Annotated in this window: 51 protein-coding genes and 1 pseudogene (1 of these 52 running past the window's edge); 23 read left to right on the top strand and 29 right to left on the bottom strand. The window is 43.0% G+C overall.

The annotated features are described in order from the left end of the window. Positions 1-2,015: the 5' portion of a TonB-dependent receptor domain-containing protein gene (locus PR683_RS14105; protein ID WP_272581822.1), read on the bottom strand. Its footprint begins 40 nt before the window's first position; only the first 2,015 of its 2,055 coding nucleotides appear in the window; its start codon is at positions 2,013-2,015; its stop codon lies beyond the left edge, outside the window. A gap of 847 nt (positions 2,016-2,862) precedes the next feature. Between PR683_RS14105 and emrA the strand changes: the two genes are divergently transcribed. Both emrA and PR683_RS14095 read left to right on the top strand, forming a co-directional pair. Continuing rightward, entirely contained in the window at positions 2,863-4,035 is a 1,173-nt protein-coding gene (emrA, locus tag PR683_RS14100) for a multidrug efflux MFS transporter periplasmic adaptor subunit EmrA (protein WP_109912360.1), read from the top strand. Between the two features lie 16 nt (positions 4,036-4,051). After that, on the top strand, positions 4,052-5,575 hold the full coding sequence (locus PR683_RS14095; RefSeq protein WP_109912362.1) for a DHA2 family efflux MFS transporter permease subunit: 1,524 nt from the start codon (positions 4,052-4,054) through the stop codon (positions 5,573-5,575). Between the two features lie 33 nt (positions 5,576-5,608). Here the strand turns inward: PR683_RS14095 and paaY are convergent, their stop codons facing one another. From paaY to paaA, 13 genes are all read right to left on the bottom strand, one after another. Beyond that, entirely contained in the window at positions 5,609-6,202 is a 594-nt protein-coding gene (gene paaY / locus PR683_RS14090) for a phenylacetic acid degradation protein PaaY (protein WP_117162923.1), read from the bottom strand. Between the two features lie 21 nt (positions 6,203-6,223). Then, complete coding sequence (gene paaX, locus PR683_RS14085) at positions 6,224-7,162, bottom strand: phenylacetic acid degradation operon negative regulatory protein PaaX (protein ID WP_109912363.1); 939 nt, start codon at positions 7,160-7,162, stop codon at positions 6,224-6,226. Between the two features lie 150 nt (positions 7,163-7,312). Beyond that, positions 7,313-8,623, bottom strand: a complete 1,311-nt coding sequence (paaK, locus tag PR683_RS14080; RefSeq protein ID WP_109912365.1) for a phenylacetate--CoA ligase PaaK — start codon at positions 8,621-8,623, stop codon at positions 7,313-7,315. A 118-nt stretch (positions 8,624-8,741) separates the two neighbouring features. Further along, on the bottom strand, positions 8,742-9,944 hold the full coding sequence (gene pcaF, locus PR683_RS14075; RefSeq protein ID WP_110731480.1) for a 3-oxoadipyl-CoA thiolase: 1,203 nt from the start codon (positions 9,942-9,944) through the stop codon (positions 8,742-8,744). Next, positions 9,941-10,381, bottom strand: coding sequence for a hydroxyphenylacetyl-CoA thioesterase PaaI (gene paaI, locus PR683_RS14070; protein WP_004266152.1), 441 nt, complete (start codon positions 10,379-10,381; stop codon positions 9,941-9,943). Before paaI ends, pcaF begins: the two co-directional genes overlap by 4 nt. Continuing rightward, entirely contained in the window at positions 10,378-11,928 is a 1,551-nt protein-coding gene (locus PR683_RS14065; protein ID WP_109912370.1) for a 3-hydroxyacyl-CoA dehydrogenase, read from the bottom strand. The genes paaI and PR683_RS14065 overlap by 4 nt, the downstream gene beginning before the upstream one ends. Before the next feature lie 2 nt (positions 11,929-11,930). Continuing rightward, positions 11,931-12,725, bottom strand: coding sequence for a 2-(1,2-epoxy-1,2-dihydrophenyl)acetyl-CoA isomerase PaaG (gene paaG, locus PR683_RS14060; protein ID WP_109912372.1), 795 nt, complete (start codon positions 12,723-12,725; stop codon positions 11,931-11,933). 2 nt (positions 12,726-12,727) lie between these two features. Continuing rightward, on the bottom strand, positions 12,728-13,501 hold the full coding sequence (gene paaF / locus PR683_RS14055; RefSeq protein WP_240105556.1) for a 2,3-dehydroadipyl-CoA hydratase PaaF: 774 nt from the start codon (positions 13,499-13,501) through the stop codon (positions 12,728-12,730). A gap of 8 nt (positions 13,502-13,509) precedes the next feature. Then, positions 13,510-14,568 carry a 1,2-phenylacetyl-CoA epoxidase subunit PaaE gene (gene paaE / locus PR683_RS14050; RefSeq protein ID WP_109912375.1) on the bottom strand — a complete coding sequence of 353 codons (1,059 nt, stop codon included), beginning with the start codon at positions 14,566-14,568 and terminating at the stop codon, positions 13,510-13,512. A gap of 10 nt (positions 14,569-14,578) precedes the next feature. Further along, positions 14,579-15,088, bottom strand: a complete 510-nt coding sequence (paaD, locus tag PR683_RS14045; RefSeq protein WP_109912376.1) for a 1,2-phenylacetyl-CoA epoxidase subunit PaaD — start codon at positions 15,086-15,088, stop codon at positions 14,579-14,581. 4 nt (positions 15,089-15,092) lie between these two features. Further along, on the bottom strand, positions 15,093-15,851 hold the full coding sequence (gene paaC, locus PR683_RS14040; RefSeq protein ID WP_004266145.1) for a 1,2-phenylacetyl-CoA epoxidase subunit PaaC: 759 nt from the start codon (positions 15,849-15,851) through the stop codon (positions 15,093-15,095). Positions 15,852-15,861: 10 nt separating this feature from the next. Next, the gene (gene paaB / locus PR683_RS14035; RefSeq protein WP_004262911.1) at positions 15,862-16,149 is read right to left on the bottom strand and encodes a 1,2-phenylacetyl-CoA epoxidase subunit PaaB; all 288 of its coding nucleotides are present in this window, start codon (positions 16,147-16,149) and stop codon (positions 15,862-15,864) included. Positions 16,150-16,180: 31 nt separating this feature from the next. After that, on the bottom strand, positions 16,181-17,119 hold the full coding sequence (gene paaA / locus PR683_RS14030; protein ID WP_004266144.1) for a 1,2-phenylacetyl-CoA epoxidase subunit PaaA: 939 nt from the start codon (positions 17,117-17,119) through the stop codon (positions 16,181-16,183). Between the two features lie 322 nt (positions 17,120-17,441). Here paaA and paaZ point away from each other — a divergent pair, with 322 nt between their 5' ends. Together paaZ and PR683_RS14020 are read left to right on the top strand one after the other, a co-directional pair. Further along, positions 17,442-19,505 carry a phenylacetic acid degradation bifunctional protein PaaZ gene (gene paaZ, locus PR683_RS14025; RefSeq protein WP_209102355.1) on the top strand — a complete coding sequence of 688 codons (2,064 nt, stop codon included), beginning with the start codon at positions 17,442-17,444 and terminating at the stop codon, positions 19,503-19,505. A gap of 89 nt (positions 19,506-19,594) precedes the next feature. Continuing rightward, a pseudogene (locus PR683_RS14020) lies at positions 19,595-20,365 on the top strand (class I SAM-dependent methyltransferase); the annotation flags it as partial. 34 nt (positions 20,366-20,399) lie between these two features. On the opposite strand, the gene PR683_RS14015 reads toward PR683_RS14020, so the two are convergent. From PR683_RS14015 to proP, 3 genes are all read right to left on the bottom strand, one after another. Beyond that, entirely contained in the window at positions 20,400-20,711 is a 312-nt protein-coding gene (locus PR683_RS14015; protein ID WP_004266141.1) for a monooxygenase, read from the bottom strand. A gap of 79 nt (positions 20,712-20,790) precedes the next feature. After that, positions 20,791-22,233: a deoxyribodipyrimidine photo-lyase gene (phrB, locus tag PR683_RS14010; RefSeq protein ID WP_110731475.1), complete on the bottom strand. Its 1,443-nt coding sequence runs from the start codon at positions 22,231-22,233 to the stop codon at positions 20,791-20,793. A 169-nt stretch (positions 22,234-22,402) separates the two neighbouring features. After that, a complete protein-coding gene (gene proP, locus PR683_RS14005) occupies positions 22,403-23,905 on the bottom strand; it encodes a glycine betaine/L-proline transporter ProP (RefSeq protein ID WP_110731474.1) in 1,503 nt (500 codons plus the stop codon). 822 nt (positions 23,906-24,727) lie between these two features. On the opposite strand from proP, the gene poxB reads away from it, so the two are divergent. After that, complete coding sequence (poxB, locus tag PR683_RS14000; protein WP_109912383.1) at positions 24,728-26,452, top strand: ubiquinone-dependent pyruvate dehydrogenase; 1,725 nt, start codon at positions 24,728-24,730, stop codon at positions 26,450-26,452. A 57-nt stretch (positions 26,453-26,509) separates the two neighbouring features. On the opposite strand, the gene PR683_RS13995 is transcribed toward poxB, so the two are convergent. After that, a complete protein-coding gene (locus tag PR683_RS13995; RefSeq protein ID WP_272517697.1) occupies positions 26,510-27,409 on the bottom strand; it encodes a DNA-3-methyladenine glycosylase family protein in 900 nt (299 codons plus the stop codon). 151 nt (positions 27,410-27,560) lie between these two features. On the opposite strand from PR683_RS13995, the gene PR683_RS13990 reads away from it, so the two are divergent. Genes PR683_RS13990 through PR683_RS13980 form a run of 3 tightly spaced genes read left to right on the top strand, consistent with a single transcriptional unit; the run spans position 27,561 to position 29,008 of the window. Next, entirely contained in the window at positions 27,561-28,073 is a 513-nt protein-coding gene (locus tag PR683_RS13990) for a DUF2569 domain-containing protein (protein ID WP_004266137.1), read from the top strand. A gap of 39 nt (positions 28,074-28,112) precedes the next feature. Next, positions 28,113-28,472 (top strand): DUF488 domain-containing protein, encoded by a 360-nt coding sequence (locus tag PR683_RS13985; protein ID WP_042851696.1) that lies wholly within the window; start codon positions 28,113-28,115, stop codon positions 28,470-28,472. Positions 28,473-28,483: 11 nt separating this feature from the next. Then, positions 28,484-29,008 carry a DUF2569 family protein gene (locus PR683_RS13980; RefSeq protein WP_004266135.1) on the top strand — a complete coding sequence of 175 codons (525 nt, stop codon included), beginning with the start codon at positions 28,484-28,486 and terminating at the stop codon, positions 29,006-29,008. Positions 29,009-29,049: 41 nt separating this feature from the next. On the opposite strand, the gene PR683_RS13975 is transcribed toward PR683_RS13980, so the two are convergent. The 7 genes from PR683_RS13975 to PR683_RS13945 all read right to left on the bottom strand — a co-directional run bounded on the left by PR683_RS13975 (position 29,050) and on the right by PR683_RS13945 (position 36,132). Further along, complete coding sequence (locus tag PR683_RS13975) at positions 29,050-30,621, bottom strand: ATP-binding cassette domain-containing protein (protein ID WP_123382642.1); 1,572 nt, start codon at positions 30,619-30,621, stop codon at positions 29,050-29,052. Positions 30,622-30,958: 337 nt separating this feature from the next. Continuing rightward, positions 30,959-32,449, bottom strand: a complete 1,491-nt coding sequence (gene glpD / locus PR683_RS13970; RefSeq protein WP_117162932.1) for a glycerol-3-phosphate dehydrogenase — start codon at positions 32,447-32,449, stop codon at positions 30,959-30,961. Positions 32,450-32,744: 295 nt separating this feature from the next. Continuing rightward, on the bottom strand, positions 32,745-33,503 hold the full coding sequence (locus tag PR683_RS13965; RefSeq protein WP_004262881.1) for a DeoR/GlpR family transcriptional regulator: 759 nt from the start codon (positions 33,501-33,503) through the stop codon (positions 32,745-32,747). Between the two features lie 28 nt (positions 33,504-33,531). Next, positions 33,532-34,377: a rhomboid family intramembrane serine protease GlpG gene (gene glpG, locus PR683_RS13960; protein WP_004266132.1), complete on the bottom strand. Its 846-nt coding sequence runs from the start codon at positions 34,375-34,377 to the stop codon at positions 33,532-33,534. Between the two features lie 16 nt (positions 34,378-34,393). Beyond that, positions 34,394-34,717, bottom strand: coding sequence for a thiosulfate sulfurtransferase GlpE (glpE, locus tag PR683_RS13955; RefSeq protein WP_004266131.1), 324 nt, complete (start codon positions 34,715-34,717; stop codon positions 34,394-34,396). Positions 34,718-34,806: 89 nt separating this feature from the next. Then, positions 34,807-35,385 carry a Fe-S biogenesis protein NfuA gene (nfuA, locus tag PR683_RS13950; RefSeq protein WP_004266130.1) on the bottom strand — a complete coding sequence of 193 codons (579 nt, stop codon included), beginning with the start codon at positions 35,383-35,385 and terminating at the stop codon, positions 34,807-34,809. A gap of 63 nt (positions 35,386-35,448) precedes the next feature. Beyond that, positions 35,449-36,132 (bottom strand): hypothetical protein, encoded by a 684-nt coding sequence (locus PR683_RS13945; protein ID WP_042851463.1) that lies wholly within the window; start codon positions 36,130-36,132, stop codon positions 35,449-35,451. Positions 36,133-36,186: 54 nt separating this feature from the next. Between PR683_RS13945 and bioH the strand changes: the two genes are divergently transcribed. Further along, positions 36,187-36,966 (top strand): pimeloyl-ACP methyl ester esterase BioH, encoded by a 780-nt coding sequence (gene bioH, locus PR683_RS13940; protein ID WP_272571615.1) that lies wholly within the window; start codon positions 36,187-36,189, stop codon positions 36,964-36,966. A 48-nt stretch (positions 36,967-37,014) separates the two neighbouring features. Here the strand turns inward: bioH and PR683_RS13935 are convergent, their stop codons facing one another. The 4 genes from PR683_RS13935 to PR683_RS13920 form a co-directional block, all read right to left on the bottom strand. Then, positions 37,015-37,248 (bottom strand): FeoC-like transcriptional regulator, encoded by a 234-nt coding sequence (locus PR683_RS13935; RefSeq protein WP_109912389.1) that lies wholly within the window; start codon positions 37,246-37,248, stop codon positions 37,015-37,017. An 11-nt stretch (positions 37,249-37,259) separates the two neighbouring features. Continuing rightward, complete coding sequence (gene feoB, locus PR683_RS13930; protein WP_110731470.1) at positions 37,260-39,578, bottom strand: Fe(2+) transporter permease subunit FeoB; 2,319 nt, start codon at positions 39,576-39,578, stop codon at positions 37,260-37,262. 29 nt (positions 39,579-39,607) lie between these two features. After that, on the bottom strand, positions 39,608-39,838 hold the full coding sequence (gene feoA / locus PR683_RS13925; protein WP_004266125.1) for a ferrous iron transporter A: 231 nt from the start codon (positions 39,836-39,838) through the stop codon (positions 39,608-39,610). 341 nt (positions 39,839-40,179) lie between these two features. Continuing rightward, entirely contained in the window at positions 40,180-42,510 is a 2,331-nt protein-coding gene (locus tag PR683_RS13920) for a Tex family protein (protein ID WP_209102359.1), read from the bottom strand. Positions 42,511-42,678: 168 nt separating this feature from the next. Between PR683_RS13920 and greB the strand changes: the two genes are divergently transcribed. The 14 genes from greB to hemN all read left to right on the top strand — a co-directional run bounded on the left by greB (position 42,679) and on the right by hemN (position 57,560). After that, complete coding sequence (gene greB / locus PR683_RS13915) at positions 42,679-43,164, top strand: transcription elongation factor GreB (protein ID WP_109912392.1); 486 nt, start codon at positions 42,679-42,681, stop codon at positions 43,162-43,164. Between the two features lie 116 nt (positions 43,165-43,280). After that, the gene (gene ompR / locus PR683_RS13910) at positions 43,281-44,000 is read left to right on the top strand and encodes an osmolarity response regulator transcription factor OmpR (protein WP_004266122.1); all 720 of its coding nucleotides are present in this window, start codon (positions 43,281-43,283) and stop codon (positions 43,998-44,000) included. Continuing rightward, the gene (gene envZ / locus PR683_RS13905; RefSeq protein ID WP_004266121.1) at positions 43,997-45,328 is read left to right on the top strand and encodes a two-component system sensor histidine kinase EnvZ; all 1,332 of its coding nucleotides are present in this window, start codon (positions 43,997-43,999) and stop codon (positions 45,326-45,328) included. The genes ompR and envZ overlap by 4 nt, the downstream gene beginning before the upstream one ends. A 612-nt stretch (positions 45,329-45,940) precedes the next feature. After that, on the top strand, positions 45,941-46,984 hold the full coding sequence (pstS, locus tag PR683_RS13900) for a phosphate ABC transporter substrate-binding protein PstS (protein ID WP_272581821.1): 1,044 nt from the start codon (positions 45,941-45,943) through the stop codon (positions 46,982-46,984). A gap of 130 nt (positions 46,985-47,114) precedes the next feature. Next, complete coding sequence (gene pstC / locus PR683_RS13895) at positions 47,115-48,071, top strand: phosphate ABC transporter permease PstC (RefSeq protein WP_004262847.1); 957 nt, start codon at positions 47,115-47,117, stop codon at positions 48,069-48,071. Between the two features lies 1 nt (position 48,072). Beyond that, entirely contained in the window at positions 48,073-48,954 is an 882-nt protein-coding gene (gene pstA, locus PR683_RS13890; RefSeq protein WP_004266119.1) for a phosphate ABC transporter permease PstA, read from the top strand. A gap of 38 nt (positions 48,955-48,992) precedes the next feature. Further along, a complete protein-coding gene (gene pstB / locus PR683_RS13885) occupies positions 48,993-49,769 on the top strand; it encodes a phosphate ABC transporter ATP-binding protein PstB (protein ID WP_004262838.1) in 777 nt (258 codons plus the stop codon). 13 nt (positions 49,770-49,782) lie between these two features. Next, positions 49,783-50,496 carry a phosphate signaling complex protein PhoU gene (gene phoU, locus PR683_RS13880; RefSeq protein WP_036958602.1) on the top strand — a complete coding sequence of 238 codons (714 nt, stop codon included), beginning with the start codon at positions 49,783-49,785 and terminating at the stop codon, positions 50,494-50,496. Between the two features lie 371 nt (positions 50,497-50,867). Further along, complete coding sequence (locus PR683_RS13875; RefSeq protein WP_004266117.1) at positions 50,868-51,707, top strand: ABC transporter substrate-binding protein; 840 nt, start codon at positions 50,868-50,870, stop codon at positions 51,705-51,707. 110 nt (positions 51,708-51,817) lie between these two features. Then, entirely contained in the window at positions 51,818-52,570 is a 753-nt protein-coding gene (locus PR683_RS13870) for an amino acid ABC transporter permease (protein ID WP_004266116.1), read from the top strand. Position 52,571: 1 nt separating this feature from the next. Then, complete coding sequence (locus PR683_RS13865) at positions 52,572-53,324, top strand: amino acid ABC transporter permease (RefSeq protein ID WP_004266115.1); 753 nt, start codon at positions 52,572-52,574, stop codon at positions 53,322-53,324. 186 nt (positions 53,325-53,510) lie between these two features. Further along, positions 53,511-54,845 carry an NCS2 family permease gene (locus PR683_RS13860; RefSeq protein ID WP_004266114.1) on the top strand — a complete coding sequence of 445 codons (1,335 nt, stop codon included), beginning with the start codon at positions 53,511-53,513 and terminating at the stop codon, positions 54,843-54,845. A 492-nt stretch (positions 54,846-55,337) separates the two neighbouring features. Then, positions 55,338-55,853, top strand: a complete 516-nt coding sequence (gene yihI / locus PR683_RS13855; protein WP_004266113.1) for a Der GTPase-activating protein YihI — start codon at positions 55,338-55,340, stop codon at positions 55,851-55,853. A 333-nt stretch (positions 55,854-56,186) separates the two neighbouring features. Beyond that, positions 56,187-57,560 (top strand): oxygen-independent coproporphyrinogen III oxidase, encoded by a 1,374-nt coding sequence (gene hemN, locus PR683_RS13850; protein ID WP_115166384.1) that lies wholly within the window; start codon positions 56,187-56,189, stop codon positions 57,558-57,560. The last annotated feature ends 111 nt before the right edge of the window (positions 57,561-57,671 follow it).

Below are 57,671 nucleotides of genomic sequence, written 5' to 3'. Positions count from 1 at the left end.
TCTTCAACATCCCAGTTTCCATCAACTTTATCAATTTTAGGTCCTTTTTCATTACCAATATTTAGCACTGCAAAGTTCAGTTTGGTGTTTTTAAATAATTGGTAGGTTGCACCCACATCCATGGTGGTATAGCCACTACGATAGCGAGGTACTTTTGAGCCATTACGTTGTGCTGCCCACACCTGTTTTCCTTCATAATGCGCACGTGTGTATAAGGTTAGGTCTTCATTGAAGTTCCAATCCAATTTCGCATTAGCGATATGTTTTGGTGTTTTATCCAATGGATAGCCTTTTAAGGAAAGACCATTGCCTAATTTCTCATCATCACTTTTACGTTCTGAATTGGTGTATGTGTAATTTAGGTTGAGGTTCCAATCCTGTGCGATAGGAATGCCCGTTGCAACTTCAACACCTTTGATGTTCGCTTTACCCACATTGTCGTAGGTATATAACGTGAGATTAGGGTGGTTAGGATCGGCTTGATTAAGTGAGTAGCTAGTTAGCTTGTTTTTGAAGTCGGTATTAAAGAAGGTTAAGCTCGCATTAAAGCCAGATTCATGGTTATAGGCAATACTGATTTCTTCACTAACACTTTTTTCCGGTTTGAGGTCTGGATTACCGTAGATAATCCCGTTACCACCTTGGGTAGAGGTGCCATAGCCTTTACTGATTTCACGTAATGTAGGTGCGCGGAAAGCTGAAGAAACGCCCCCTTTAATGGTGATTTCATCGGTTAGGTAGTAAACAGCATAACCCCTTGGGTTCCAATGGTTACCATAGGTTTCGTGGTGATCTAAACGTAGGCCACCCGTTAAGATCAGATCATCTGTTGCGGTAAACTCATTTTCCACAAACAGTGCTGATTGATCGACTGACATACTGGTTTTTTCCATTACGCCTTTTGAAACCAAAGAGCTGTCTTTCAATTTAGAGTACTGGTATTGCCCACCAACGGTTAGGATATTGTCCGGCAGGAAAGCCACCACTTTTCCATCAACAACGGTGTTGGTGATTTCAGGTACGCGCGCCTCATAGCCGCCTTCCCAATGGCCTGTAGTTTGATTACGGTCTTGGGATTTTATTTTACGTTTGGTTTTTTCTTGGTAAACACTTAGCTCAGTATTAAAAGAATCCCACTCACCTTTATAAGTCAGAGCTGCATGGTTACGGTCGTTATGCCACTCTTCTTTAGAGTTATATTGCTTGTCTCCACCACGAATTTCATATTCAGCACCAGATTTACCTGGTGTCGATGTTTTCTCTTGAGTACTACGACCTGCTTCTAGTAAGAAGGTTTGGTTCTCTTGTGGTGTAAAGGTTAATTTAGCTGTTAAGCTGCGGTTATCACGCTGATGATGACCTTCTAAGATTTTATCTTCCTGACGGTAGTTACCACCACCATATAATTGCAGACCAAGTTTATCTTGAATTAATGGGCCAGACAGATAGAAGTTACCGTCAGTCGAGTTACCGCTATCACTGTTTTCTTGGATAATAGCCCCAGTGGTGACGCTGCCATGCCATTCATTAGTCACTTTTTTAGTGATGATATTGATAACACCACCCATTGCATCGGAACCATACAGGGAGGACATAGGTCCACGGATCACTTCGATGCGTTCAATCGCTTCGACAGGTGGCATAAAGCCTGCTTCAAAGCCACCGCTCCCATTAGGACGTGATTCACGGCTGTTTTGACGGCGCCCATCGACCAATATCAGCGTGTATTCGCCGGGTAAGCCACGGATATTAATATCTTGTTTGTTTGCAGCACCAACGACACTTACCCCTTCCACGTCTTTAACGGCGTCGGCGAGGTCACGGACAGGTTTATTTTGTAATTGGTCTGCACTGATCACGGTCACGCTAGCAGGAGCATCACGCAGTTGTTGCGAGAAGCCTGATGCACTGACGACCATGGTATCTGTTTTATTGTCTGCTGCTGTAGCGCTAAATGAAGATAAAGCCGCACAAACACCGGCGGCAATCAGGGTGTAGTGATATTGCGAAGTCATAGTTATCCCTAGTAAATATAAATGAGAATGATAATTATATTGTTTGCGAATATTATCACTAAAACATATCAAAAATAAATAATGAGCTAGCTAATTTATGAGCAATATTTGATCTCAGCTAAGAATTTTCACCTACGGTGTTTTCCCCTTTTACGATTTTTGTCAAGCTTAACGAAAAATTAAGGTTTAACTCTGGTTTATGGTGTTTGGTTGTGCGTGAATTTACTCTAGCGCTAGCATCTACTAGGGAAATTTGAGTTATATGAAACATACATTCAAAATTAGCCTGTATCCTTGGGGATAACCTCGTTAACCTAATGAATAATATTAAGTACTGGTAAAGAGATAAAAGCTGCCCGAAAGGCCAGCAATTACCAACGTACTTCGTTACTCTATTAAGCACCGTATTGAGTTTATTAATGTTGTATTGATGAGGACAAAAATGAAAATCGAGACAATCAGTGGTATTAAAAAGCAAGCGGCAGCCCGCGATAAAAAATGAAAACTCCAAGTTAAGAAATCATAAATATGGTCTAATAAATAGAAATATTCAATCAAAAAAAGAATATCAATAATTGAGTGACGGAATTTTTATCATAATAAATATCATTTGAACTATTTCATTAATTTTTATCGTTAATCTAATTAAGAATGAATTTCATTGTTTTGATAATAAACATTAATCTAATGTTGAACTCTGATTCCCTTTAATTATTTGTTTTATATCAATGAATTAATTTTTTTGTTGGAATTAATTTAATTGTAAATTATTAACTATTGCTTTATTACATATACTTCGTAAATATAGAGGGAGAATTAATATTGATTTCAGACCTTGAGAGTTATTATGAGTCAAGAAACCCATTCAGAAACACATAATCAAAAAACGACTAATGAAAAACGTAGAACAATATGGATAGTGATAGCCACAATAATTATCATTCTATTATTTGTCGCCTACGGTGTTTATTGGTTTTTAGTTTTACGCTTTCAAGAATATACCGATGATGCTTATGTATCTGGCTTACAGATCCCGATAATTGCGCAAACAACAGGTAATGTCACTCAAGTTAACTTTGAAAATACTGACTTGGTAAAGGCGGGGGATGTACTGGTTGTATTGGATAAAACGAATGCGCAATTGGCATTTGAACAAGCCAAACATGATTTAGCGACCACCGTACGCAAAACCAAAGAACTGTATATCAATGGTGATGAGTATCAAGCGCAAATTCAAAAAAATCGTGTGACACTTGCGCAAGCGCAAAAAGATTATCAACGTCGTGTAGCTTTAGGCCGCAGTGGTACCATTTCGAAGGAAGACCTGCAGCACGCCCAAGAAGCTGTGCAACTTGCGCAGGCGGCTCTGGATATTTCTATTCAACAATATAATGCCAACCGCGCATTGTTGCGTAATACGGAGCTCAAAAAACAACCTGCAATTCAGCAAGCAGCTGATAGCGTACGCAGTGCGTGGATAAACTTACAACGTACTGAAATTAAAAGCCCAATGACGGGATATGTTTCACGGCGTAATGTTCAAGTCGGCTCTCAAGTCAGTCCGCAAAGTTCTTTAATGGCGATTGTGCCTGTTCAGCCTGTTTGGGTTGATGCGAACTTCAAAGAAACTCAATTAGAAAAAGTCCGTATTGGGCAACCCGTGACCATCAACAGTGATTTTTACGGGGCAGATATTGTTTATAACGGTACCGTGGTTGGGCTTGATATGGGAACCGGTAGTGCTTTCTCATTATTGCCTGCCCAAAACGCGACAGGGAACTGGATTAAAGTCGTACAGCGTTTGCCTGTACGTGTTGAATTAGACCCAGAGCAGGTGGCAAAACACCCGTTACGCATTGGGTTATCTATGAATGTCACCATCGATATTAAAGATCAAAATGGCCCTGTTTTAGCGGAAGTACAGCGTACAGTACCTGCATTTGAAAGTGATGTGTTGGTCTTAAACTTAAGTGATGTCGACCACATCATCGACACTATTATCAGCGATAACGCAGACTAGCTTGAAAGGAGCCGTTGTGGCAGATATTCAACCACTTAAGGGTGCAAAACTGGTATGGGCAACCATTGCGTTGTCCCTTGCGACCTTCATGCAGGTGCTTGATTCCACGATTGCTAACGTGGCTATCCCGACGATTGCAGGTGACCTTGGGGTTTCTATGTCTCAAGGGACATGGGTAATTACCTCGTTTGGCGTATCGAATGCAATTTCTATCGCTATTTCAGGTTACTTGGCGAAGCGCTTTGGTGAAATTCGTGTTTTCTTATGGGCAACGGCGCTTTTCACCTTATTTTCATTACTTTGTGGCTTTTCCGATAGCCTTGGTATGCTAATTTTATACCGCGTATTGCAAGGTGCCGTTGCAGGGCCGGTGATCCCACTTTCTCAAAGCCTTATCATGCGCTGCTATCCGCCAAAAATGCAAAATATGGCGTTAGCATTTTGGTCTATGACCATTATTTTAGCCCCTGTATTCGGTCCTATTTTTGGTGGTTATATTAGTGATAATTTCCATTGGGGCTGGATATTCTTTATGAATGTGCCTTTGGGAATTTTTGTCATTATAGTTGGCTCTATTATCTTCAAAGGGATGGAGTCCAAGGTCGTGAAAGTGCCATTCAATGTGATTGGCTTGGCGCTGCTTTCTGTGGGAGTGGGTTGCTTACAAGTTTTGCTCGACAAAGGTAAGGAACTGGGATGGTTGGCATCTAATGAAATTGTCATCTTAGCCGTTGTTTCAGCTATTGCGTTGGTATTCCTCGTTATTTGGGAACTCACAGATAAAAACCCAATTGTCGAATTATCGTTATTTAAATCGCGCAATTTTACCATCGGAACGATTTCTGTCAGTTTAGCGTATATGGCCTATTTCGGCGCTATTGTCTTGTTGCCGCAACTTTTACAGGAAGTTTATGGCTATACGGCAACATGGGCTGGGCTCGCATTGGCGCCTATAGGCTTATTGCCTGTGTTGTTTTCGGCTCCAGTAGCAAAATTATCCGATTTTCTTGATATCCGCTGGATAGTGACCTTTAGCTTTGTATTTTATGCAATTTGTTTCTTCTGGCGTGCATATACTTTTGAACCGAGCATGGGCTTTTCTGCTGTTGTTTGGCCGCAATTGGTGCAAGGAATGGCAGTAGCTTGCTTCTTTATGCCACTGACCACATTAACCCTTTCAGGTTTACCGCCTGAAAAACTCGCTTCGGCATCGAGTTTGGCTAACTTTTTCCGTACCTTAGCGGGTTCAATAGGGACTTCTATTACCACAACGCTGTGGAGTGATAGAGAAGCCGTTCACCATAGTCAATTAACGGAATTTATTACCGATTATAACCCTGAATCCTTAGGGATGTATAAAGAAATGGCAGCCCATGGATTGAGTACCGAACAGACTTCTGGTTTTATTGCTCAGCAAATTACGAGCCAAGGATTAATTATTGCTGCAAATGAAATTTTCTGGTTATGCGGTTGGGTATTTATTGCGCTGATTATTACTGTTTGGTTTGCTAAACCGCCATTTGGTAGCAAAGCGAAATAATGGATGGGGCTAAGTATTTTAGCCCCATCTAGCTTATAGCTGGGATTTAGGAATAATATTCTCAAAACTCAAGACAGGCCGGTTCGTTTCGACTTCTTTGAGGGGCTCGACTTCTTTAAAGGTGTTTAAGCAGCGCGTGACTAAGTCTTGATAATCTTTGGTTCCGCTGGTTTTCCATGCAATTTCCTTTTCTGATAAGGTGCGAAGGACTTTTGCAGGTGTACCCACGATAAGACTATTATCGGCGAAAATTGCCTCGGCTTTGATGAAGGCACAAGCACCGACGATAGAGTTCTCGCCAATAACGGCCCCGTCCATAATCACACTGTTCATTCCGACTAAGGCATTACGCTTGATATGGCAACCATGCAAAATCGCCCCATGGCCGATGTGCCCATCTTCTTCCACGATGGTTTCATACTGAGGAAAACCATGCATCACACAGTTATCTTGCACATTGGCGCCATCTTTAATGATTAAGCGACCAAAGTCCCCACGTAAGCTGGCGTTTGGGCCAATGTAAACATTTTTGCCAATAATAACATCACCAATCACCACAGCAGTAGGGTGCACAAAACTTTCAGGACTGACGACGGGCGTAATACCATCGATTTGATAAAAGGGCATACAGGCTCCTGTAATGTGTATTTAGGCGGCTATATCTCTGAGCACTCCACCAAAGCGGCGATAATAAGCGCTGGATGGTTGAGGAAGCTCCCCGACAGTGGTTTCGCACTGTTCAGAAACATATTGGGTTGCCGCTTGATCAATGCGTTGATAAATGTTGGTACAAAGATGGCGTGCAATATGGCCTTCCCATTGTGCAGGAAGGAGTTCATCTGGTAATAACGGGTCTTTAAGCGTGACACGGCGGTAGAAATGGATCAGCAGTAAACGTAGCTGAAAGCAGTGTTCAGGGGAAATCTGTGTGTCAGTATTTTCTTTAAGGAGTAATGCAAGTGGCCTAAATAAGGAAATAAACTGATGATAATGTTCTGAAATATCTTGCAAAGACCAAGCATGAGAAACCAGTTCTTTGAGATTTTTTTCTGAGCGGCTATAGGGGTAATCCGCGTGAAAATAGATGGCATTTTCAGTGGCATTGAGTTCATTGAGTAGTGTCGGTACATCACTTTGGGCACAACTGGGTGCTGCCATGAGTGACGTATTAAATTGCCCGAAACCGAGCCAACTCAGTTCCTTTTTTAATCTGATCTTTTCGTCTTTATCCGCCGTTTCAAGGAGGAGTAAATCCCATTTTCCATCCCAATCAGGCTGCCCGGCTAGATAAATTTTATTTTCTGCACGGCGAAAGCGACTTTGCCCGCGCTCAGAAATACGGTAATAGCTGCGACGGCCAATTTTTTCGACATCAAGCCAACCTTCTTTTTGTAAGCGAAAAACGGAAGTTCGGACAAAGCGGTCAGTAAAGCCCATGGGTTCTAACAGCTTAGTCAAGCTTCCTAACCACACTTCACCACCACGATGATGCAAAGCATCACCATAGAGTGAGCTAATTAGAGACGTCCCACTAATGGGTTGGCTTGCTATTGCATGTTGTATGAATTGGTTAAGTTTATTTTCCATTTATATTTTATCTATAAAATTTATGTATCAGAAGGCTTACTAAATAGTAGACATAAATTTAAAGGTTGTCTTCCATTACCTGTTTTAACACTTTCTCAGAGATTAAGGCATATCAGAGTAGTTCATTCCAATATGCCTTAATAATTTGAATTAAATCGCAATTCTAGTATCAATTACCCGTTCAGCTTTGCCTTGAGAGCGTGGAATATCACCGCAATTTACAATACTAATACGGGTGCTAATACCTACCATCGATTTGATTCGATGCTTTAAATGGTGGCAGATATTACAGCGTTCATCATAAGTGAGCTGTTCAGGGTGTTTGAGCTCAACACGAACAGATAAGTTGTCCATATTGCCTTGGCGACCAATTTCTAATTGGTAATGAGGGGAAAGCTCCTTAAATTGCATGATTTGTTCTTCAATTTGAGAAGGAAACACATTCACGCCACGAATGATCATCATGTCATCGGAACGTCCGGTAATTTTACCAATTCGACGCATGTTACGATTGACCCCCTGCATCAGGTGGGTAAGGTCACGTGTTCGGTAACGAATAACAGGCATGGCTTCTTTTGTCAGGGTAGTAAACACTAACTCACCATGCTCACCCGCCCCTAATGGTTTTAAGGTATTGGGGGAAATAATTTCTGGATAAAAATGGTCTTCCCAGATAGTGGGGCCACTCTCTCCTGAGTCTGCGCACTCCATAGCAACGCCAGGCCCCATCACTTCAGATAAACCGTAAATGTCTAATGCTTTGATACCAAGACGGGTTTCAATTTCTGTTCTGAGGGATTCAGTCCAAGGTTCAGCACCAAAGACACCTAATCTAAGTGAGCACTTACTAGCATCTCCACCCATGATTTTTTCAAGCTCATCAATAATACTCAAGCAGTAAGAGGGCGTTACCATTATCACATCGGGTTTGAAATCAGCGATCAGTTGTGCTTGTTTTTCAGTTTGCCCACCTGACATAGGAATGACTGCGGCTCCTAGGCGTTCTGCGCCATAGTGAGCCCCTAGCCCTCCGGTGAATAAACCATAGCCGTAAGCAACGTGGACTTTATCACCTCGGACAGTGCCAGCAGAACGTAAACTACGCGCAATCAGGTCAGCCCAGTTATCGATATCTCGCTGGGTGTAACCGACCACAGTTGGGCGCCCAGTCGTTCCTGAAGAGGCATGAATACGGATGATTTGGTCCATTGGCACAGCAAAGGTGCTAAATGGGTAGTTTTCACGTAAATCCTGTTTGGTCGTGTAAGGAAATTTTTCGATATCGCTGAGTTGTTTGAAATCGTCAGGGTGAACCCCTGCATCATCGAATTTCTTGCGATACATCGGGACATTTTCATAGGCGTGAGTGAGTGTCCACTTCATTCGAGAGTACTGTAAAGACTCGATCTCATCTCGCGATGCAAATTCAATTGGGTCGATGCTATCTTGTATATTGCTCATAATTGCCTGTCCTCATAATTATTATGGTTACCAGTTCACGCTAATGCATGACGTTTCTGGTATTTGCCTGAGCAGGTGTCGGGTTTTCAGGCTGTTTTTATTTGTATTAAGACGTTGTTCAGACTCGTTCAATAATCATTGCGATCCCTTGGCCAACCCCGATACACATGGTGCATAATGCATAACGACCTTGTCTGCGGTGTAGTTCATTGATAGCGGCAATAACAAGCCTTGCTCCACTCATTCCAAGTGGATGGCCTAGTGAAATTGCCCCTCCGTTTGGGTTAACGTGTGAGGCATCATCAGGTAAACCAAGCCCCCTTAAAACGGCGAGTGCTTGCGCGGCAAAGGCTTCGTTTAGTTCAATAACATCCATTTGTTCGATGGTGAGCCCTGCCATTTTTAATACTTTTTGCGAGGCAGGGAGTGGACCGATCCCCATCAATCTTGGCTCAACGCCACAAGTGGCTGTAGCGATGATACGAGCCCGCGGTGTTAACCCTTGTTGTTTGGCGATAGTGTCGGATGCGATAATCAGTGCGGCGGCTCCGTCATTAACACCGGAAGCATTACCAGCCGTTACAGTCCCGTTATCGCGAAATGGGGTTTTTAGTTTTTGTAATTGTTCAAATGTCGTTTCTGCTCTTGGATGCTCGTCTTCACTGACGACGTATTCATTTTTACGTTGTTTAACCGTTACAGGGATGATTTCTTGCGCAAAAATACCGTTAACTTTGGCAGTTTCAGTGCGTTGTTGGCTACGTAATGCAAAAGCATCTTGGTCTTCACGGCTAATTTGGTAAGTTTCTGCCACATTTTCCGCAGTTTCTGGCATCGAATCTGTGGAAAACTGTTGTTCCATCAACGGGTTGATAAAGCGCCAGCCAATAGTGGTATCAAATACTTGCGCTTGACGAGAGAATGCAGATTCTGGTTTACCCATCACAAACGGCGCTCGGCTCATGGATTCGACGCCTCCGGCAATCATGAGCCCAGACTCACCAGCTTTGATACTTCTTGCCGCTAATGCTATAGCGTCTAGCCCAGAACCACATAGGCGGTTAATGGTGGTACCAGAAACAGAAACAGGTAGCCCAGATAACAGCCCCGCCATACGTGCTACATTACGGTTGTCTTCTCCTGCTTGATTTGCGCAACCTAAAATGATGTCGTCAGTTAATGACCAATCAAGTTGCGGGTGCCTTTCCATTAAGGCTTTTAATGGAACAGTGGCAAGGTCATCAGGGCGTAATGATGATAAAGCACCACCGTAGCGGCCAATGGGAGTGCGGACACCATCACAAATAAACGCATCTATCATGATTGTTCTCCTGTTAAACGATGGCCTAACCGATGAGAACGACCGTGGAACAGCGCAAGCGTTTTACCATCTTGGTTAGTTATCTCGACTTCATATAAACCGTTACGTTTACCTTGGTGTTTCATCGTGGCGGTCGCGGTAAGCAGGTCACCTTCAAAACCGGGACGAATAAAATCAATGGAGCACATGGAAGCAACGGCAGCATGCCCTTGGCTATTACAGGCGTAGGCAAACGCGGTGTCGGCAAGGCTAAATAATTGCCCTCCGTGGCAGGTTTTATGGCCATTAAGCATCTGTGCTGTGATCGGCATTTTCAATTGCGCAAAACCTTCCTCGACTTTTTCAATGGACATACCCATCGCTTTTGCGCATGCATCATCACGGTACATAATGTGAGCTGATTGCTGAGCCAGCGTAATGTTTGGCAATGAAATCATGGTAGCTCCTTGAAAGTTAAAGATTGATAACCTGCGGCTAATTGCCTTAAAAGTGGGTTTGGCCGATAACGACTGTCTCCATAAAACTGAGTCAAATTTTCAAGTACTGACAGCACACGTTGCCAGCCTAGCTGCCTACCCCAAGCGAGTGGGCCTTTAGGGTAATTCACGCCAAAACACATGGCATTATCGGTATCTAATGCCGTTGCAATTCCTTTATTGACGATATCTAACGCTTCATTGCATAGCATCGCGACTGTCCTCATGGTTAACAGCGCTGGGTAGTCTGGTAATACAATTACGTGTTTACCTAATGATTGAAAAAACGCGATAGCTTGCTGGTTTTGTTGCGCATTATTTTGCGATGCACAGCTTAACGTGATGGTTGTTGCGGTAAGGTAATTTACCGATAAGTCAAAATGCACGACGGCTTGTTTTTGTGTTTGCGCATGTGACGATGCCAATTCACCATTTGTTAACATAATAATAACGCCATTAACAATAAGTGTCGGGGATTGATCAGAATGTTGTGTTAATCCTTCGAGAGAGATCCCATTTTCAGTTAAAAGCCGCGCGAACTCAGGAAATATCTGCCAGTTGCCATGCGCTTTTATATTTTGGGGCTGCTCAAGGTGAATTTTTTCTGCAATTGAAGGTAAAGGTTGAGGTTTATTATCATCATAATGATAAAACCCTTGCTTCGATTTACGGCCTAAATGGCCTGCTTGGACTAATTCCAATTGCATTAATGAGGTTTGAAAGCGTGGGTCATAACCGAAGGCCTGAAATACTGATTCAGTTACCGCATAGTTTACATCATGGCCAATTAAATCAGTTAGTTGTAGTGGGCCCATGGCAAAACCCCCAGCGTCACGTATTGCGCTGTCTAATGTGGCAGGAGACGCAATTTGTTCTTCAAGGGCACGCATTGTTTCGGCGTAGAAAGGCCGAGCCACTCGGTTGACAATAAAACCGGGGGTGGAACGGCAAATTACGGGGATTTTTCCAAATGATAAAGTCAGGGCTTTTAACTGTTCAATGACGGTGTTAGATGTTTCTAGCCCTCGAACGATTTCAACTAATTTCATCACGGGGGCGGGGTTAAAAAAGTGCAGGCCTGCAAGACGCTCGGGGTGTGTTAGCTGCCGCCCAATGGCGGTAATCGATAATGAAGATGTATTACTGGCAAATAGCGTATTTTTGCTGCAAATCGCTTCTAATTCACTAAAAATTGCCTGTTTTATTTCCAGATTTTCAGCAACGGCTTCAATGACTAATTGTGCATCCGACAGTGCCGAGAGGCTTTTTACCACTGCGATTTTTGCGATAATCGCCTCCGTGACCTCTAGTTTTGCTTTCCCTTGCTCAACACGTTTGCGTAAACGTTGGGTCATCGTTGATAAACTACGGCTTAACACATCTTGGTTCACATCAAACAGTAAGACGGATAACCCCGCTGTTGCTGCCACTTGTGCAATGCCAATCCCCATGGTTCCAGCGCCAATTACCGCGATGGTGTTGATAGTATGATTCAAAGGTAATGTCATGGTTAGCATCCTTTGAACTGGGGTTCACGTTTATTTAAAAAAGCATTGACCCCTTCGCGATAATCCTCACTTCGACCGCCAAGGCGTTGTAAGTCACGCTCAAGGTTGAGTTGCTCATCGAGAGTATTGGTTGCCGCGGCATAAATGGCCTTTTTGATAAGCCCTAAACCATAAGTCGGTTGGGTTGCAAGGTGTTGTGCGAGCTGTTGAGTGGTATTAATGAGTTCTTCATTTTCAGTGACCTGCCAAATCATTCCCCACTGTAATGCTTGCTCCGCACTTATTTTATCGCCTAATAATGCCATCCCCATTGCCCGTGCATGGCCTGCTAATTGAGGTAAAAACCAGCTTCCTCCTGAGTCAGGAACCAAGCCAAGGCGGCAAAAAGATTGAATAAAACTGGCATTTTTTGCGGCAATGACAATATCGCCTGCGAGTGCAATGGCGGCGCCTGCACCTGCGGCCACACCATTGACCGCGCAAATAATCGGTTTCGGTAATGTGGTTAGGCGGCGGATCAAGGGGTTATAGTAAGTTTCAACGGAGAACCCGAGATCAGGAGCGTCACTGCCCACGCTCACATTGCGATCATTTAGATCTTGTCCGGCACAAAATCCACGGCCTGCACCGGTGATCACTAAACAGCGTACGGTTTCATCGCGTTCCGCTATTTTGATAGCCTCACTGAGTTGGCGATGCATCTCATCATTAAAGCTATTCAGCCTATCAGGGCGGTTGAGAGTGATGGTGAGAACCCCATTTTCTAACGTAGTGAGGATCATTGCTTCATTATTCATGATTATTGTCCTGTAAATTGAGGTTTTCGTTTTTCGAAGAATGCCTCGATCCCTTCACGTCGATCGTTGGTACCCGCTAAAGTCACAAAATATTGGCGCTCAAGCTGTAACCCCTCGGTAAGATGGTTTTCTTGAGAATGTACCAGTGATGCTTTTGCGGCTTGTACGGCTAAAGGCGCATGCATTACGATGTGCTCTGCCAGCTTTTGGGCGCGTTCTAGCACCAATTCATCCACACAAATTTCACTGATTAACCCTGCTTGCAACGCATGTTTAGCACTGATTGGTTCACCTGTTAGTACCATTTGCATGGCGAGGGATTTGCCCACGGCACGAATTAAACGCTGTGTCCCCCCGGCTCCGGGCATTAAACCCAGAGTAATTTCGGGTAAACCGAAACGAGCTGATTCACCAGCAATAATGATGTCGCTGGCGAGTAATAATTCAAAACCTGCACCCAGTGCATAACCATTCGCAGCACTAATAATGGGTTTTGATATCGCGGATAACCTGTGCCAAACTTGGGGGCGTTTATCGGTGATCGCATTAGCAACAGTTTGTTGCTGTAGTTCTTTAAGATCGGCTCCTGCAGCGAAAAAACGCGGATTTCCGGTGATCACGATCGCACCAATCTCATCATTGATTTGTGCTTGCTCGAGGTGCTGAACCAGCAATTCTAAACAGGCGGTGCTCAGGGCATTACGTACTTCTGGGCGGTTTAACGTCAGAGTCAAAACCCGGTTATGTTGTTGTGATAAAATCCAATGGTTTTCCATTACAGTTCCTACACGTCAAAGTCTAAAACAACGCCATCGCCTTTTGGCCACGCTTGGCAGCTAAGAATGTACCCAGCCGCGATTTGGTCGGGCTCAAGGCTGTAATTGACCCCCATTTCCACTTCACCAGAACGCAATTTACATTTGCAGGTTGCGCAAACGCCGCCTTTACAGGCATAGGGTAAATCCGCGCCTTGGCGCAGTGCGGCATCCAAAATACTGTCGTCTTGGCTATCCATGGCGATGTCCATGGTTCTACCATCGAGGTGAATACTGACTTTGCGTGTTTCGCTAGTCATGGCGGTTACGGGTTTGAATTTAGTGCCTGAAGTATTGAAGCGCTCGGTGTGAACATATTCTTTAGGCATGCCATAACCGACTAAAGTGTCGTGAACCTCATTCATCATGCTGTCGGGCCCACAAATAAATGCTCGGTCAAATTGCTTAAAATTCAATAAGGTGTTATTTAAGGCTCTGAGTTGTTGTTGGTTAATTCTACCGCTGAGTAGCTCGCTATCTTGCTGTTCTTGGCTGAACAGGTAGAGAACTTGGAAGCGTGTTGCAAAACGATTTTTTAGGTCTGAAATGCTCTCTTTAAACATCACTGAGCGGCTATTTCGATTACCATAAATCAGTACAAAACTGCTTTTTGGCTCAGTTTGTAATGTGGCTTTAATGATGGAGAGCAATGGCGTGATCCCAGAGCCAGCAGCGACGGCAAGGTAATGTGCATGGGTATCTGCTACGGGTTGGTAACCAAATTGCCCCTGTGGAACCATCACATCAAGGCTATCGCCAACTCGTAACTCTTGGTTAACGAAATTAGAGAAACGCCCTTCGTAAATCGCTTTTACTCCAATTTTTAGCGTGTTTTCATCCGGTGAGCTGCAAATGGAATAACAGCGGCGTAGGTTTTCGCCATTGATAGAGGCTTTTAATGTCAGGTGTTGCCCTGGGCGGTAATGATATTGCTCTCGTAATGTATCGGGTACATTAAAAGTAATGGCGACAGCATCAGGGGTGTCACGTTCAATGGCAGCGATACTTAAACGATGAAATACAGTCATATGGGTGCCCCTAAATACATTTAAAGTAATCAAACGGTTCTAAGCATTCAGTGCATCGATACAATGCCTTACATGCAGTGGAACCAAATTCACTAATTTTTTCGGTCTGTTCGCTGTCACAACGTGGGCAACGAACCGCGCCTTTGTGTTCTGGGTGCTCGCAGGACGTACCTTGCGGAGGTGCGATACCAAATTCACGCAAGCGTCTTTTCGCATCTTGGTTCATCCAATCCGTTGTCCAAGCGGGTGTTAACAGAATTTCGATGTCGATATTTGGAAAACCGGCATTACCGAGAACAGTTTTGATTTCATTGATTAAAAATTCAGTTGCTGGGCAACCTGAATAGGTAGGTGTAAAAATAACTTTCCAGCCCTGAGCTGCCGGCAGCACGTTGCGGATCATGCCAAGATCAGTAATAGAGAGTGCGGGTAGTTCAGGATCGGGTATTTGGTGGAGCTGCTGCCAGATCTGGTGAACCTGGGGCGATTGAAGCTCGCGATGTTGCAGTCTCTGTTCCATAACATCACCACTGGCAGTTCGGATAAGCACGTTGCACAAACTGCAATTGCGTTAATAACAAGCCCAAGTGCTCAGTATGGCTGCCTTGCTTGCCGCCTAAGCGATACGCTTTTTTCTCTGGCACAGTGAGGGTCGCTTCAGTGAATGTTTCGTTAATGGTGTTTAACCATGCGGCTTGTAAAGAACGTGGGTCAACAGCGATGCCTAATTCGCTAAGTGCGATTTCAACGTCATCAGCATGGAAAAGTTCGCCAGTAAAACGCCATAACTCATTGACTGAACGTTGGATTCGTTGATGGCTTTCTTCACTGCCATCCCCTAAACGGACCATCCAGCCACGGCTAAAACGCAAGTGATAAACGGCTTCTTTGAGGGACTTCTCAGCAATGGCAGACAGTTGTTCATCACGGCTATGAATTAGCGCTTCATATAATGGAACATGATATGCATCCATAAAAAATTGGCGCACTAAAGTGTCATCAAAGCCATTGTTGGGTTGTTCAACCAATAATAAATTGCTGAACTCTCGTTCATCGCGCAAGAAGGCAAGGGTGTCTTCATCGCATTCAGGCCCTTTTAATTGCGCGGCATAGTTTAAAAAGTTACGCGCTTGCCCTAGCAAATCTAAGCCGATATTGGATAACGCAAGGTCAATTTCGAGCTCAGGGGCATGGCCGCACCATTCGCACAGGCGCTGCGCTAAAATTAAGGGGGTATCGCCAAGTCGTAATGTGTAATCGTGGAGCTGTTGTTGTTGGTTCATGGCAAGCTCCTTACATATTCTTGATACCATCAGGGATGGTATAGAAGGTTGGGTGACGATAGACCTTGGTATCCGCAGGGTCGAAGAACGTACTTTTATCTTCAGGCTGTGAGGCAATTAAATGTGCGGCCTTCACCACCCAAATTGAGCAGCCTTCACTGCGCCTTGTATACGCATCGCGGGCATTTTCCAGCGCCATTTGGTCATCAGCAGCATGTAAACTGCCAACATGGCGATGCGCAAGCCCTTGCTTACTACGGACAAAAACTTCATATAAAGGCCAATCTTGATTGCTCATGGTGTTTTCCTTTTTGTAAAATGGTCAGTGATTAAGCCGCTGTTTTAACGGATTTTTGCTTGCGACTATGTGCCATTGCACCTTCACGTACCCATGCGCCGTCTTCCCACCCTTTGCGCTTTGCACTAAGGCGTTCGTGATTACAAATGCCATTGCCTTTAATCACCTGATAAAACTCTTCCCAGTCGATTTCGCCAAAACGGTAATGGCCAAGGTCTTCATCCCAAACCAGATCAGGGTCAGGGATCGTCATACCTAACGCTTCCACTTGCGGAACGGTGTTATCAACAAATTTTTGCCGCAGCTCATCATTACTGAAGCGCTTAATTTTCCAAGCCATGCTTTGAGCGCTGTGCGGGGAGTCCGAATCATTTGGACCGAACATCGTGAGAACGGGCCACCAAAAGCGGTTTATCGCATCTTGCAGCATGGCTTTTTGCTCATCGGAGCCTTGTGCAAGCGCCATCACAGCTTCATAACCCTGGCGTTGGTGAAAACTTTCTTCTTTACAGATTTTCACCATCGCTCTGGCATAGGGACCATATGAGGCACGGCACAGTGCTACTTGGTTCACAATTGCCGCACCATCGACAAGCCATCCAACCACGCCTACATCAGCCCAACTTAATGTCGGGTAGTTAAAAATGGAGGAATATTTCATTTTTTCATCAAGTAACTTTTGGTAGATATCTTGACGAGAGCAACCGAGAGTTTCGGCTGCGCTATACAGGTATAAACCATGGCCTGCTTCATCTTGAATTTTGGCCAGTAAAATTGCTTTACGACGCAATGTCGGTGCTCGTGTAAGCCAATTCGCTTCTGGTAGCATGCCGACGACTTCTGAATGGGCATGTTGACCAATTTGGCGGATAAGGTTTTGCCGATACGCATCGGGCATCCAATCCTTGGGCTCGATGGAAATATCGGCTTCGATTTTGGCTTCGAAGTTAGCCTGATTTTGCTCGCTCATTGATTTTTCCATTAAATGATTCGCTAATGTTTATTTATATGAAAATAATGAATCATATATATTTAACATTAATGCTAGGAAGTGTTAACAAAAAGATCAATGTTTATTAACCTTGTTTTGCGAGTGGCTTCACAATCAATAAAGTAAATTACAATAAAAACAATTAATTAAAATTATTATGTTTTGTGTGGTTTTAATGGAAATAGGCATTTCATATAAAATTGTTCTTAATTTGTTAAATTTAAATTAGCTTCTATGCTTATTTTTATGATACATATTTGTTATCTAATTTGAATTGATGTTTTTATTTCTGGAGAGGAATATGCAGCATTTAACAAGTTACATTATGGGCAAATGGGTACAAGGTGAGGGCGAAGGGCGAAAAATTCACCATGCGCTAACGAATGAAACTTTATATACAGTGACGACAGAAGGGTTGCCGCTAGCAGAAAGCTTGCAGTATGGTCGCCAAGTAGGAGGCGAAATATTGTCGGCGATGACATTCCAGCAACGTGGGCAGATGCTCAAGGCACTCGCAAAATACCTACTGGAACATAAAGCCCAGTTATATGCGATTTCGGCACAAACTGGTGCAACTAAAGCGGATAGCTGGGTGGATATCGAAGGGGGAATTGCCACACTATTTTCTTATTCGGGGCTCGCTAACCGTGAGCTACCGGATGACACTATTTGGCCAGAAGATGAAATGATCCCGTTATCAAAGCAAGGGCAATTTATTGGCCATCATATTTTAACATCTCGCCGTGGCGTTGCCCTGCACATTAATGCATTTAACTTCCCTTGTTGGGGAATGTTAGAAAAATTGGCACCCACATGGCTTGCTGGCATGCCTGCTATTATCAAACCCGCAACCGCCTCAGCACAGTTAACACAGGCGATGGTGAAGCTAATGGTTGATAGCGGTTTAGTGCCTGATGGCGCAATACAACTGGTTTGCGGTGGTGTTGGCGATATGTTTGAACACCTTGATTTTGAAGATGTTGTGACTTTTACGGGGTCGGCGAGTACAGGGCAAAAGCTGAAATCGCATCCACGTATCACGGCTAAATCAGTCCCTTTCACGATGGAAGCGGACTCATTAAACTGTGCCATTTTAGGTGATGACGTCCAGCCAGATCAGCCTGAATTTGCTTTATTTATTAAAGAAGTCACTCGAGAAATGACCGCGAAAGCGGGCCAAAAATGTACAGCGATCCGTCGTATTATCGTGCCGAAGAAACAGCTCGAAAATGTAAAGCAGGCATTATTGAAACGCTTATCCGCTACAACAGTGGGTGACCCTGCAATTGAAGGGGTCAGAATGGGGGCATTGATTAACTTAGAGCAGCGCCAAGATGTACAAGAGAAAGTGAATTATTTATGTGATCATGGCTGTGATGTCCTATGTGGTGGGCAATTTGAAAAGCTGGATGTTATTGGGGGAGATAGCCAACACGGGGCGTTCTATCCGCCAACGCTGTTGTATTGTGCAGAGCCTTTTAAATCTACAGCGGTACACGAAATTGAAGCTTTTGGTCCCGTCGCCACATTAATGATCTATGACGATATCGAACAAGCGGTGCAGTTAGCGATTTTAGGCGGAGGAAGCCTTGCGGGGACGTTAGTCACTGCTGACGCACAAATCGCACAAGCGGTCATTCGTGCCGGTGCGCGGGCACATGGGAGAATGTTGATTTTAAATGAAGCATCAGCCGCGGAGTCCACAGGCCATGGTTCACCGCTTCCGTTACTGGTACACGGCGGTCCAGGCCGAGCAGGTGGTGGCGAAGAGCTCGGCGGGTTGAGAGCAGTCAAACACTATATGCAGCGTACGGCTATTCAAGGTAGCCCTTCTATGCTAACGGCAATTACTAAGCAATGGATCCGCGGTGCAGATACCATCGCTGATGTGGTTCATCCATTCCGCAAACATTTTGAAGACTTAGCAATTGGCGACACGTTACTGACCGCAAGGCGTACCGTTACAGAAGCAGATATTGCTAATTTTGCCTGTCTCAGCGGTGATAATTTTTATGTTCACGTTGATAAAATTGGTGCGGCACAGTCGTTATTTGGTGAACGAATTGCGCACGGCTATTTTGTCGTTTCAGCCGCAGCGGGGCTATTTGTTGATGCAGGGGTTGGGCCCGTGATCGCCAATTATGGTATGGAAAGTTTGCGTTTTATTGAACCTGTGAAAATCGGTGACACCATACAAGTTCGCCTAACGTGCAAGAAAAAGATCAAAAAAACGCAAAAACTCGCTGAAGATAAGCCAAATGGCGTTGTTGAATGGGACGTGCAAGTGTTTAATCAGGATGACACCGTTGTGGCGTTGTACAGTATTTTAACGCTGGTGGAGCGTCGTGTTGGTGATTTTCATTAATCATTATACGGAGCGAATTAATTATTGAGCTAATAGGTGCTTTTTCAATCATTTTCTGTTGTGATGAGTGACCAGCAACAGAATGTAGGGAAACAAAGATGAAAACGCACCACCAAGCGGTTTATCAACAATTTGACCAGCAAGCCAATTCGTATTTAACCAGCCAAGTTCATGCACAAGGTGAAGACCTACTTGTTTTGCAACAATTGCTACAAGGTTGTCAGGATGAAGACGTGCTTGACCTTGGCTGTGGTGCAGGGCATGTCAGCTTTCATGCAGCACCGTTAGTGAAGTCAGTGACGGCTTATGATTTGTCCGACTCAATGCTCAATGTTGTGGCTAACAATGCACAAGAACGTGAATTAAATAATATCACCACCTGCAAAGGTACCGCGGAGTTTCTACCGTTTGGTGAGCACTGTTTTGACCGAGTGATTAGCCGTTACTCAGCACACCATTGGCACGATGTGGAACAAGCGCTACGTGAGGTGCGCCGAGTGCTCAAACCGGGTGGAAAAGGCATTTTTATTGATGTGGTATCACCGGGACATCCATTATTGGATATTTACTTACAAACGGTCGAAGTGCTTCGGGATACCTCACATATTCGTGATTATTCTGCTGGAGAATGGTCTGGCATGTTTAACAGTGCGGGGCTATTTGTTCGTCGGGTGCAAAGTTTCCGTTTAGCATTGGAATTTACCAGTTGGGTTGAACGGATGCGGACACCACAGCCATTCGTCGAGGCTATCCGCCACTACCAAGGAACATTAAGTGATGAGGTAAAAAGCCACTTTGCAGTACAAGCCGATGGCTCATTTACCTCAGATGTGATGTTGTTTGAATTTCAGTGCCAATAACTATTTATTGCGCTAAAAATTGTTGTGATAAAAATTATTGTGCTAAAAACTGCGCTTGGTTCAATTGGCTAAGCGCGTTATTTACTGCAAAAATCGCACCGCGAACATCAGGAATACCAAAGGATTTTAATCGTGCACTGTGCTTGGTGAGATAAGTTTGTGCATCAGTTTCTGAAGCAAACAGATACACACCACCTGCCATTTGCGTTTGTGGGTTTTCAGTCCAAATCTTCCAAATAAAGCCCGGCTCTTGGTTAATTGATTCCGCCAAATCATTCATTGCGGATATCATTTCATCACCCCATGGCCCCTGATACGGAAAATCAACTTGTAAAATAACGCTCATATCTGCTCCTTATGATTGAGGCGCTATAGTAACCCTTAAAGTAAATAATAACTTTGCTATTCATCGTATTTCAAACGACTTATTGCTTCAAACTATTACGTTTACCCGTCTCAAATGCAGCTAGAGTCGCTAACCGAGCTTGTTTATGGTCAACAATGGGTTCTGGGTAATTAAGCGCTGTGTTGCTGGTTACAGCCCATTCATGTGGTGTATGAATATATTTGTCGGGCACTTGCTGCAATTCGGGCAGCCAGTGGCGAATAAAAGCCCCTTGTACGTCAAACTTCTTCCCTTGAGTGGTTGGGTTAAAGATACGAAACCAAGGAGAGGCATCAACGCCTGTTGAGGCTGACCACTGCCAACCGCCGTTGTTCGCGGCTAAGCTGCCATCAAGCAGTTGGCTCATAAAGTATTTTTCACCTTTGCGCCAATCAATCAGTAAGTCTTTGACTAAAAAACTGGCCACAATCATTCGTAGACGGTTATGCATCCAGCCCGTTGTATTCAGTTGGCGCATAGCCGCGTCCACAATAGGATAACCCGTTTGTCCTGTTTTCCATGCTGCAAAATCGGTCGAAGAATCATTCCAGTGAATATGTTGTGTCCATTCAATAAATGGTTGGTGGCGGCTTAGGCGTGGAAATGCGACTAAAAGATGTGAATAAAATTCACGCCAGACTAACTCATTTAACCACGTGAACGCCCCACTATCAGGGTGATCTAACACTTGGGGGTTCTCTGCTTGTAATCGGTTGAAGCATTGGCGAGGGGATAGGACCCCCACCGCGAGGTAAGGTGATAATTGGCTGGTACCATCAATAGAGGGAATATCTCTATCATTTTGATAATCGCCGACTTTCTGGGAACAAAACTGCCTGAGTCGCGTTAAAGCCGATTTTTCACCGGCAGGAAATTGCTGGAAGTCTTCAATTGGCTGATGCGGAAATAACGGTGAAGCCCTATCAATGTTGATAGGGGCAGCTCGTTTTTCTGGGGCTCGTAGTGAACGGCAATCTGTCACGGTAAGTTGGGTGAGGAAGGCTCGGCGAAAGGGAGTATAAACTTGATACATCTCCCCTTTTTGAGTCGTCACGGAGCCGGGTGGTAGTAATAAATAGTCATCGAAAGCATGGATATGCAACCCATGAGGTTGATTGATTAACCACTCGTCTCGTTGTTTTTCGTTCCACTCATATTGCCGATTAAAAAACAAGGCATCCGCTTGCTGTGTCTTTGCGTAATCGAGTACCCATTGTGCTGCGTCGGCAAAATTAGCCACAGTTTGACAAACCAGTGGAATACCAAGCTCAGCGAGTGAATTTTGCAGTTCAGCAAGGTTTTGGTGAATGAATGAGATTTGTCGCTCAGCCATATCATGTTGTTGCCACTGCTTAGGGGTTGCAGTAAAAAGGGCAATGACTTTCGCATCTGGGTCTGCACAGGCGGAGGAAAGCGCTTTGTTATCGGTGACCCGCAGATCATTGCGAAACCAGATAAGATGACAAACGTGTTTGGCTGCCATTACCTCCCTCCTTGGTTGATGTTTTGTTGGAATCAAAACAATAGGTTTTGAAAATAAACTAGGAAAATCAATTTATTGAATTTCGGCTGATAACACAAAGCGGGAAAAACCACGCTTTTATCCCGCTTTGTCAACAACCTGAAAGGGCCGGTAAACGGCCCTTTCATATTTAATCTAATTTAGGATGCTGATTGATTAAGGATTGGCGTTTTTTCTCAAGCTCAGCAATTTGTTGGTCAATATCTTCAACTTTCTGCTCAATATTGTCAAAGTGCTCGCTAAGAATTTCTTTTGCCTCGGCTTTATCTGATGCAGCAGGTGTTGCCCCGCGTAATGGTTTATTCGCCGTTTCTGGCATTCTGATACCCGTATATAAACCAATTAAAGCAATCACGATTAAGTAATACGCTGGCATGTATAAGTCAGTAGTTGATTCGACCAACCATGCCGCAACAGTCGGTGTCGCACCGGCAATTAATACTGAAATATTAAAGGCAATAGCTAACGCACTGTAACGAATATGAGTTGGGAAAATCGCGGGTAAAATAGATGCCATAACCCCTGTAAAACAGTTCAACAGCACCGCTAAAATCAATAAACCCAGGAAAATTAAGCCAACAGAACCACTGTTGATTAACATAAACGCAGGGTATGCCAATAAAACCAGCCCTACGCTACCGGTAATGACAAATGGGCGACGACCAATTTTATCACTGGTTAAACCGATAATCGGTTGAACAAATAACATACCAATCATAATTGCAATAATAATTAGCACACCATGGTCAGTAGAGTAATTCAGGTTGTGTGATAAGTAACTTGGCATGTAGGTCAGCAACATATAGTAAGTCACGTTGGTTGCGATAACCAAGCCAACACAAATCATCAAGCTTTTCCAATACTTAGTCGCCACTTCACGTACTGAGATTTTTGGTGGATTTTGAATATTGGCTTTATCTTGTTTTTCTAACGATTCAACATGTTGTTGGAACGCAGGAGTTTCTTCCAGTGAATGACGTAGATATAACCCGATGATCCCTAACGGTAACGCTAAGAAGAACGGAATTCTCCAGCCCCAATCATGGAAGTTAGCTTCCCCAACGATACTGGAAATTAGTACTACGACACCCGCACCTAAGACAAAACCGGCGATAGAGCCAAAGTCTAACCAACTTCCCATAAAGCCACGTTTACGGTCTGGTGAGTATTCAGCAACAAAGATTGCTGCACCAGAATATTCACCACCTACCGAGAAACCTTGAGCTAACTTAGCAATTAATAACAGAATGGGGGCCCAGATACCGATGCTCTCATAGGATGGAATCAAACCAATACAGAAGGTACTGACTGCCATGATGATAATCGTCATCGAAAGGACTTTTTGACGGCCGTATTTGTCACCTAAGATACCAAAAACGACCCCCCCTAATGGCCTAACTAAGAAAGGCACGGAGAAAGTGGCTAATGCGGCAATCATCTGTACGCTCGGTGATGCGTCCGGAAAGAAAACCTGACCGAGAACATAGGCTAAGAAACCATATACCCCAAAATCAAACCATTCCATCGCATTACCCAGCGAAGCCGCGGTAATTGCTTTTTTGAGTTTACCGTCATCAATAATAGTAATATCACTAATATTTAACGGTTTTTCTTTTTTCTTCTTGAATCTCATGAAACCATCCTCTTATTTTAATTTCAATAACCGAAACAACAGCATTTAAGATGTGGGTTTTCATACATCGGTAAAATATCAAACCTTATTATTTAGAATAGACGTTGTTTACGTAATAGATAAGTTTTTAGTGTTTTTATGTCGCGCTGAAATACCAGGCTAAAATAGGTACGTCGTGGGTAGAATAATGAGAGTGTTTGTGTTGTAAATACAGCAAAAAAGCCACCTTGAGTTAAAAAATACAGTACTAATACTACATTAATATCGAACAAATGTAAAATATAGGTGTTTTATACTAATACATATGCTTTGATAGGATTTTGTGTTAGTAATATAACGATTGAACTGAATAATTGAAAAAATAGATACTCAGTAAAGGAGTGGGTAAAAATAAATTGTTTAAAATCAATTTAATACATTTTGATAGGTGAGTTTTAGCCTGTCATAAATATATAAGGTTAGCAATTTAATATGGTCGAAATAATGGTATTGTTGCGATGAAGAATATATGAAGATAACCCCATCCTTTTACGATGCTCTTGTTTTGCTTAAGCTATTAATAACTCGTCTATTTATTTATCTTGTTGCTATCCTCTTCTTTTGATAATAACGGTGGATTATGCTGTTCTATTTTATATTTAATTTGATGAGTAGGAATGAGGAATTTACTTAGTTACAATCAATCTATTGTCGATATTGGGTTTGATATAAGCGAGTATGACAAAATTCTATTTTGAATGTTGTTATGCATCTAAAAATACCCTTCATATTTTGTACTGCAAGATATCAAGGGTATCACATCCGACTTAAAAGAGTGCCATTATGAAAAAACAGAGTGTTGCATCCTATATTGCAAAAGTACTTGATAATGCAGGTGTTAAACGTATTTGGGGCGTTACAGGAGACTCGTTAAATGGCTTAACCGACAGCTTACGTCGTCAAGGCGCTATTGAGTGGCTAGGAACTCGTCATGAGGAAGTGGCTGCCTTTGCTGCGGGTTCAGAAGCTCAGCTAACCGGTAATTTAGCCGTATGTGCAGGCTCTTGCGGGCCAGGAAATATGCATCTTATTAATGGGTTGTATGATTGCCACCGTAATCGCGTACCCGTATTGGCGATTGCTGCTCATATCCCATCCAGCGAAATTGGTAGTAATTATTTCCAAGAAACTCACCCAACTGAATTATTCCGTGAATGCAGCCATTACTGTGAAATGGTCTCTAACCCAGAGCAAATTCCACAGGTCCTTGGCATCGCTATGCGTAAAGCAATTTTGAATAAAGGGGTATCAGTGGTCGTAATACCGGGGGATATTGCGCTAAAAGATGCACCAGAATCAGCGAAAGAAACATGGTATCAGCCACAAGCGCCACTTATTATGCCTCAGCGGAGTGAAATTGAAAAACTCGCCGAACTGCTGAATCAATCTAAGAATATCACGTTATTCTGTGGAAATGGCTGCGCAGGCGCTCACGATGAAGTGGTTAAGCTAGCAGAAACACTAAAAGCACCGGTAGTACATGCGTTACGTGGTAAAGAACATATTGAATGGAATAACCCATACAGTGTTGGAATGACAGGCTTGATAGGATTTTCATCGGGTTACCACGCGATGATGAACGCAGATACAGTTGTTTTGTTAGGAACACAATTTCCATACCGTCCTTTCTATCCAAGCGAAGCTAAAATTATTCAGGTTGATATTAATGCAGGTAGTTTGGGTTCTCATTGCCATATAGATATGGGCCTGATTGGTGATATCAAAGCAACATTAGATGCATTACAGCCACATTTAGAGGCTAAACAGGATACAAAACACCTTGATGGCGCTTTAAAACATTATGCAGAGGCTAGAAAAGGGTTAGATGACCTCGCTAAACCGGGTCATGAGGGATTAATACATCCACAGTATCTTGCAACAAAAATTAGTGAATTAGCCGCCGATGACGCGATTTTCACTTGTGACGTGGGAACCCCGACAGTATGGGCAGCCCGTTACTTGAAAATGAACGGTAAGCGCCGCTTAATCGGCTCCTTTAACCATGGGTCAATGGCGAATGCGATGCCACAGGCTATTGGTGCACAAGCCGTTGATAAAAAACGCCAAGTGGTTGCAATGTGTGGCGATGGTGGTTTCAGTATGTTAATGGGAGATTTTATCTCTCTTTCCCAAATGCAATTACCAGTAAAAATCATCATTCATAACAATGGCGTACTTGGTTTTGTGGCCATGGAAATGAAAGTGGCAGGTTTCTTGACAGCGGGAACGGATTTACAGAACCCTAACTTTGCAGCGATTGCGAATGCCGCGGGTATCAAAGGCATTCGTGTTGAAAAAAGTGAAGATCTAGACGGTGCATTAAAAGAAGCTTTTGCCCATGATGGGCCAGTGGTGGTTGATGTCTTGACTGCCAAACAAGAGCTGTCTATGCCGCCAGAAATCGCAGCACAAGAAGCAAAAGGCTTTAGCCTATATATGTTAAAAGCGATTATGAGTGGTCGCGGTGATGAAGTCGTTCAATTAGTGAAAACAAACTGGCTACGTTAAGTCATTATTGTGAATAGCGGGAAAGCCCAATTCAGATGGATTGGGCTTTTTTATTTATCAATATCCTGCGGCTGACTGACTACGCCACAAATGGGCGGCAACCAGTGCGCGCCATGGGGAGAATTGCTCCAACCATTTTTCCGTTTCTTTGGCGGTAGGCTGTTCTGATTTCGCGAGCAATGTTTGTAGATTACGTCTTACCGCTACATCCCCATGTAATGAGCCATCTAAGTAATTGAATCCTCGTAGTAAAGCATAGCTTACAGTCCAAGGGCCAATACCTTTGATTTGTAATAATTGCTCAGTTATTTGATTCGCATTGGAGTGAGTAACCTGCTGTGATAAATCAATTTGTTGATTTTCGATGGCTTCACAAAGGGCTCTGAGGGCGATAATTTTACCGTTTGAAAAGCCCGTTTGTCGCAGGGTTTCGTCATCAACTAACTTGATTTGTGGAGTGTTGGGGAAACACCAAATACCTGAAGTGTGCTGAATTCCCACAGCTTGAATAAAGCGCCGACGAATGGCGATAGCCGCATGAACACTAATTTGTTGGCCTATAATAGCCCAAACTAACGCTTCAAATGCGCTGGCAGATTGATAAATCCTTAATCCTCTTTGCTTTCCAATGAGCTGACCAAGTACTGGAGTTTCAAGGTGGTGTTTTTCGAACTCATCAATATTCTGTTTTAAGCCGAGTACATGCTGTGCCAGCGTTAATAGGTCTGGTTCATTGATAATGATAGATGGGGAGTCAATTGCTAATGAAATCGTTGCGTGTTGCTTTTGAAGCTCCAATGTCATTTTTGTTGCATGTTGTTGCCATATTATGCCCTTGTGTAATGTGTTTTCTTCCACTATTTCCGCGACATTGTGTTGATCTCTCAGATGAAAGGCAAAAAAATCACCATAAAGGTAATTGGTAGGGAGAGTTAGCTGTGCGGTAAATATTTGCATAATGATGGCCTTGTCAGATTTTTCTTTATTCACAATATTATTGTGAATTAGCGCATTTAGTTACTCATTTTTTACAGAGCAGATATGTTATCTTGTACAGAGCTATTTATTTTGTACTGATATTATTTATCCATTTAATAAGGAAGTGTAAATGAAAACTGAGGGTCACAGTTCATCTCATGGCACTTCGGTACCATCATCACAACCAAGGCAAGAATTAACAGGCATTGGTGGATGGCTTATTTTACCCATGTTAGGGATAGTTTTGTCTTTGATTATTTTGCCTTTTTCTATTTATGAGCAAAATGTTCAAGTGATTGAATATTGGATTGAATTAACAGACCCACAATCAAGCTCATTTATTCCATTATTTAAAGAGCTCATCTACTTTGAGGTTTTAGGTAACGTTATTTTATACGCGACCTTGCTTTTTCTAAGTTATGTCTTTTTTACAAAGAAAAAACTCACAATTAAAATTTATATTTTTTTCCAGATCTTTTCGTTAGTTTTGACGGTTACGGATATCATACTCGCAAGTATTTTATTGGATTTAGAAGTTGAATCCTCGGATATCAAAGATATTTTTCGGGCACTAATTGCTTGTGCAATTTGGATACCGTATTTTTTAGTTTCAAGGCGAGTTAAAAATACCTTTGTAAATTAACAAATGAAATTTTGTGATTTTTTATTGGGTAGGTAAATGATGATTAAATGCAAACGAGTTTATGACCCTGTTGACGATAACGATGGCTACCGTGTGCTTATTGATAGACTGTGGCCAAGAGGAATAAAAAAAACAGATTTACAACACGACTCTTGGAATAAAGACGTTGCACCTTCTAATGAACTACGTAAATGGTTTCATCAGAACACAGATCAGTTTGCACAGTTTATCGAACGATATCAGCAGGAACTTAATAACACAACGGCTTGGCAGGCGTTGGTTTCTCAGGCAAAACAAGGTGATTTAACACTGTTATACAGTGCTAAAAATACAGAACATAATCAAGCAATTGTACTCAAAGCATTTCTTGAAGATAAAATGCAAAGTAAAAGTAAATAAAGGTTATCGGAATGGATATTCAGCAATCAACCACACAAACAGAGCCAGCAATAATATCATCGGTGGCTCAACCAGCGGTTAAAAAGCCGTTACACGGGATTAGTGGCTGGTTAATTTTACCAATTATCGGGCTGTTTTATATGCTGTACAAAACAGTCATGATGTTATTGCAAGAAATTTCACAAGTTCAAACCGCATGGCCATTGGCAACTCAAGCGGATTCTGATTTTTATATTCCAGGTTTTGCGACAGGTTTCTATCTCTTGCAACTAGGTTATGGTGTTTTGATTGCACTGTTTCTTTGGACATTTATCGCCGCAGTTAAATGGAAAAAACAAGCGAAGTGGCTATTTATCATCACCATGGTGTTATTTACTTTAATGGTATTGGTTGCCCGTTTTGTATTCCCATATATATTTGGATTGGAAATTAATCACTCAAATATTATTACAGCCATAAATGGCAGCTTCTATTGTGTGTTATGGATCCCCTACTTTTTAGTTTCACATCGCGTCAAAAATACGTTTATCCATTAAAGTATCTGGCCACTCCATATTAGTAGTGGCCTAACATACGGTTATTTATCAGAAAGATTTAGAGTGTGGGTTATATTGCAGTTTGCAATAAACGCGTCATCGTGGGAAACCAGTAATAGTGTTCCTTGGTAGTCCTGCAATAGCGCTTCAAGTAGTTGTTTTGAATCTAAGTCTAAATGATTATCGGGCTCGTCGAGTAATAAAATAGCGGGTGGACTCGGGCTATGTGTGAGTGCCAATAGCGTTGCTTTTAGCTGCTCACCACCACTGAGCTGCTGTAGTGGTAACAATGACTTATCTCCTCGTATCCGCAACATGCCTAATTGCGTGCGCCACTGTTCTACAGTAAATACAGGTTGGTATTGATAAAGCGCTTCAGCGACAGGCAATGTTTTATCGAGTAAATTGAGGTGTTGATCTAAATAGCAAAACTCACCGCTTAGGCGGTACTCTCCTGAAGATGATGGCAACAGGCCTGCAAGCACTTTAAGTAGCGTTGATTTACCGCAACCATTAACTCCTTGAATATGCCAGTGCTCTCCACTGTATACAGTGAATGAGAGTGGTGACGAATAACCGTAAAGCAAACGCAAGTCAGAAGCGAAAATTGTGACTTTATTTCCTTCATTTTGATAGTTAATCGTCATTTTTTGCGGCTTGATATGGCGAGCTCTTTCTTGGTTTTCCTGTTGCTGGTTTTGTAGATTATCCATCACTCGTTGGTGCCGCTCTGCGACATTTGATTGCTTTTTCTCCGCACGATTTTTCTGCATATCAAGCAGCAGTAAGGATTGCGACCCACCATAGCGAATTTTTTCACCTTGTTTTTTGCGTTGAGCGGCTTTTTGTAATGTGGCTTGCTGTTGTTTTTTCTCTTGGTGAATGCGTTTTTCTAAGCGTTCACCTTGTGCGTCAATTGCAGCGATTTCCAAGTTTTTTTGGGTATCGTATAACGTATAATTTCCCCCATATTCATGTAAGCCTTTTTCCGTTAACTCAAAAATGGTATCCATTTCTTCTAATAGGGTTCTGTTGTGAGAAATAATGAGACAACCAGCTCGATGCTCAGTAAGCTTTTGATTGAGCCATTGCCGACTTTGTGTATCTAAATGGTTATCTGGTTCATCAAGTAGCAAAAAGTGGTTTTGATGAAGAAATGCACGACAAAGGGCTAGGCGAGTACGTTCCCCCCCACTTAAATGGGCAATGGGGGCTTCCATTGAGATAGCGAGTCCTGCTGAATCCAATAAACTTTGCCATTGGGAAGGTAAATGCCATTTATCTTCCGTTAGTTCAAAATCTGCCAAAGAACCATTCCCTGCCTCAATGCGTGAAAATGCGTGATAAAGTTCATTCATGCCTAAGGCATCGACGAGTGTTTCGCCCGTTAGTCGCGTTAATTGCTCGACATAGATAAAGGGAAGGTTCCAATGTACATTCCCTTGCGTAGGGGATAATTGGTCAGCAAGAATACGCATCAAGACAGATTTTCCTTTGCCATTATGACCAATTAGGGCATTTTTTTGGCATGACAGCGTCCCGCTTAACGGAGGAAAAAGGGCGGTTTGGTTAAATTCAATATTGAGCTGTGAAAAGTGACAAGCAATCGTCATATGCACCTCCAAAATAATGAGGACAGACAACGTCGTTGACTTATCAAGAAGCGTCGATGAAAGCGGTTGCCTGCCAGGAACAGAAAAATGAATACCAAAAGGGTATTGGAAAATATTTTCTGGCAGTGCTTAGTTCATCGTGAGGCGTACCTGCGAAGTTGGGTGAGCGATAAATTCGCACACATTATAAACAGGTTAAATTGATTTACGCAACTTATCGTGATTGGTTTTTTTCTGAAAGTCGTGCTAACGATTTAATAATAGAAAAAACCAGTCAATAATAGCGACTGGCTTTTTCCATTAACAACGAGATTTTATAACAACGAGATTTTTACGATTATGCAGAGGTATTCTCTGACAACCATTGAGCAATGCGCTGCTTTTCTTCTTCATTCAGCCACATACCCAATTTAGTGCGACGCCAAATAGCATCATCCAACTCTGTTACCCATTCATGTTTGACTAAGTAACGTAATTCCGCTTCGTAGACATTCGCAGAGAATGCTTCACCGAGGTCGCTGAGTGAATTCGCGCCTTCAAGGATTAATTTACTGTTGCTACCGTAGGTTCTGGCAAAACGTAGCGCTAAGCCTTCAGGAAGCCATTGATAATGTTGACGCAACACGCGTGCATAACCATCACGGTCACAACCTTCGATATCACCACCCGGTAATTGGCCATTTTTGGTCCATGGGCTACCTGCATTTGGATAGTAAGTCGCTAATTTATTCACAGCGGCTTCCGCTAACTTACGATAAGTCGTTAATTTACCACCAAATACAGACAACAATGGCGCTTGGCCTTGTTCATCGTGAATATCCAATGTGTAATCACGAGTAATGGCTTGTGGTGAGTCTGATTCATCGTCGCACAGTGGGCGAACACCTGAATAATCCCAAACAATATCACTCACGGTTAACTGCTTTTTGAAGTGGTCGTTATACACTTTCAGTAAATAGTTAACTTCGTTTTCATCAATTTTGACGTCTTTCGGGTCGCCTTTATATTCTACGTCAGTCGTACCGATGATAGAAAACTCATCCATCCACGGGATAACAAATACAATACGGTTATCTTCATTTTGTAAGATGTACGCTTGTGGTTCATCATGTGCGCGTGGAACGACAATGTGGCTACCTTTGATTAGGCGAATACCATAAGGTGATTTTAATTTCAGGCCATCATCAAAGAACTCTTTTACCCAAGGCCCTGTGGCATTAACCAGCCCTTTCGCTTTCCATGTATGAGTTTCCCCCGTACGTAAGTCTTGAGCTTCAACAACCCATAAGCCGTTTTCACGGTAGGCGCGTGTCACTTTTGTGCGAGTACGAACCTCACCATTCTTACGTACCACTTCTTGAGCGTTTAACACAACTAAACGCGCATCATCAACCCAACAATCGGAATATTCAAAACCTTTCGTTAATTCAGGTTTGAGTACAGAGTTTTGGTTGAATTTCAGACCTTTACTGCTTGGCAAGCTGACACGTTTGCCTAAATGGTCATATAAAAATAAGCCAATACGGATCATCCAAGCTGGACGTAAATGAGGCTGATGAGGTAAGCGGAAGCGCATTGGGAAGGCTATATGTGGTGCTAATCGTAATAGCACTTCACGTTCAGCCAATGCTTCGCTCACTAATCTAAATTCATAATGCTCTAAATAACGTAAGCCACCGTGAATGAGTTTAGAACTCGCAGATGAAGTCGCACTTGCCAAGTCTTGAGCTTCGAGCAGTAATACCGATAATCCACGACCTGCAGCATCTGCTGCAATACCAGCGCCGTTGATCCCGCCGCCGATGACAATCAAGTCTTTAGTTTCCATGCATCCCCCTGAGATGTTCGAAACACTTTCAATAATGTTCGTTTTCGCTCATTTGATTGTAGTCAAAATAGATAGTGATGCCAACTATTATTAATGAAAAAAATAACAACTGCGTGATATTGGTAACAATTTTTTTTCAATACCCACACATAAAATATTGTTATTTACAATGAAAAAAAGAGAGTTTCGCGCGAAAAAGAAAAAAACAATGGCAAGGCGGGGGAGACTAAAATAGGAAAGGAGACTAAGAAGTATGATGGCAGCGGGCGCTACCATCATTAAGATAATTATTTGATTAACAAAGCTCTAATTGAACATTATGTTGCTCAATGACTTTGAGAATGCTGTCAGGTGGCTGTTTATCCGTAAATAAGTAGTCAATCAGGTTCATATTGCCCAAATTAACCATCGCGTTACGACCAAATTTAGAATGGTCGGTGACGAGCATGACACAGCGTGAGTTTTCAATAATCGCGCGTTTGGTACGAACTTCATGGTAATCGAACTCAAGTAATGAGCCATCCATATCAATACCACTGATACCCAAAATACCGTAATCTAACCTAAATTGAGAAATAAAATCGAGGGTCGCTTCACCGACAATACCGCCATCTCTTGAGCGAACTTCACCCCCCGCTAAAATTAGGCGGAAGTCTTCTTTTGGCATCAGTAATGTGGCGACATTAAGGTTATTGGTCACCACGCGTAGGTTTTTGTGATTAACCAATGCGTGAGCAACGGCTTCGGGAGTGGTACCAATATCTATAAACAATGTTGCACCGTCAGGAATTTGGCTCGCAACATGTTGTGCGATACGCGCTTTTTCATCTGACCACATGATTTTACGGTCATTATAAGCCGCATTCACGGAACTTGAAGGCAGTGCTGCACCACCGTGGTGCCGCTGAATTTTATTTTGTTCAGCGAGGTCATTGAGGTCCCGACGGATTGTTTGAGGGCTTACCTCAAAGTGTTCGACGAGTTCTTCAGTACTGACATATCCCTGAAGACGCACAAGCTCAACTATTGCATCATGTCTCTGGGTTTGTTTCACAGCGTTAGCCTCTAATTATTAAAATGTTTTATCTGGAGCTCTGGTGTTTAAAACTGTGCCTATTATCCCATACTCCCATCAATAAGCCGATAATTAACCCTGAAGTATGTGCGGCATTCGCAATATGCATACCTAAAACATCGAAGTAACCGAAAAAAAGCCAGATAATAGAGAATATCATTAACCCACGAGGGACGCTGATGCCACTTTCAGGCCGACGTTCACCCGTTAACCACACATAGCTGACAAGGGCATAGACGACACCAGATAAGCCGCCAAAGTTGTTTTCACTAAACAGCGACTGCCCCCAGTTACTAAACAGTGCAGAGACTAGTAAGATAGTGAATAATTTACCCGTTCCGAGCTTTCGCTCAACTTGCCCAGCCAGAAACCACCATAGCGCAAGGTTGAAACCAATATGTGATAGCGAAAAGTGCACCAATGCAGGGCTAAACCAACGCCAAAGTTCCGTTTGTTGGTCGCCAATAGGCCATGCTAAATAGCGTAGAACTTCTCGGGCATCGGTCATTTCTACCCAAAGATATACAACAATCGACAATAAAATAACAGCGATAGTTAAAGGGCCAGATTGTTCTTTAAGGTAGCCCCAGGTCAGGTAGTTACGATATTGAAACTGGGTATCTGCGCTTCCCGTGTGCCAACTGGCTTCTAGGTAGCGGGGGTGATTTGGATCTTGTAAAAAAATATCTAATTCTTTCTGGGTTTGAGATTGAAATTGCTCATCTTCTAGCCAAAGCTCAAAGACGGCTTGTTCCTGTGATGGCTTTATTATTAAGTGGATATTTTTGCTAGCCATATAGTCAACAAAGGCTTGTGCCATTCTAGGATTAGCAAAAGAGGTGATGTGGATCATGAATGCGTTTTCTCATCTAGAGAGCCGTAACGGCTTGTGGATATTCCCTTAACCATGCTTCAAATCCACCATTGATGCTGTATACAGATTCAAAGCCAATGTTGATCAGATATTGTGCAGCGCCTTGGCTACTGTGCCCATGGTAACACATCACCATAACTGGTTGTTCGTAATCCGTTTGTTCTAGAAATTGGCTTAGTGACTCATTGGTGAGGTGATAGGCCCCACTAGCATGGCCTGCGCGGAAACTTTGTGGGTCTCGTACATCTACCAGTATGGCAGTACCGTCCACCCAATGTTGGTAAGCTTGCTCTGGTGTTAGTGTTTCAAAATGGTCCATAAAATACCAAATACAGTAGGTAACAACCGATAAAAGGTTAAATGAGAGGCACCCGTAAAAAACCAAGTGCCAAATACTCGTGGTATTGATTAGTAGAAAGAGTGCTCGCCACGTTGGTGTTCAGTCAGGTCTTTAACGCCTTTTAGCTCACCTTCAAACATTTTGAGAAGTTCTTTTTCGATACCTTCTTTAAGAGTGACATCAACCATTGAACAACCGTTACAGCCGCCACCAAATTGCAGAATTGCAAAGCCTTCATCGGTGATTTCCATCAGGGAAACACGGCCACCGTGGCTGGCAAGTTGTGGGTTAATTTGTGACTGTAAAACATACTCAACACGTTCAATTAATGGTGCGTCATCAGAGACCTTACGCATTTTGGCGTTTGGTGCTTTTAACGTCAGTTGTGAGCCCAGTTGGTCGGTAACGAAGTCAATCTCGGCATCATCTAAGAATGGCGCGCTAATTTCATCAACATAAGCAGATAATTTCTCGAACTTTAGTTCTTTATCTGTTGCTTCAACGGCACCCGGAGGGCAGTATGACACACCGCACTCTGCGGTTGGTGTGCCTGGGTTGATAACAAAAACACGGATTTGAGTTCCTGGCTCTTGATTTTCCAACAATTTGGCAAAATGAGCCTGTGCTGCTTCAGTAATATTAATCATAATCATTTGCTCAATAATAGTTGACTGCTTTAGTTGGTTATAATACGCCCATTTACCCCTTTCCTACAAGGTGCGACACAGTGACCATGCATCAACAGTATGTACACCCGCACAAATCAACAATTGTGCTGCGGTATTCATGGTGGAACCTGTTGTAATAACATCATCAAGAACAGCAACATGTAGGTTTGAAACCGAGTTGTTTAAGGTAAATGCTCCCTTTAGGTTATTTCGGCGATACTCACGTTTTAGTGTAATCTGTGCCAGTGTAGCACGACTACGTGATAATGAATTTTGCGAATAGGGGATATTTAACCATCTGGATAAATTTTCGCCTATTAATGCCATATGGTCAAATCCTCTCCACCACAGACGGCGGCGATGCAGTGGAATGGTGATGATTAAGTCCGGTTTTTGCCATTTTTGTTGGCGGTAACCCGTGAGCCAAAATAACGCAAAAATTCGTGCTAGAGTAAAAGCAAGTTGAGATTGTTTTTGAAATTTAAAACGATGGATTAACAAGCGTAAAGCGCCTTGGTACGGGGTTACTGTGATAATTCTCTGCCATGCGGGAGGGTTTTTTAGGCAACGTCCGCACTCCATGGTAGGCTGCTCACAGGGTAAAGCGCAGCGTAAACAGCAGGTTGGCATTTTAGGTAGTCCTTTGAGGCAAAAATGACAAACACCCTGATGAGTTAATTTTAGTGATTGGTGACATAGCCAGCAGCCCCCCTCCATTGTTAGCATAGTAGCGTCCCGTTAAAACGAATTGACAAATAAATGAATGAAGAGAGTGTAACGATGGCAAAGTTATATTGGCAGACCGTTGGTGAAGGTAAACAAGATCTTGTGTTGCTGCACGGATGGGGACTGAACGCACAAGTCTGGCAAACAATTATTCCGCGAATCGCTTCGCACTTTCGGGTTCATTTAGTTGACCTGCCAGGTTATGGGCGTAGCCAAGGTTTCCTTCCTATGAATATTCAATCAATGGCAAATATTTTGTGGGAACAAGCGCCTAAAAACGCGATTTGGCTCGGTTGGTCACTTGGTGGGCTAGTTGCAAGTCGTGTTGCGCTTGACCATCCTTATGAAGTCAAAGGGTTAATTACCGTTGCTTCTTCTCCATGCTTTAAAGCAGAAGAAAACGGTTGGGCGGGGATCCGACCGGAAATTTTATTAGGTTTCGAACAGCAACTTTCGGCTGATTTTCATCGTACCGTTGAGCGTTTTTTAGCATTGCAGACATTAGGGACAGAAAGCGCAAGAAATGATGCTAGAACCTTGAAGTCCGTGGTACTTGAACAACCTATCCCAACGGTTGAAACGTTAAATGCCGGGCTTGAATCATTGCGTACCGAAGATTTGCGCGATGAATTAAAACAGTTACCCATTCCTTTCTTGCGCATTTATGGTTATCTCGATGGCTTGGTACCGCGCAAAATAGTGCCCATTTTAGATGAGCTTTACCCTAATTCCCCATCTGTCATTATGCGCAATAGTGCCCATGCACCCTTTATTTCCCATCCTGATGAGTTTTGCGAATACCTGTTGGATTTTCAAAGTCGTATCGAGGAATAAATAAAAAAATCAGCCTAACTCATGGCTGATTTTTTTATGGTGTGCCTATTATTTGATTTTATACACAAAATGAGCGCAATCAGTGCTTTCTGGGCAGCCTTTACAACTACTGCCCGTTAAACAAGCGTTGATATCGACTTGTTCAATTTTTTCTAAGCTGATGAGTTTCTCAACCATCGCTTGAATTAATGGAACCGGTGTATTTAGCTGCTCACTGAGTAGCGCGATGTCAGCTTGCCCATATAAGGCGATTAAATCTCTTATTTGCAGCAAGCTAGTCATCGTTTTATTCCTTAGTGGCAAGCATCACTTGAACAGCCAGAACATTGCTCTGCAGTTTTGCTTTTGATGTTCAGGGTTACGCGGCTACGCATGCGGCGTAAGAATATGAACAAGGCAAGGTTGAACAGGACAACCGCAGCAATGGTAATCAAACTGCTTTGTGGGTGCTCGCTGAATGTGGCAACTTGGTAAAACAGAGCCGCGAGGCTATAAGCCACATTCAAGCCCCACAGAATGGAGAAACTCATCCAACTTTTATTGGTTTCACGTGCGATAGCACCCATCACCGAGACGCAAGGCACATACAGTAAGACGAAGATTAGGTAGCTATAGGCAGCAATGCCTGAACCAAATTTCGCTGCCATAGTGCCCATTGAACCGGACTCCATCTCTCCATCACCTTTACTGGCTTCGATAGGGTTTGATAGCGCACTTAAGGTAAAAGTTTCTTTTAAGCTGTCCCAAGTTTCAGAAACCGCATCTCCCAGTTCTTCCCATAAATTGAATGATTCTGCATCGAATGGCTCAGAAGTAATGGCTTCAGCGGTATACAGAGTATTTAAAGTCCCCACGACGACTTCTTTAGCCATCGCCCCGGTAATTAACCCCACGGTCGCTTGCCAATTATCTGCATGCACACCAATCGGCTGTAACGCAGGGGTAATGACTTTACTGACAGAAGCGAGTGCAGAGTCATTAATATTATCAACAGGCTTACCAGAGAAAGAGAAACTATTTAATGCACCAATAAAGATACTGGCAACGACGATAACTTTACCCGCTCGTACCACAAAGCCTTTTAGGCGTTGCCATGTTTGAATCAGCAATGTTTTGATGTGCGGTACATGGTAAACCGGAAGCTCCATAATAAACGGAGAGGCCTCGCCACGCATAAGGGTATGTTTTAGTAATAACCCTGTCAAAATGGCGACAACAATCCCTAAAATATAGAGAGAAAAGACCACACTAGCCCCATTTTTGCCAAAGAAAGCGGCAGCAAAAACAGCGAAAATGGCCAGCCTTGCACCACAAGACATAAACGGTGCCATTAGTACAGTAATGAGCCTTTCACGTGGTGCATCTAGCGTGCGTGCACCCATAATTGATGGTACGTTACAGCCAAAGCCGACAATCAACGGTACGAAGGATTTACCTGGTAAACCTAGCGCCTGCATGAGGCGGTCCATCACGAAAGCGGCTCGTGCCATATAACCCGAGTCTTCCAGTATTGAAAGAAACAGGTACATCATCCCGATTTGTGGTACTAACGGTAATACTGTATTAATACCACCGCCGACACCTTGGGCAAGGAAAATAGTGAGCCAATCAGGGAAGCTGAAATAGGCACCAACCCACTGAATACCATGAATAAATATCGCCTCAGAAGCACCTTCAAAGAAAGGCTGCAATGCCCCACCAATGTTAATGGCTAAGACAAACATCAGGTACATCACAAATAAGAAAATAGGGACACCGAGCCAACGGCTCAGAATAAATCTATCCAGTGATTGTGTTAGTCGATTTGGTTCAGCGGCGCTATTGTTAATCGCGGCATGACAAATTGTGGCAATAGATTGATAACGTGCGTCAGCGATGAGTAGTTCAGGCTCTTCGTTTAAGCCTTCTTTCAGTGTTTGGCGTATCGCCAGTAATTGCCCTTCAGATATTTCTGCGCGTTGGCGGCTATAAATATCTCCTTCGAGAATTTGTAATGCTAACCAGCGGCGTTGCTGATGGCTAAATTGTTGTGTTGAAATTTGTTCAGATAACGAATCCACTGCCTGCAATAACTGGGGTGGATATTCCACAAGGGCTTGTTGGCTATTTTGTGGATGTGTATCAATGGCTTTTTTCAGTTTATCGATACCAGTTGCTCGAGTTGAAACCATTGGGATCACAGGGCAACCGAGCTGTTTTTCTAATTCAGTAATATTAATATCAATATGTTGGCTTTGAGCGATATCCAACATATTCAAGGCAACAATACATGGAACGCCTAACTCAACTAATTGTAATGTCAGATAGAGGTTACGCTCTAAATTGGATGCATCGACAACATTAATGAGCATGTCGGCCTCACCACTTAAAATAAAGTAGCAGGCGATTTGTTCGTCGAGAGAGGTTTGTTCAGAAATGGTGGTCAAAGAGTAAGTGCCGGGTAGGTCAACAAGCTCGATTTTATGGTCATCGGTATGGAAGCGACCCACTTTTCGTTCAACAGTGACCCCTGCCCAGTTACCGACCCGCTGCCTTGACCCTGTAAGTTGGTTAAATAGGGTCGTTTTGCCTGCATTGGGGTTACCAATTAAGCCGATAGTTAATCGTTTCATAGTGTTTGCCAATAATAAAAAAGAAATACTTAAACGGTGGTCGCTTCATCTAGATTGAGTAGGGCAAGATCCTTTTTACGCAGCACTAAGCTGACACGGTGAGTTTCTATTTGTACAGGATCACCAAAAGGCGCCAAGCGCACCACTTTAAAGACAGAACCCGGAAGTAAACCGAGTGAGAGTAGTTTTTGTCGGTATGCAGGACTGATTTCTGGAGAGAAACCAAGTATTTTGTAACTGCATTGAGGAAGTATTGCCATAGTGTCTTCCTAATCATTTAATTCATAATGATATCGATGACAATTGTTAAAGATTACAATTGCTCAGGTAATAAGACTGCCAAACAAAAATAAATCTAATTAACAATGAGAATCATAATCATCCACTTTTTGTTATATTTAGCCTCTTTTTTCGTCAGTTTGACTTGATGTGGATCAACGAAGCATTGAGTTTGCGGTGTTTCGTTAGCAAAAGTAATGGCGGAGTAAACGCGGGGGAGAGGGTGGAATAATGTTCAATATATTGGTTGGGATAATTAATTACAGCGATTATTTTTTGATATAGGCATCACAATAAGTACATTGCGATGCCTATTAAAAAGTTAGCGCTTCTTGCCAAATGCAGCAGCAAGGGCATCACTCATGGCACTATTACCAGAAGATGCGTTGTTTTGGCGTGAATTACCTCTTGATTGAGGAGCCTTACGTGTATTTTTGTCCTGTTCTGGGGCAGCACGGCGAGGTGCACTGTTAGAATCACCGGCTTGCTCATCTAAACGCATCGTTAACGCAATACGTTTGCGCGCAATATCCACATCTAACACTTTGACTTTTACAATGTCACCGGCTTTTACCACTTTGTGTGGGTCTTCGACATAACTATTTGAAAGTGAAGAAATATGAACTAAACCGTCTTGGTGAACACCAATATCTACAAAGGCACCGAAGTTAGTCACATTGGTAACCGCACCTTCTAAAATCATGCCAGGAGTCAGGTCCTTCATGGTTTCTACGCCTTCCGCGAAGGTCGCTGTTTTAAACTCAGGACGTGGGTCACGGCCCGGTTTTTCCAGCTCTTTAATGATGTCAGTGACGGTTGGAACCCCAAATTGTTCCGTGGTGAAGTCGCGTGGGCTCAAGGCATTAAGTACCTGTGAATTACCCATAATTTCTTTGAGTGGCTGGCGGACAGACTCAAGAATTTTTTCGACAATTGGATAAGCTTCAGGGTGAACAGTAGAGGCATCTAATGGGTTTTCACCATTGGTGATACGTAAGAAGCCTGCACATTGTTCAAAAGCTTTTGGCCCAAGACGCGCAACTTTGAGTAACTGTTTTCTATCGCTAAACTGGCCATTTTGGTCGCGCCAGTCCACCACGTTTTGCGCAATCATTTTGCTTAAACCGGCAACCCGAGTCAGTAAGGCAACAGAAGCGGTATTTAAGTCAACACCAACGGAGTTTACACAGTCTTCGACGACCGCATCGAGCTTACGCGCTAATTGCGTCTGGCTGACATCATGCTGATATTGGCCAACCCCAATGGATTTAGGGTCAATTTTCACCAATTCAGCCAACGGGTCTTGTAGGCGGCGGGCAATTGATACGGCACCACGTAAAGACACATCTAAGCTTGGAAATTCCAGCGCTGCAAGTTCAGAAGCGGAATAAACAGAAGCGCCAGCTTCGCTAACAATCACTTTCTGTGCCGTTACTTCTGGGTACTGTTTTTGTACTTCAGCAAAGAAACGTTCCGTTTCGCGAGAAGCGGTCCCGTTACCTATCGCTACTAATTCGACATTGTGTTTTTGGCAAAGTGCTGCGACGATGGTTGCCGCTTTGGCAGCTTGCCCGGTATGCGGATAAATCGTATCGGTCGCAATTAATTTTCCTGTCGCATCCACGACAGCGACTTTCACGCCAGTCCGCAGGCCTGGGTCTAAGCCCATGGTGGCACGCATTCCTGCAGGTGCTGCCATCAGTAAATCACTGAGGTTACGAGCAAATACGTTAATGGCTTCTTCTTCGGCCTTTTCACGCAGTGAGCTCATCACTTCTGTTTCCAAGTGCAGTAATACTTTGACACGCCATGTCCAACTGATCACCGCTTTACGCCATTGGTCAGCCGGAGCATTGTTTAAACGAATATCTAAGTGGCGGGTGATAATTTCTTCGCAGTAACTTTCTTTTGGTGGTTCATCGAACTGAGGATCACAGTTTAATGAAAGCTGTAGAATTCCTTCGTTACGACCACGGAACATCGCAAGAGCTCGATGAGAAGGAACCTGAGCAACAGGTTCGTGATGTTCAAAATAGTCGCTAAATTTTACCCCTTCTTCTTGCTTACCTTCTGCAACAACAGAAACAAGATGGGCATTTTTCCAAATATAGTCGCGAACTTTCGCTAAAAGAGCCGCATCTTCGGCGAAGCGTTCCATAAGGATATAGCGAGCGCCATCTAAAGCGGCTTTGACATCAGCAACACCTTTGTCTGCATCGATATAGGTTTTTGCGAGTTCATCAGGTGACTGGTTAGGGTCATTCCACAGGGTGTCAGCTAAAGGCTCAAGTCCTGCTTCGATGGCAATTTGCCCACGGGTGCGACGTTTCGGTTTATACGGAAGATACAGGTCTTCAAGTTCGGTTTTATTGAGCGTAGTGTCAATAGCGGAGGCAAGCTCAGGTGTCAATTTACCTTGCTCTTCTATCGACTTAAGAATGGTCTGTTTACGGTCATTTAATTCGCGCAAGTACCCTAAACGGCTTTCTAGCTGGCGAAGCTGAGTATCGTCCAACCCACCGGTAACTTCTTTACGATAACGCGCAATAAACGGGACAGTATTTCCTTCATCTAACAGCGTGATGGCAGAAAAAACCTGTTTCGGCTGGGCTTGCAGTTCCGCTGCAATAATTTGGCTTAGAGTTTCATTCATGTCGAATTTAAATACCTACTGAAAGAACAGTTAAAAAATTTACTGCACTGTTATACTTGGTGAGAAAGAGAATTTCCAGACTGAATTTGAGCCTATTGGTAGGAAAGTCTCAGATTATGTTCTATAAAATATTATAATTATGGCTCCACTGGCTAAAATCTGAAGGTTATGACTAAAAGTCTTTTAATTACACGTGAAGGTTGGGATGCATTAGATAAAGAGCTGAAGTACCTGTGGAAGGAAGAACGCCCTCGGGTTACTCAATCTGTTTCAGAGGCCGCTGCTCAAGGGGATCGCTCAGAAAATGCAGAATATATTTATGGTAAAAAAAGGTTGCGTGAGATTGATAGGCGCATCCGTTTTTTATCCAAAAGATTGGATCAATTAAGGATTATCGAGCCAGATCCCCGCCAAGAAGGCCGTGTCTTTTTTGGCGCATGGGTTAAACTAGAAGATGAAAATGAAAATATCAGAATATTCCGTATCGTCGGTGCTGATGAGTTCAACCCTACAAAACAATGGATTTCAATAGACTCTCCGGTAGCACGAGCCTTGATAGGCAAACAGGTTGATGATGAAATAACAGTAAATACGCCAGGAGGGCAGGTGACTTATTTTGTGTTAGAAATAAGCTACCACCCACTAACTACCTGAAGAGTAAAATGATTCATTAAATCCTACGTTAGTGGTAAATTAGTGAGCATTAATATTGTTTTACTTACATTCATTAAAAAAATAATTTGAAAGATGCACATCTTGAGGGCTACAAAATGCAGGAAAGTTATAAGGTTCTTGTCGTCGATGATGATATGCGTTTACGTGCACTGCTGGAACGTTACCTCACTGAGCAGGGTTTTCAGGTAAGGAGTGCTGCAAACGCTGAACAGATGGACAGAATCCTGACAAGGGAATCTATTCATTTGATCGTCTTAGATTTAATGCTACCGGGTGAAGATGGCCTATCGATTTGCCGCCGCTTACGTAGTCAAAATAACCCAATTCCTATTATTATGGTGACAGCGAAAGGTGAAGAAGTTGATCGTATCGTTGGCTTAGAAATCGGTGCAGATGACTATATTCCAAAACCTTTTAATCCACGGGAATTGCTAGCTCGTATCCGTGCGGTATTACGTCGTCAAGCTAACGAATTACCGGGTGCGCCATCTCAAGATGATGCAATAATTACTTTCGGTAAATTTAAATTAAATCTTGGAACACGAGAAATGTTCCAAGGTGATGAAAATATGCCATTAACCAGCGGCGAATTCGCGGTGTTAAAAGTGTTGGTTTCTTATCCAAGGGAACCGTTGTCTCGTGATAAGTTAATGAGCTTAGCGCGAGGCCGTGAATACAGTGCGATGGAACGTTCTATTGATGTTCAAATCTCACGTTTGCGTCGTATGGTTGAAGAAGACCCAGCACATCCTCGTTATATTCAGACGGTTTGGGGCTTGGGCTATGTGTTTGTTCCGGATGGAAGTAAAGCATGAAGCGACTGAGGTTTTCAAGGCGTAGTACATTTTCTCGCTCGTTATTTTTATTTGTAGCCTTACTGTTTGCGAGCCTCGTAACCAGTTATATGGTCGTGTTGAATTTTGTTGTGATGCCTAGCTTACAACAATTCAATAAGGTATTGGCATACGAAGTAAGAACATTAATGACAGAGAAAATGGTTCTACAAGATGGAACCTCAGTGCGGGTATCTCCCGCGTTGCGTAAGAAAATCTACAATGAATTAGGGATTACCTTTTATGCACATTCAGCGGCAATGGAAGAAGGGCTGAACTGGGCAAAAGAGTATGATTTTCTAAGCGAACATATGTCCGAATATATTGGTGGCAAGGCGAGTGTTCATCTCGAACTAGGCCGAGAGTATCCCATTCTATGGCTAACGTCTTATCTCGCACCTGATATCTGGGTGCGAGTTCCTCTGACTGAAATTGGTCAAAATCAGTTTTCCCTGGTTTTTCGCTATACCTTAACGATTTTTCTCACCATTTTTGCCGGGGTATGGTTGTATATACGCTACCAAAACAAGCCGTTGCTTGAATTGGAGTATCATGCAGGTGAAGTTGGTAAAGGGGTAATTTTGCCCCCAATGCAAGAAAAAGGCGCCACCGAGGTTAGGGCCGCCATCCGTTCTTTTAACCACATGGCAGCAGGGATTAAAACCTTAGAAAATGATCGAACTGTCTTAATGGCAGGGGTAAGCCATGACCTAAGAACACCTTTAACCCGTATTCGTTTAGCAACAGAGATGATGAGCCCAGAAGATAGCTATCTGGCGGAATCAATTAATAAAGATATTGAAGAGTGTGATGCGATTATCGGTCAATTCATGTCCTACCTGAAAACAGGTCAAGAAATGGATATGGAATTCTGTGACCTTAACGCTATTTTAATGGACGCGGTGAACTCAGAAAGCAATGTCATCGGTGAAATTGAAACCGCACTTGAGCCCGGCTCAATGATTGTTAATGGTAACCCATTAGCGATCAAACGCGCTATTACGAACATGATAGTTAATGCATACCGCTATGGTAATGGCTGGATCAAGGTCAGTAGTGGTAAAACGGAAGACTCAGTTTGGTTCCAAGTTGAAGACGATGGCGCAGGTATCAAAGAAGAAGATATTCACCGCCTGTTCCAGCCATTTGTGCAAGGTGAAAAAGCCCGTAGCAACAAAGGAACAGGGTTAGGTCTAGCGATTATTCGTCGAATTGTTGATGCTCACGAAGGGAGCATTGAGATTCATAAAAGTGAGCGTGGCGGGTTTGCTATTAGGGCTTTGCTTCCTCTTAAAGAGAAAGAAGACTAAATACTCTTCACACTTTGCGCGGCAGCGTTGTTGGCTGCGTTCGGCTACTCGGGTCACATACTTGTGTATGCTCCCCCGAGATATCCTCGCTTGCCGCCTAGCTGCAACACAAATTGTTTTGAGTATTATTTGTATCAAGTAGGAAAAGAGGCTATCTGTTTTGGCGCCTACCTACAGCTTGAACTATTTAGAGCTATCCTCCTACTCTTCACACTTTACGCCGCAGCGTTGTTGGCTGCGTTCGGCTACTCGGGTCACATACTTGTGTATGCTCCCCCGAGATATCCTCACTTGCCGCCTAGCTGCAACACAAATTGTTTTGAGTATTACTTTATAGTTGCAGGATAAAAATATTTTTCGCTTTTATGACAGTCTGTCATTTTTCTTTTTGATATTAGTTTCGAAATTTTGTTTTTATAACTAATTGAATTTTAAGTTGTAAAATTGTATTTTTCTTCGTTTTTGTTTTCTCGCCAGTGAAAAAATCAGCAATTGTCATAAAATTGTCATAAAAACGACATGTTGTCGTAACTAAATTGTCCTATTTTTCCTACCGTGACATACACCCAACAATTTTATACTTGATTGTTTCTATACATCCCCGGAGGGATTATGAAAATGACGCGTACCACCTTAGCAAGCGTAATGGCAGCAACTTTATCTCTGACTGCAATGTCTTCTTTTGCTGCTACCAGCCTGACCGGAGCTGGCGCGACCTTTCCTGCTCCTGTTTATGCGAAGTGGGCAGATTCTTATCAGAAAGAAACAGGTAATAAAGTAAACTATCAGGGGATTGGTTCTTCTGGTGGTGTCAAACAAATTAATGCAAAAACAGTTGATTTCGGAGCTTCTGACGCCCCATTAACTGATGAAAAACTCAAAGAAGATGGCTTATTCCAGTTCCCTACGGTTATCGGTGGTGTGGTACTGGCTGTAAATGTAAAAGGTATTGAGTCAGGGCAATTGACTTTAGATGGCAACACATTAGGTGATATCTATTTAGGTAAAATCACTAAATGGAATGACCCAGCAATCGCTAAATTGAATCCAAATGTGAGTTTACCAGACCAAGCTATCGCGGTCGTTAGACGTTCTGACGGTTCGGGTACTACGTTCGTATTCACGAGCTACCTTGCTAAAGTAAGCGCAAGCTGGAAATCAGACGTTGGTGCGGGCTCTACCGTTAACTGGCCGAAAAATAGCGTAGGTGGTAAAGGGAATGATGGCGTTGCAGCTTTCGTACAGCGTCTACCAGGTTCTATCGGTTATGTTGAATATGCATACGCAAAACAGAACAACCTTGCGTATACTAAATTAATCTCCGCTGATGGCGAAGCGGTTTCACCAACGGGTGAAAGCTTCAGCGCAGCAGCGAAGAAAGTGGACTGGTCTAAATCTTTTGCTCAAGATTTAACAAACCGTGATGGTGCGAATGCATGGCCGATAACCTCAACCACATTCATCTTAGTTCACAAGCAGCAAGAGAATGCGGAAAAAAGCAAAGCGGTTCTTGATTTCTTCAACTGGGCTTATGATAAAGGTGGTAAACAAGCGGAAGCACTAGATTACGCAATTTTACCTCAAGAAGTCGTGACCGCAGTACGTGCAGCATGGAAAACAGAAGTTAAAGATAGCCAAGGTAAAGCATTATTCTAGGTGAACTTAGGTTTTCTAAGTGCACTTAGGGTTGGAAATGGCGGGTAAGTGCTGAGGAACAGAGCTTACCCGCTCATCGTTGTAACGCAATCCTGTAGAAAAGAGCAGGAATGAAATGAGAACAAAGCGCATGGCCGAGAAAACAACGGCATTTAGAGCTCCCAGCAAATCAGGTGATGTGATTTTTAGTGCACTGGTAAAGATTGCCGCGCTCATCACTTTGTTAATGCTCGGAGGCATTATTATTTCCCTTATTTTTGCATCTTGGCCAAGTATGCAGAAGTTTGGGTTTTCGTTTTTGTGGACCAAAGAGTGGGATGCTCCGGCGGAAGAATTCGGTGCTCTTGTGCCTATTTATGGCACTATCGTTACATCGTTAATTGCTCTGATTATCGCAGTACCCGTTAGTTTTGGTATAGCACTATTCCTAACCGAGCTGGCTCCCAATTGGCTAAAACGTCCGCTTGGTATCGCGATTGAACTCCTTGCTGCTATCCCAAGTATCGTTTATGGGATGTGGGGGTTATTTGTCTTTGCACCTTTGTTTGCAGAGTATTTCCAAGAACCAGTTGGTAATGTGATGTCGAGTGTGCCGATTGTCGGTGAACTATTTTCAGGGCCTGCATTCGGAATCGGTATTTTAGCAGCGGGGATTATCCTCGCGATTATGATTATTCCCTATATTGCGTCAGTGATGCGCGATGTATTTGAACAAACTCCTGTGATGATGAAAGAGTCAGCCTACGGGATTGGCTGTACAACATGGGAAGTGATTTGGAATATCGTGCTGCCGTATACCCGCAATGGGGTAATCGGTGGAGTGATGTTAGGTCTTGGCCGTGCACTGGGTGAAACCATGGCGGTTACTTTCGTGATTGGTAATACTTACCAACTTGATAGCGCATCACTGTTTATGCCTGGAAACAGTATTACCTCAGCACTGGCAAATGAATTTGCGGAAGCTGAGAGCGGCTTACATACCTCGGCCTTGATGGAACTTGGACTGATCCTGTTTGTTATCACTTTTATTGTGTTAGCGATTTCCAAGTTAATGGTCATGCGTCTTGCGAAAAATGAGGGCCGTTAAAATGTCGATATCTCAACCTATCGCAGTGAATGAAAAAGAACGAGCTCGTCGTCAAGCGTGGCGTCGCCAAGTTAACAGAATGGCACTACTTGTCTCGATGTTAACTATGGCTTTCGGCTTGTTCTGGTTAGTGTGGATTTTATTTTCTACAGTCACTAAAGGGATTGATGGCATGTCCCTCAATCTGTTTACTGAAATGACTCCACCACCTAATACGGAAGGTGGCGGGTTGGCAAATGCCATCGTAGGTAGTGGCTTATTAATCTTATGGGCGACAGTTATCGGTACGCCTTTAGGGATTTTAGCGGGAATTTATTTAGCTGAATATGGGCGTAAGTCATGGTTAGCTTCAGTCACCCGCTTTATTAATGACATTTTATTATCAGCTCCATCTATCGTTGTGGGGTTGTTTGTGTACACCATTGTGGTTGCTCAAATGCAGCACTTCTCGGGTTGGGCTGGGGTCGTGGCGCTTGCATTGCTGCAAATTCCGATTGTTATTCGAACTACTGAAAATATGTTGAAATTAGTTCCGGATAGCTTGCGTGAAGCCGCTTATGCACTTGGCACACCAAAATGGAAAATGATTTTATCTATTACGCTAAAAGCGTCTGTGTCAGGGATTATCACTGGGATCTTGCTTGCAATTGCACGTATTGCTGGGGAAACCGCACCGCTTCTGTTTACTTCACTGTCAAATCAGTTCTGGAGTACAGATATGAGCGAGCCAATTGCCAACTTACCAGTGACAATCTTCAAATTTGCAATGAGCCCATTCTCTGAATGGCAAGAGCTTGCATGGGCTGGGGTTCTGTTAATTACCTTATGTGTCCTGCTGATTAACATCATTGCACGTGTTGTTTTCGCACAGAAAAAACACTAAGCGCCAGATAAATAAAGATTTAGAGAGAAAAGCAAACCATGATTAATGCAAACGATATTGCAAATAGTAAAATTAAAGTACGTGACCTCAACTTCTATTATGGCAAGTTTCACGCACTGAAAAATATCTCTTTAGACATTGAAAAAAATAAAGTGACTGCATTTATCGGCCCATCAGGCTGTGGTAAATCGACGTTATTACGCACCTTCAATAAAATGTATGAATTGTATGGCGAGCAGCGAGCAGAAGGTGAAATTTTACTGGATGGCCAAAACATCCTGACTGATAAACAAGATATTGCGTTATTGCGCGCAAAAGTCGGAATGGTTTTCCAAAAACCAACACCATTCCCGATGTCTATTTATGACAACATTGCATTTGGTGTGCGTTTATTTGAGAAGTTATCCCGTGTGGAAATGGATGAGCGCGTGCAGTGGGCGTTAACAAAGGCGGCATTATGGAATGAAACCAAAGATAAGTTACACCAAAGTGGTTATAGCTTGTCGGGTGGCCAGCAACAGCGTCTCTGTATTGCTCGTGGTATTGCTATTCGCCCTGAGGTTTTATTGCTAGATGAACCCTGTTCCGCTCTAGACCCTATTTCAACTGGTCGAATTGAAGAACTGATTAGTGAATTAAAATCAGAATACACCGTGGTGATTGTTACCCACAATATGCAACAAGCAGCACGCTGTTCTGACTATACGGCTTTCATGTATTTAGGGGAGTTAGTCGAGTTTAACCATACTGACAAAATGTTTACTACCCCAGAAATGAAGCAAACTGAAGATTATATTACTGGCCGCTACGGTTGATATGGAGCCGACGATGGATACGCTGAATCACAACAAACATATATCGGGGCAGTTCAATGCTGAACTGGAACATATCCATACTGAATTAATGACGATGGGAGGACTGGTCGAAGAGCAGCTTACCAAAGCCATTACGGCCATGCATAATCAGGATGAAGCCCTAGCACGTGAAGTTATCGAAAATGACCATAAAGTCAATATGATGGAAGTGGCCATTGATGAAGAATGCGTTAAAATCATCGCGAAACGCCAACCAACGGCGAGTGATTTGCGCCTGATTATGGCGATTTCAAAAACGATTGCTGAGCTGGAAAGAATCGGTGATGTTGCGGACAAAATCTGTCAAACCGCATTGGAAAAATTTTCTCATCAACACCAGCCCTTGTTAGTGAGTTTGGAATCATTAGGCCGTCATACAGTACAAATGCTACATGATGTATTAGATGCGTTCGCTCGAATGGATCTTGAAGAAGCGATTCGTATCTACCGTGAAGATGAGAAAGTTGACCAAGAGTATGAGGGCATCGTACGTCAATTGATGACCTACATGATGGAAGACCCACGAACGATCCCAAGTGTATTAACAGCACTATTTTGTGCTCGTTCAATTGAGCGCATCGGTGACCGTTGCCAAAACATCTGTGAGTTTATTTTCTACTATGTGAAGGGGCAGGATTTCCGTCATGTGGGTGGGGATAGTCTTGAGAAGATGTTAACGAATAAATAATTACTCGAATACTCGTCATATTTCGTGCTGTGGCGGTGTTGGCTTCGCTCGGCTACTCGGGTCACATACTGATGTATGCTCCCCGATATATCCTTGCTTGCCGCCTAGCCACAACACGAACTATTTAGAGTATTAAGCTACAACTCCAATCATTTGTCTCAATCTCTTCTACCGACTTTCTTCTTGCTCGATAAGAGTCTATTGATGGTTTAACCATGTCTGGGGCACCTTGTTATCAAGGTGGCTTTTTTTTGTCTCCGTTAATATTCCATTTGGTTATAAATATATTATTTAATATTATTTCAAGTGCTAAGTAATAGTTGATAGCGTGTGATGGTCGATTTACAAAAATTTACCGTCAGGGGTGTTCAATGAAAGCTCGTATTCTAACGACTGTTTTACTTACAGGTTTAGCGCTGACAGCGAATGTCGCTAGCGCAGATAAATTAGATGATATCAAACAAGCGGGTGTGATCCGCATTTCTGTGTTTGATAGCAATCCACCATTTGGCTTTATTGACCCACAAACTAAAAAATTAGCGGGCTATGATGTGGATATCGCACAAGAAATTGCAGATAGCTTAGGGGTAAAACTTGAGCTTCGTCCCACTAACCCAGCAAACCGTATCCCACTTCTGACTTCGGGCAAAGTTGATCTGATTGGCGCTAATTTCACCATTACAGATGAACGCGCAAAACAAGTTGATTTTTCTATCCCTGATTTTGCGACAGGCCAAAAATTTATTGCCCGTAAAGGCGTATTAAAAACGCCTGACGATATCAAACCATTACGTATTGGTGCAGATAAAGGCACTGTACAGGAAGTGACTTTACGTGAACGCTTCCCTGATACAAAGGTGATTTCTTATGACGATACCCCGCAAGCATTCGCTGCACTGCGTAATGGCAACGTCCAAGCTATCACACAAGATGATGCGAAACTGGTTGGTTTATTAGGTAATTTACCTGAAAAAGTGAAAGCAGATTTTGAGATTTCCCCATTTAGCCTGACGAAAGAATACCAAGCATTGGCAGCAAGCAAAGGTGAAACCCGTTTGGTTGAAAACGTCAACGAAACATTGTTGAAACTGGAGAAAGACGGTAAAGCCGAGGTAATTTATAACCGTTGGTTTGGCCCAGATACTAAAGCTGCACAGCCACGCGGGGACTTTAAATTTGCGCCACTGAGTGAGCAACAACCTCAGTCTTAACGGGTAGCGGTAAATATTCAGTGATATGAAGCCCTGCACTCTGTGCGGGGTTCTTGGTTATAAGGGATGCGTTTTTAATCACAGGCTGTGAAGGCAATAGGTCGTGAACAATGTTTGAAAAATTTTTGAGTGGTGATTTTTGGTCTGCCCATTTATTGGCCCCCGAGTATCTAGAATGGTTTGGCTACGGTTTTTTGATCACCGTTTGGATCTCGATTTGTACCATTGTTGCAGCCACTGCATTGGGTTTTATAGTTGCATCAGCAAAGGATAGTCAAATTGCTCCTGTGCGTTGGGCCGTGAGTATCTACATTTCTATTTTTAGAAATACGCCTTTGTTGGTGCAGTTATTCTTTTGGTACTTTGCTTCCGGTGAAATTTTACCCTCTGCTGCAATGGAATGGCTAAATACTCCCCATGAAATCCATTTATTTGGAATAACCGTGGGTTGGCCGTCATTTGAATTCTTAGCGGGTTTTATTGGTTTGACCTTGTATACCGTCCCTTTTATTGCCGAAGAAATTCGCGCTGGGATCCGTGGTGTTCGCCAAGGGCAAAAATATGCCGCGTTTGCTTTAGGATTAACGTCATGGCAGGCCATGAAATTAGTGGTATTACCGCAAGCCGTTAAAATCGCCATGCCTCCGCTACTGGGCCAATATATGAATGTGGTGAAAAACTCATCGTTAACGATGGCCATCGGTGTCGCAGAACTGTCTTATGTCTCTCGTCAGGTTGATAGCCAGACACTGCAAACCTTTACTGCCTTTGGGGTAGCGACAGTATTGTACATTGCTATTATTGCAGTAATGGAGGGGTGGGGCCAGTGGCGCCAGCAGCGTAATTTGGCTCAGGGGGTATAAAATGGATTTTTCAGTTATTGAGCAGAACTGGCAATATTTATTATTCGGTACTTTCCCTGATGGACCACTTGAAGGCGCAGCGCTGACGCTAGTCATTAGCTTACTTGCCGGTGCGGCCTCCATTGTATTAGGGACATTGGGCGGAATAGCCTTAGCCATGCTACGAGGCTTCTGGGTTAACCTGTTCGCCGCAGTTTTAGGCTTTTTTCGTGCAATTCCCGTCATTATGTTGATTTTTTGGACCTATTTCCTGTTGCCAATCTTATTGGGTATGGAAATTCCGGGTATTGCAACGGTAGTATGCGCATTGGCATTGATTACCTCCGCATATTTGGCTCATGCTGTGAAAGCGGGCATTTTAGCAATAGGGGCAGGGCAGTGGCAGGCAGGTTTATCCTTGGGGTTTAGCCGCTGGCAGGTATTATGGAATATCGTGTTACCACAAGCCTTACGCATGATGGTACCGTCATTTATTAACCAGTGGGTAGCATTAATTAAAGACACCTCATTAGCCTATGTTGTTGGTGTTGCGGAGCTTTCTTTCTTAGCAACCCAAGTGAACAACCGTGAAATGGTTTATCCTCTCGAAGTTTTCTTATTCGTTGCATTTATTTATTTTGTGATGTGCTTTGCGGTAGAAATTATTGCGAATAGAGTGGCGAAAAAGCTCAGTGCACAGCATCAACCCCAAAAACTGGCTGCGAAACATCGTTTATTGTTTTGGCGTCGACAAAAATTGTTAGCACTTTCCTAAATCAAAAGTGGTGGTGAAATACCCACCATTTTTTCACTCCACTATTTTGGGTTATTTTTATTATTTCATCTTGGCGTATCAGTTAGTTAGGACATTTTGGCTCCTTGCAGTTTACGCAATCGTTTTCTTTTGTGGTTTTTAATTGTAGTATAGGGCGAAAAAAACTTTTTTTGGGCGCAATATCTAATGAGTAATCAATCTTCTAGCTCGGCACAACCGCAGGGCTTGTTTCAGCGTGTTTTTAAATTGCAAGAGCACGGCACGACAGCACGGACAGAAGTTGTTGCAGGCTTCACCACCTTCCTGACGATGGTATATATCGTCTTTGTTAACCCTCAAATACTCTCAGTTGCAGGCATGGACATCAAAGCCGTGTTTGTGACCACCTGTTTAATTGCGGCAATTGGTAGCATTTTAATGGGGCTACTGGCAAATTTACCGATTGCTGTTGCACCCGCGATGGGCTTGAATGCCTTTTTTGCTTTTGTTGTTGTAGGGGCGATGGGGTATTCATGGGAAGTTGCTATGGGCGCCGTATTTTGGGGGGCTGTCGGCTTATTTATTCTGACACTATTCCGCATACGTTATTGGATTATCGCTAACATTCCTTTGAGTCTTCGCGTCGGGATCACCAGTGGTATCGGCCTATTTATTGCGATGATGGGGCTGAAAAACTCCGGCATTATTGTGGCTAACCCGGACACGTTAGTTTCTATCGGTAACTTGACTCACCATAATGTTTGGCTGGGAGCTCTCGGGTTCTTTATTATTGCCATCTTAGCGGCACGTAATATTCATGCCGCGGTATTAGTTTCTATTGCGGTGACCACTTTGATTGGTCTGGCTCTGGGAGATGTAAAATATTCTGGGATATTCTCAATGCCGCCAAGTATCACGAGTGTCGTGGGGCAGGTTGATTTCTCTGGTTCTTTAGATTTAGCGTTATCCGGTGTGATTTTTGCCTTTATGCTAGTCAATTTGTTTGACTCATCAGGTACCATGATTGGGGTGACTGACAAAGCGGGTATCACCAATGAACGCGGGACTTTCCCTCGAATGAAACAAGCTTTATATGTAGACAGCTTGAGTTCTGTCGCAGGTTCAGCGATGGGAACATCTTCAGTCACTGCATATATTGAAAGTTCTTCAGGTGTTTCTGTTGGTGGGCGTACAGGTTTAACCGCGATCGTCGTTGGTGTTTTATTCCTATTGACTATGTTTATCTCACCTCTTGCAGGTATGGTACCTGCTTATGCAACTGCGGGAGCCTTGATTTACGTGGGCGTGCTGATGACATCAAGCCTAACTCGCGTGAAATGGGATGACTTAACTGAGTCTGTACCCGCATTTATTACTGCAGTGATGATGCCATTTAGTTTCTCGATTACTGAAGGTATTGCGTTGGGCTTTATTGCTTACTGTGCAATGAAAATTGGTACTGGTCGCTGGCGTGATCTGGGTTTGTGTGTGATTTTAGTCGCGGCGATGTTCTTGCTAAAAATGATCCTAGTCGATGCCTAAAATGTGCTTCATATTTTGAACTGTAGCGGTGTTGGCTGCGTTTGCTAACCCTAGTCACATACTTTTGTATGCTCCTAGGGATTAGCAATTCTTGCCGCCTTGCTACAGCTCAAACTATTTAGCGCATTAATCTTCGTCATACTTCAAGCTGTGGCGTTGCTGTCTTCTCTCGGCTACTCGGGTCACATACTTATGTATGCTCCCCGAGATAACCTCGATTGACGCCTAGCCACAACTTGAATTATTTAGAGTATTGGCTAAGTGATCATTTTCTGTAGGTAAAGCTATTTAGAAGATTAATACCCCCTCATATGGCTCTTCCTTTTTGTTGCTTGCATGCAACAAAAATTATTTAAGGTATAATCATTAAAGTACTGTTGCGAAGGCAGGGTGGAATAAAAAATTCGCTGAAATTGCAAACTAGTGCTTTCCCCCTTTATGGGATCCTGCTAGATTTCGCAGCAGAAACTGACTTTATCAAGGTATCAGACCATGAATGCACCAAAAAAAACGGCTGCGAAGCCAAAGAAAAAATACCGTAAAACTAAAGAAGAGATAAATGCGGAAGGCCGTGAGCGTAAGCGTGAGAAAAAACATCGCGGTCATAAGTCTGGCAGTCGTTATGTAGAACAGGCTTCTAATAAGCAAAATGGTGGGCAAAACGCTTCAACCGACCCACGTTTAGGCAGCAAAAAACCAGTGCCTTTAATTGTGGATGAAAAACAGGTCACGAAACCTGCGGTTGAGAAAAAACAGCCAGCTGTTAAAGAAAAACTGACACCAGAAAAAGAGCTGGAAATGCTGGAAAGCGATGACCGTTTAGATAGCATTTTGGCACGCCTAGAAGATGGCGAAACCATCACGGCGCAAGAACAAGAATATGTTGATACTTGTTTAGACCGTATCGATGAGCTGATGAATATTCTCGGTATTGAATATAGCGAAGAAGAAGAGGAAGAAGACGAAGAAAAACTTGATGACATTATGCGCATCTTAAAAAGTAAATAATTTCGTTTAAAAGATCCCTCGCGCTAGCGGGGGATTTGGCTATTTTTTCTGCTAACTCACTTTTCTTTGATGTTGCATCAAGTCTCTTTTCTCTAACATATTTATACTCGTCATATTTTAAAGCTGCAGCGTTGTTGACTATGTTCATTCGCACTAGTCATATACTTATGTATACTCCTAGCGACTCATTCACTTGTCGCCTAGCTGCAACTCGAAATATTTAGAGTCTATAATGCTTATGCAGGTTATAAAATTTTCACTCTCATCGAATAACAAATTAAATAGAGTGAAGTCATCGTTATAGTTTGAGCTTTTGGTCAATTGAGGAATGTTATGTCAGAGCAAAATATTGTTTGGGATCTTTCTCTCATTCAAAAATACAATTATTCAGGGCCACGTTATACTTCGTACCCCACCGCCTTGGAATTTAATCAAGAGTACGATGAGAATGCGTTTGTTCAAGCAACGCAGCGTTATCCTGATCGCCCCTTATCGCTCTATGTTCATATTCCTTTTTGCCATAAACTTTGTTATTTCTGTGGCTGTAATAAATTAGTGACACGCCAAAAACATAAAGCCGATGAATATCTTCAAGTAATTGAAAAAGAAATTATTCAGCGCGCAGCGTTATTAAAAAACCGTATCGTGACGCAAATGCATTGGGGCGGTGGTACTCCAACTTATCTCGATAAAGTTCAAGTCAGCCATTTGGTTGGTTTATTGAAAAAACACTTTAATTTTGCGGATGATGTGGAAATGTCGATTGAAGTCGACCCGCGTGAAATTGAACTGGATATGATAGACCACTTACGCCATGAAGGGTTTAATCGCCTAAGCATGGGCGTGCAAGATTTTAATAAAGAAGTTCAGGTACTGGTTAACCGAGAACAGGACGAAGATTTTATTTTTGCCCTAATTAAACGGGCCAAAGAGATGGGGTTTACCTCGACAAGTATTGATTTGATTTATGGTTTACCTAAACAAACACCTGAAAGCTTTGCATTTACCCTAAAGAAAGTGGCTGAATTATCACCAGATCGTTTAAGTGTGTTCAATTATGCGCACTTACCTAATTTATTTGCTGCGCAGCGTAAAATTAAAGACGCTGATTTACCAAGTGCGGAGCAAAAACTCGATATTCTGCAAGACACAATTGTGACTCTCACCAGAGATGGTTATCAATTTATTGGTATGGATCACTTTGCACGCCCTGAGGATGAACTTGCCGTGGCACAACGGGAAGGCATTCTGCACCGTAATTTTCAAGGTTACACCACCCAAGGAGATTGTGATTTACTGGGGTTAGGAGTTTCTGCGATCAGTATGTTAGGTGATAACTACGCACAAAATCAGAAAGATTTGAAAACCTATTATGCGCAAGTTGAAGAGCAAGGTCACGCGCTGTGGCGTGGACTAGCTTTAACTGATGATGATTGTCTACGCCGCGATGTCATCAAAACCTTAATCTGTAACTTCCAATTGAGTTTCGCGCAAATCGAAGAGTTATATCCGATAGATTTTAAATCTTACTTTAAGGAAGATTTAGAACTGCTGAAACCAATGGCTGAAGATGGGCTGGTTGAAATAACAGATAAAGGTATTAAAGTGACACCACAAGGACGTTTACTTATTCGTAATATTTGCATGTGTTTTGATGTGTATTTGCGTAATCAGATGAGGCAGCGGCAGTTTTCCCGCGTCATCTAAATGCTCTTCATATTTCGTCCTGTCGCGTTGTTGTCTTCATTCAGCCACACGGGTCACATACTTAGTGTATGCTCCCCGCGCTGTCTTCATTTCGACGCCTAGCGACAGAAC

Origin of the sequence: Providencia sp. PROV269 (genome assembly GCF_028477785.1) — a bacterium.
Classification (GTDB): Bacteria; Pseudomonadota; Gammaproteobacteria; order Enterobacterales; family Enterobacteriaceae; genus Providencia; species Providencia rettgeri.
Note: the sequence above shows the minus strand (reverse complement) of the source record. Positions and strands in the feature narration are given on the sequence as shown.

What these genes read in the sequence shown, in the direction of transcription:
- emrA (WP_109912360.1), top strand. Translation starts at nt 2,863, where the DNA reads ATGAGTCAAGAAACCCATTCAGAAACACATAATCAAAAAACGACTAAT.
- paaY (WP_117162923.1), bottom strand. Translation starts at nt 6,202, where the DNA reads ATGCCCTTTTATCAAATCGATGGTATTACGCCCGTCGTCAGTCCTGAA.
- paaX (WP_109912363.1), bottom strand. Translation starts at nt 7,162, where the DNA reads ATGGAAAATAAACTTAACCAATTCATACAACATGCAATAGCAAGCCAA.
- paaK (WP_109912365.1), bottom strand. Translation starts at nt 8,623, where the DNA reads ATGAGCAATATACAAGATAGCATCGACCCAATTGAATTTGCATCGCGA.
- pcaF (WP_110731480.1), bottom strand. Translation starts at nt 9,944, where the DNA reads ATGATAGATGCGTTTATTTGTGATGGTGTCCGCACTCCCATTGGCCGC.
- paaI (WP_004266152.1), bottom strand. Translation starts at nt 10,381, where the DNA reads ATGATTTCATTGCCAAACATTACGCTGGCTCAGCAATCAGCTCACATT.
- PR683_RS14065 (WP_109912370.1), bottom strand. Translation starts at nt 11,928, where the DNA reads ATGACATTACCTTTGAATCATACTATCAACACCATCGCGGTAATTGGC.
- paaG (WP_109912372.1), bottom strand. Translation starts at nt 12,725, where the DNA reads ATGAATAATGAAGCAATGATCCTCACTACGTTAGAAAATGGGGTTCTC.
- paaF (WP_240105556.1), bottom strand. Translation starts at nt 13,501, where the DNA reads ATGGAAAACCATTGGATTTTATCACAACAACATAACCGGGTTTTGACT.
- paaE (WP_109912375.1), bottom strand. Translation starts at nt 14,568, where the DNA reads ATGACTGTATTTCATCGTTTAAGTATCGCTGCCATTGAACGTGACACC.
- paaD (WP_109912376.1), bottom strand. Translation starts at nt 15,088, where the DNA reads ATGGAACAGAGACTGCAACATCGCGAGCTTCAATCGCCCCAGGTTCAC.
- paaC (WP_004266145.1), bottom strand. Translation starts at nt 15,851, where the DNA reads ATGAACCAACAACAACAGCTCCACGATTACACATTACGACTTGGCGAT.
- paaB (WP_004262911.1), bottom strand. Translation starts at nt 16,149, where the DNA reads ATGAGCAATCAAGATTGGCCTTTATATGAAGTTTTTGTCCGTAGTAAG.
- paaA (WP_004266144.1), bottom strand. Translation starts at nt 17,119, where the DNA reads ATGAGCGAGCAAAATCAGGCTAACTTCGAAGCCAAAATCGAAGCCGAT.
- paaZ (WP_209102355.1), top strand. Translation starts at nt 17,442, where the DNA reads ATGCAGCATTTAACAAGTTACATTATGGGCAAATGGGTACAAGGTGAG.
- PR683_RS14015 (WP_004266141.1), bottom strand. Translation starts at nt 20,711, where the DNA reads ATGAGCGTTATTTTACAAGTTGATTTTCCGTATCAGGGGCCATGGGGT.
- phrB (WP_110731475.1), bottom strand. Translation starts at nt 22,233, where the DNA reads ATGGCAGCCAAACACGTTTGTCATCTTATCTGGTTTCGCAATGATCTG.
- proP (WP_110731474.1), bottom strand. Translation starts at nt 23,905, where the DNA reads ATGAGATTCAAGAAGAAAAAAGAAAAACCGTTAAATATTAGTGATATT.
- poxB (WP_109912383.1), top strand. Translation starts at nt 24,728, where the DNA reads ATGAAAAAACAGAGTGTTGCATCCTATATTGCAAAAGTACTTGATAAT.
- PR683_RS13995 (WP_272517697.1), bottom strand. Translation starts at nt 27,409, where the DNA reads ATGCAAATATTTACCGCACAGCTAACTCTCCCTACCAATTACCTTTAT.
- PR683_RS13990 (WP_004266137.1), top strand. Translation starts at nt 27,561, where the DNA reads ATGAAAACTGAGGGTCACAGTTCATCTCATGGCACTTCGGTACCATCA.
- PR683_RS13985 (WP_042851696.1), top strand. Translation starts at nt 28,113, where the DNA reads ATGATTAAATGCAAACGAGTTTATGACCCTGTTGACGATAACGATGGC.
- PR683_RS13980 (WP_004266135.1), top strand. Translation starts at nt 28,484, where the DNA reads ATGGATATTCAGCAATCAACCACACAAACAGAGCCAGCAATAATATCA.
- PR683_RS13975 (WP_123382642.1), bottom strand. Translation starts at nt 30,621, where the DNA reads ATGACGATTGCTTGTCACTTTTCACAGCTCAATATTGAATTTAACCAA.
- glpD (WP_117162932.1), bottom strand. Translation starts at nt 32,449, where the DNA reads ATGGAAACTAAAGACTTGATTGTCATCGGCGGCGGGATCAACGGCGCT.
- glpG (WP_004266132.1), bottom strand. Translation starts at nt 34,377, where the DNA reads ATGATCCACATCACCTCTTTTGCTAATCCTAGAATGGCACAAGCCTTT.
- glpE (WP_004266131.1), bottom strand. Translation starts at nt 34,717, where the DNA reads ATGGACCATTTTGAAACACTAACACCAGAGCAAGCTTACCAACATTGG.
- nfuA (WP_004266130.1), bottom strand. Translation starts at nt 35,385, where the DNA reads ATGATTAATATTACTGAAGCAGCACAGGCTCATTTTGCCAAATTGTTG.
- PR683_RS13945 (WP_042851463.1), bottom strand. Translation starts at nt 36,132, where the DNA reads ATGCTAACAATGGAGGGGGGCTGCTGGCTATGTCACCAATCACTAAAA.
- bioH (WP_272571615.1), top strand. Translation starts at nt 36,187, where the DNA reads ATGGCAAAGTTATATTGGCAGACCGTTGGTGAAGGTAAACAAGATCTT.
- PR683_RS13935 (WP_109912389.1), bottom strand. Translation starts at nt 37,248, where the DNA reads ATGACTAGCTTGCTGCAAATAAGAGATTTAATCGCCTTATATGGGCAA.
- feoB (WP_110731470.1), bottom strand. Translation starts at nt 39,578, where the DNA reads ATGAAACGATTAACTATCGGCTTAATTGGTAACCCCAATGCAGGCAAA.
- feoA (WP_004266125.1), bottom strand. Translation starts at nt 39,838, where the DNA reads ATGGCAATACTTCCTCAATGCAGTTACAAAATACTTGGTTTCTCTCCA.
- PR683_RS13920 (WP_209102359.1), bottom strand. Translation starts at nt 42,510, where the DNA reads ATGAATGAAACTCTAAGCCAAATTATTGCAGCGGAACTGCAAGCCCAG.
- greB (WP_109912392.1), top strand. Translation starts at nt 42,679, where the DNA reads ATGACTAAAAGTCTTTTAATTACACGTGAAGGTTGGGATGCATTAGAT.
- ompR (WP_004266122.1), top strand. Translation starts at nt 43,281, where the DNA reads ATGCAGGAAAGTTATAAGGTTCTTGTCGTCGATGATGATATGCGTTTA.
- envZ (WP_004266121.1), top strand. Translation starts at nt 43,997, where the DNA reads ATGAAGCGACTGAGGTTTTCAAGGCGTAGTACATTTTCTCGCTCGTTA.
- pstS (WP_272581821.1), top strand. Translation starts at nt 45,941, where the DNA reads ATGAAAATGACGCGTACCACCTTAGCAAGCGTAATGGCAGCAACTTTA.
- pstC (WP_004262847.1), top strand. Translation starts at nt 47,115, where the DNA reads ATGGCCGAGAAAACAACGGCATTTAGAGCTCCCAGCAAATCAGGTGAT.
- pstA (WP_004266119.1), top strand. Translation starts at nt 48,073, where the DNA reads ATGTCGATATCTCAACCTATCGCAGTGAATGAAAAAGAACGAGCTCGT.
- pstB (WP_004262838.1), top strand. Translation starts at nt 48,993, where the DNA reads ATGATTAATGCAAACGATATTGCAAATAGTAAAATTAAAGTACGTGAC.
- phoU (WP_036958602.1), top strand. Translation starts at nt 49,783, where the DNA reads ATGGATACGCTGAATCACAACAAACATATATCGGGGCAGTTCAATGCT.
- PR683_RS13875 (WP_004266117.1), top strand. Translation starts at nt 50,868, where the DNA reads ATGAAAGCTCGTATTCTAACGACTGTTTTACTTACAGGTTTAGCGCTG.
- PR683_RS13870 (WP_004266116.1), top strand. Translation starts at nt 51,818, where the DNA reads ATGTTTGAAAAATTTTTGAGTGGTGATTTTTGGTCTGCCCATTTATTG.
- PR683_RS13865 (WP_004266115.1), top strand. Translation starts at nt 52,572, where the DNA reads ATGGATTTTTCAGTTATTGAGCAGAACTGGCAATATTTATTATTCGGT.
- PR683_RS13860 (WP_004266114.1), top strand. Translation starts at nt 53,511, where the DNA reads ATGAGTAATCAATCTTCTAGCTCGGCACAACCGCAGGGCTTGTTTCAG.
- yihI (WP_004266113.1), top strand. Translation starts at nt 55,338, where the DNA reads ATGAATGCACCAAAAAAAACGGCTGCGAAGCCAAAGAAAAAATACCGT.
- hemN (WP_115166384.1), top strand. Translation starts at nt 56,187, where the DNA reads ATGTCAGAGCAAAATATTGTTTGGGATCTTTCTCTCATTCAAAAATAC.